This is a genomic window from Methylobacterium sp. ARG-1, assembly GCF_001262595.1.
Taxonomy (GTDB): Bacteria; Pseudomonadota; Alphaproteobacteria; order Rhizobiales; family Beijerinckiaceae; genus Methylobacterium; species Methylobacterium brachiatum.
Genome location: NZ_LHCD01000010.1, coordinates 56164 through 111443, shown reverse-complemented (window position 1 = coordinate 111443; position 55280 = coordinate 56164). Strand labels below are relative to the sequence as shown.

The 55280-nt window shown below is 71.0% G+C and carries 53 protein-coding genes and 1 pseudogene (2 of these 54 only partly in view); 30 read left to right on the top strand and 24 right to left on the bottom strand.

Annotation, left to right across the window (positions count from 1 at the left end; genetic code table 11):
- Both AKJ13_RS12320 and AKJ13_RS12315 read right to left on the bottom strand, forming a co-directional pair.
- Positions 1-894 carry the 5' portion of an MFS transporter gene (locus tag AKJ13_RS12320; RefSeq protein WP_007563181.1) on the bottom strand. 411 nt of this gene lie to the left of the window's left edge, so 894 of the gene's 1305 nt are visible here — the first part of the coding sequence; its start codon is at positions 892-894; its stop codon lies beyond the left edge, outside the window.
- A gap of 129 nt (positions 895-1023) precedes the next feature.
- Positions 1024-1530, bottom strand: coding sequence for a hypothetical protein (locus tag AKJ13_RS12315; protein WP_050733594.1), 507 nt, complete (start codon positions 1528-1530; stop codon positions 1024-1026).
- Positions 1531-1793: 263 nt separating this feature from the next.
- Between AKJ13_RS12315 and AKJ13_RS12310 the strand changes: the two genes are divergently transcribed.
- Positions 1794-2507, top strand: coding sequence for a phosphodiester glycosidase family protein (locus AKJ13_RS12310; protein WP_244471589.1), 714 nt, complete (start codon positions 1794-1796; stop codon positions 2505-2507).
- Between the two features lie 108 nt (positions 2508-2615).
- On the opposite strand, the gene AKJ13_RS12305 is transcribed toward AKJ13_RS12310, so the two are convergent.
- Positions 2616-3563 (bottom strand): LysR family transcriptional regulator, encoded by a 948-nt coding sequence (locus AKJ13_RS12305; protein WP_050733593.1) that lies wholly within the window; start codon positions 3561-3563, stop codon positions 2616-2618.
- A 106-nt stretch (positions 3564-3669) separates the two neighbouring features.
- On the opposite strand from AKJ13_RS12305, the gene AKJ13_RS12300 reads away from it, so the two are divergent.
- On the top strand, positions 3670-4392 hold the full coding sequence (locus AKJ13_RS12300) for an SDR family oxidoreductase (protein WP_050733592.1): 723 nt from the start codon (positions 3670-3672) through the stop codon (positions 4390-4392).
- 65 nt (positions 4393-4457) lie between these two features.
- The gene (locus AKJ13_RS12295) at positions 4458-4853 is read left to right on the top strand and encodes a nuclear transport factor 2 family protein (protein ID WP_050733591.1); all 396 of its coding nucleotides are present in this window, start codon (positions 4458-4460) and stop codon (positions 4851-4853) included.
- Between the two features lie 215 nt (positions 4854-5068).
- Here AKJ13_RS12295 and AKJ13_RS12290 read toward each other — a convergent pair whose 3' ends face one another.
- Complete coding sequence (locus tag AKJ13_RS12290; RefSeq protein ID WP_050733590.1) at positions 5069-6187, bottom strand: NADH:flavin oxidoreductase/NADH oxidase; 1119 nt, start codon at positions 6185-6187, stop codon at positions 5069-5071.
- Between the two features lie 204 nt (positions 6188-6391).
- Here AKJ13_RS12290 and AKJ13_RS12285 point away from each other — a divergent pair.
- A pseudogene (locus tag AKJ13_RS12285) lies at positions 6392-6873 on the top strand (hypothetical protein).
- 40 nt (positions 6874-6913) lie between these two features.
- Here the strand turns inward: AKJ13_RS12285 and AKJ13_RS12280 are convergent.
- From AKJ13_RS12280 to AKJ13_RS12265, 4 genes are all read right to left on the bottom strand, one after another.
- Positions 6914-8212, bottom strand: a complete 1299-nt coding sequence (locus AKJ13_RS12280) for a PHB depolymerase family esterase (RefSeq protein ID WP_144426234.1) — start codon at positions 8210-8212, stop codon at positions 6914-6916.
- Positions 8213-8288: 76 nt separating this feature from the next.
- Positions 8289-8708, bottom strand: coding sequence for a CopG family transcriptional regulator (locus tag AKJ13_RS12275; protein WP_050733589.1), 420 nt, complete (start codon positions 8706-8708; stop codon positions 8289-8291).
- Positions 8709-8943: 235 nt separating this feature from the next.
- Positions 8944-10869, bottom strand: a complete 1926-nt coding sequence (locus AKJ13_RS12270; RefSeq protein ID WP_050733588.1) for a propionyl-CoA synthetase — start codon at positions 10867-10869, stop codon at positions 8944-8946.
- 394 nt (positions 10870-11263) lie between these two features.
- Complete coding sequence (locus tag AKJ13_RS12265) at positions 11264-11446, bottom strand: DUF465 domain-containing protein (RefSeq protein WP_007563171.1); 183 nt, start codon at positions 11444-11446, stop codon at positions 11264-11266.
- 170 nt (positions 11447-11616) lie between these two features.
- Between AKJ13_RS12265 and AKJ13_RS12260 the strand changes: the two genes are divergently transcribed.
- The 4 genes from AKJ13_RS12260 to AKJ13_RS12245 all read left to right on the top strand — a co-directional run bounded on the left by AKJ13_RS12260 (position 11617) and on the right by AKJ13_RS12245 (position 14769).
- The gene (locus AKJ13_RS12260; RefSeq protein ID WP_082316936.1) at positions 11617-11838 is read left to right on the top strand and encodes a DUF465 domain-containing protein; all 222 of its coding nucleotides are present in this window, start codon (positions 11617-11619) and stop codon (positions 11836-11838) included.
- 174 nt (positions 11839-12012) lie between these two features.
- A complete protein-coding gene (gene purE / locus AKJ13_RS12255) occupies positions 12013-12510 on the top strand; it encodes a 5-(carboxyamino)imidazole ribonucleotide mutase (RefSeq protein WP_050733587.1) in 498 nt (165 codons plus the stop codon).
- Complete coding sequence (locus AKJ13_RS12250) at positions 12507-13616, top strand: 5-(carboxyamino)imidazole ribonucleotide synthase (RefSeq protein ID WP_050733586.1); 1110 nt, start codon at positions 12507-12509, stop codon at positions 13614-13616. Before purE ends, AKJ13_RS12250 begins: the two co-directional genes overlap by 4 nt.
- Positions 13617-13896: 280 nt before the next feature.
- Positions 13897-14769, top strand: coding sequence for a tetratricopeptide repeat protein (locus AKJ13_RS12245; protein ID WP_050733585.1), 873 nt, complete (start codon positions 13897-13899; stop codon positions 14767-14769).
- Between the two features lie 117 nt (positions 14770-14886).
- Here AKJ13_RS12245 and AKJ13_RS12240 read toward each other — a convergent pair whose 3' ends face one another.
- The 4 genes from AKJ13_RS12240 to AKJ13_RS12225 form a co-directional block, all read right to left on the bottom strand.
- The gene (locus tag AKJ13_RS12240) at positions 14887-16041 is read right to left on the bottom strand and encodes an acyl-CoA dehydrogenase (RefSeq protein ID WP_050733584.1); all 1155 of its coding nucleotides are present in this window, start codon (positions 16039-16041) and stop codon (positions 14887-14889) included.
- Between the two features lie 187 nt (positions 16042-16228).
- On the bottom strand, positions 16229-17425 hold the full coding sequence (locus tag AKJ13_RS12235) for an acyl-CoA dehydrogenase family protein (RefSeq protein ID WP_050733583.1): 1197 nt from the start codon (positions 17423-17425) through the stop codon (positions 16229-16231).
- A gap of 2 nt (positions 17426-17427) precedes the next feature.
- Complete coding sequence (locus tag AKJ13_RS12230) at positions 17428-18612, bottom strand: acetyl-CoA C-acyltransferase (protein ID WP_050733582.1); 1185 nt, start codon at positions 18610-18612, stop codon at positions 17428-17430.
- 169 nt (positions 18613-18781) lie between these two features.
- Entirely contained in the window at positions 18782-20854 is a 2073-nt protein-coding gene (locus tag AKJ13_RS12225) for a 3-hydroxyacyl-CoA dehydrogenase NAD-binding domain-containing protein (protein WP_082316933.1), read from the bottom strand.
- Positions 20855-21155: 301 nt separating this feature from the next.
- On the opposite strand from AKJ13_RS12225, the gene AKJ13_RS12220 reads away from it, so the two are divergent.
- The 4 genes from AKJ13_RS12220 to AKJ13_RS12205 all read left to right on the top strand — a co-directional run bounded on the left by AKJ13_RS12220 (position 21156) and on the right by AKJ13_RS12205 (position 25102).
- Positions 21156-22172 carry a nitronate monooxygenase family protein gene (locus tag AKJ13_RS12220; RefSeq protein WP_050733580.1) on the top strand — a complete coding sequence of 339 codons (1017 nt, stop codon included), beginning with the start codon at positions 21156-21158 and terminating at the stop codon, positions 22170-22172.
- Positions 22169-22906 (top strand): enoyl-CoA hydratase-related protein, encoded by a 738-nt coding sequence (locus tag AKJ13_RS12215; protein WP_050733579.1) that lies wholly within the window; start codon positions 22169-22171, stop codon positions 22904-22906. The genes AKJ13_RS12220 and AKJ13_RS12215 overlap by 4 nt, the downstream gene beginning before the upstream one ends.
- On the top strand, positions 22903-23739 hold the full coding sequence (locus AKJ13_RS12210; RefSeq protein ID WP_082316932.1) for an IclR family transcriptional regulator: 837 nt from the start codon (positions 22903-22905) through the stop codon (positions 23737-23739). Before AKJ13_RS12215 ends, AKJ13_RS12210 begins: the two co-directional genes overlap by 4 nt.
- A gap of 160 nt (positions 23740-23899) precedes the next feature.
- Positions 23900-25102: a CaiB/BaiF CoA-transferase family protein gene (locus AKJ13_RS12205; RefSeq protein ID WP_050733578.1), complete on the top strand. Its 1203-nt coding sequence runs from the start codon at positions 23900-23902 to the stop codon at positions 25100-25102.
- Positions 25103-25109: 7 nt separating this feature from the next.
- Here the strand turns inward: AKJ13_RS12205 and AKJ13_RS12200 are convergent, their stop codons facing one another.
- Together AKJ13_RS12200 and AKJ13_RS12195 are read right to left on the bottom strand one after the other, a co-directional pair.
- On the bottom strand, positions 25110-26069 hold the full coding sequence (locus AKJ13_RS12200) for a GDP-mannose 4,6-dehydratase (protein WP_050733577.1): 960 nt from the start codon (positions 26067-26069) through the stop codon (positions 25110-25112).
- A 257-nt stretch (positions 26070-26326) separates the two neighbouring features.
- On the bottom strand, positions 26327-27514 hold the full coding sequence (locus AKJ13_RS12195; RefSeq protein WP_050733634.1) for a complex I NDUFA9 subunit family protein: 1188 nt from the start codon (positions 27512-27514) through the stop codon (positions 26327-26329).
- Between the two features lie 245 nt (positions 27515-27759).
- Between AKJ13_RS12195 and AKJ13_RS12190 the strand changes: the two genes are divergently transcribed.
- Positions 27760-27954, top strand: a complete 195-nt coding sequence (locus AKJ13_RS12190; RefSeq protein ID WP_050733576.1) for a hypothetical protein — start codon at positions 27760-27762, stop codon at positions 27952-27954.
- Between the two features lie 9 nt (positions 27955-27963).
- On the opposite strand, the gene AKJ13_RS12185 is transcribed toward AKJ13_RS12190, so the two are convergent.
- The 3 genes from AKJ13_RS12185 to AKJ13_RS12175 form a co-directional block, all read right to left on the bottom strand.
- Complete coding sequence (locus AKJ13_RS12185) at positions 27964-28905, bottom strand: MBL fold metallo-hydrolase (RefSeq protein ID WP_050733633.1); 942 nt, start codon at positions 28903-28905, stop codon at positions 27964-27966.
- A 205-nt stretch (positions 28906-29110) separates the two neighbouring features.
- Positions 29111-30313 carry a murein L,D-transpeptidase family protein gene (locus tag AKJ13_RS12180; protein WP_050733575.1) on the bottom strand — a complete coding sequence of 401 codons (1203 nt, stop codon included), beginning with the start codon at positions 30311-30313 and terminating at the stop codon, positions 29111-29113.
- A 116-nt stretch (positions 30314-30429) separates the two neighbouring features.
- A complete protein-coding gene (locus AKJ13_RS12175) occupies positions 30430-33021 on the bottom strand; it encodes an ABC transporter ATP-binding protein (protein ID WP_050733574.1) in 2592 nt (863 codons plus the stop codon).
- A 358-nt stretch (positions 33022-33379) separates the two neighbouring features.
- On the opposite strand from AKJ13_RS12175, the gene AKJ13_RS12170 reads away from it, so the two are divergent.
- The 14 genes from AKJ13_RS12170 to AKJ13_RS12105 all read left to right on the top strand — a co-directional run bounded on the left by AKJ13_RS12170 (position 33380) and on the right by AKJ13_RS12105 (position 47449).
- Positions 33380-34039, top strand: a complete 660-nt coding sequence (locus tag AKJ13_RS12170; RefSeq protein WP_007562804.1) for a cytochrome c3 family protein — start codon at positions 33380-33382, stop codon at positions 34037-34039.
- The gene (locus AKJ13_RS12165; protein ID WP_050733573.1) at positions 34036-37002 is read left to right on the top strand and encodes a TAT-variant-translocated molybdopterin oxidoreductase; all 2967 of its coding nucleotides are present in this window, start codon (positions 34036-34038) and stop codon (positions 37000-37002) included. The genes AKJ13_RS12170 and AKJ13_RS12165 overlap by 4 nt, the downstream gene beginning before the upstream one ends.
- Before the next feature lie 2 nt (positions 37003-37004).
- Positions 37005-39020 carry a quinol:electron acceptor oxidoreductase subunit ActD gene (locus AKJ13_RS12160; RefSeq protein WP_050733572.1) on the top strand — a complete coding sequence of 672 codons (2016 nt, stop codon included), beginning with the start codon at positions 37005-37007 and terminating at the stop codon, positions 39018-39020.
- Complete coding sequence (locus tag AKJ13_RS12155; protein WP_050733571.1) at positions 39017-39553, top strand: cytochrome c; 537 nt, start codon at positions 39017-39019, stop codon at positions 39551-39553. Before AKJ13_RS12160 ends, AKJ13_RS12155 begins: the two co-directional genes overlap by 4 nt.
- A complete protein-coding gene (locus AKJ13_RS12150) occupies positions 39550-40599 on the top strand; it encodes a hypothetical protein (RefSeq protein ID WP_050733570.1) in 1050 nt (349 codons plus the stop codon). Before AKJ13_RS12155 ends, AKJ13_RS12150 begins: the two co-directional genes overlap by 4 nt.
- A complete protein-coding gene (locus AKJ13_RS12145; RefSeq protein WP_050733569.1) occupies positions 40596-41084 on the top strand; it encodes a hypothetical protein in 489 nt (162 codons plus the stop codon). Before AKJ13_RS12150 ends, AKJ13_RS12145 begins: the two co-directional genes overlap by 4 nt.
- Positions 41085-41089: 5 nt before the next feature.
- Entirely contained in the window at positions 41090-42064 is a 975-nt protein-coding gene (gene coxB, locus AKJ13_RS12140; RefSeq protein ID WP_050733568.1) for a cytochrome c oxidase subunit II, read from the top strand.
- Positions 42065-42074: 10 nt separating this feature from the next.
- Complete coding sequence (locus AKJ13_RS12135; RefSeq protein WP_007562817.1) at positions 42075-43751, top strand: cbb3-type cytochrome c oxidase subunit I; 1677 nt, start codon at positions 42075-42077, stop codon at positions 43749-43751.
- Positions 43748-44407 carry a cytochrome c oxidase subunit 3 gene (locus tag AKJ13_RS12130; protein ID WP_007562818.1) on the top strand — a complete coding sequence of 220 codons (660 nt, stop codon included), beginning with the start codon at positions 43748-43750 and terminating at the stop codon, positions 44405-44407. The genes AKJ13_RS12135 and AKJ13_RS12130 overlap by 4 nt, the downstream gene beginning before the upstream one ends.
- Before the next feature lies 1 nt (position 44408).
- Positions 44409-44720 (top strand): hypothetical protein, encoded by a 312-nt coding sequence (locus AKJ13_RS12125; RefSeq protein ID WP_050733567.1) that lies wholly within the window; start codon positions 44409-44411, stop codon positions 44718-44720.
- 79 nt (positions 44721-44799) lie between these two features.
- Positions 44800-45585, top strand: coding sequence for a class II glutamine amidotransferase (locus AKJ13_RS12120; RefSeq protein ID WP_050733566.1), 786 nt, complete (start codon positions 44800-44802; stop codon positions 45583-45585).
- Between the two features lie 160 nt (positions 45586-45745).
- Entirely contained in the window at positions 45746-46486 is a 741-nt protein-coding gene (locus tag AKJ13_RS12115; RefSeq protein ID WP_007562827.1) for a NepR family anti-sigma factor, read from the top strand.
- A gap of 132 nt (positions 46487-46618) precedes the next feature.
- Positions 46619-47032: a DUF1236 domain-containing protein gene (locus AKJ13_RS12110; protein ID WP_007562829.1), complete on the top strand. Its 414-nt coding sequence runs from the start codon at positions 46619-46621 to the stop codon at positions 47030-47032.
- Between the two features lie 141 nt (positions 47033-47173).
- Positions 47174-47449: a hypothetical protein gene (locus tag AKJ13_RS12105; protein ID WP_082316931.1), complete on the top strand. Its 276-nt coding sequence runs from the start codon at positions 47174-47176 to the stop codon at positions 47447-47449.
- Between the two features lie 16 nt (positions 47450-47465).
- Here the strand turns inward: AKJ13_RS12105 and mscL are convergent, their stop codons facing one another.
- From mscL to AKJ13_RS12075, 6 genes are all read right to left on the bottom strand, one after another.
- The gene (gene mscL, locus AKJ13_RS12100; RefSeq protein ID WP_007562833.1) at positions 47466-47894 is read right to left on the bottom strand and encodes a large conductance mechanosensitive channel protein MscL; all 429 of its coding nucleotides are present in this window, start codon (positions 47892-47894) and stop codon (positions 47466-47468) included.
- A 69-nt stretch (positions 47895-47963) separates the two neighbouring features.
- Positions 47964-48806 carry a phosphatidylcholine/phosphatidylserine synthase gene (locus AKJ13_RS12095; protein WP_050733564.1) on the bottom strand — a complete coding sequence of 281 codons (843 nt, stop codon included), beginning with the start codon at positions 48804-48806 and terminating at the stop codon, positions 47964-47966.
- A 6-nt stretch (positions 48807-48812) separates the two neighbouring features.
- Complete coding sequence (locus AKJ13_RS12090; protein ID WP_050733563.1) at positions 48813-49523, bottom strand: phosphatidylserine decarboxylase; 711 nt, start codon at positions 49521-49523, stop codon at positions 48813-48815.
- A 279-nt stretch (positions 49524-49802) separates the two neighbouring features.
- Positions 49803-50819 (bottom strand): hypothetical protein, encoded by a 1017-nt coding sequence (locus tag AKJ13_RS12085; RefSeq protein ID WP_050733562.1) that lies wholly within the window; start codon positions 50817-50819, stop codon positions 49803-49805.
- Positions 50820-51139: 320 nt separating this feature from the next.
- Positions 51140-51550, bottom strand: a complete 411-nt coding sequence (gene msrB / locus AKJ13_RS12080) for a peptide-methionine (R)-S-oxide reductase MsrB (RefSeq protein ID WP_007562841.1) — start codon at positions 51548-51550, stop codon at positions 51140-51142.
- 119 nt (positions 51551-51669) lie between these two features.
- Positions 51670-52863 (bottom strand): YihY/virulence factor BrkB family protein, encoded by a 1194-nt coding sequence (locus tag AKJ13_RS12075; protein ID WP_050733561.1) that lies wholly within the window; start codon positions 52861-52863, stop codon positions 51670-51672.
- Between the two features lie 121 nt (positions 52864-52984).
- On the opposite strand from AKJ13_RS12075, the gene AKJ13_RS12070 reads away from it, so the two are divergent.
- The 3 genes from AKJ13_RS12070 to AKJ13_RS12060 all read left to right on the top strand — a co-directional run bounded on the left by AKJ13_RS12070 (position 52985) and on the right by AKJ13_RS12060 (position 55041).
- Positions 52985-54058, top strand: a complete 1074-nt coding sequence (locus tag AKJ13_RS12070; protein ID WP_050733560.1) for a UV damage endonuclease UvsE — start codon at positions 52985-52987, stop codon at positions 54056-54058.
- Between the two features lie 109 nt (positions 54059-54167).
- The gene (locus tag AKJ13_RS12065) at positions 54168-54719 is read left to right on the top strand and encodes an alpha/beta hydrolase (RefSeq protein ID WP_050733559.1); all 552 of its coding nucleotides are present in this window, start codon (positions 54168-54170) and stop codon (positions 54717-54719) included.
- 94 nt (positions 54720-54813) lie between these two features.
- Positions 54814-55041: a hypothetical protein gene (locus AKJ13_RS12060; protein WP_007562848.1), complete on the top strand. Its 228-nt coding sequence runs from the start codon at positions 54814-54816 to the stop codon at positions 55039-55041.
- Positions 55042-55051: 10 nt separating this feature from the next.
- Here AKJ13_RS12060 and AKJ13_RS12055 read toward each other — a convergent pair whose 3' ends face one another.
- Positions 55052-55280 carry the final stretch of a TIGR01620 family protein gene (locus AKJ13_RS12055; RefSeq protein ID WP_050733558.1) on the bottom strand. The gene runs 800 nt beyond the window's last position, so only the last 229 of its 1029 coding nucleotides appear in the window; its start codon lies beyond the right edge, outside the window — the gene reads right to left on this strand; its stop codon occupies positions 55052-55054.

Sequence of the window (55280 nt, the reverse complement as noted above, 5' to 3'; positions counted from 1 at the left end):
ATAGCCGGCGAATGAGCCGATGATCAGCGCGGCGAGATAGCCCGTGGAGGACACCACCGACAGGCCCCGCTCGGTGGTCAGGAAGCGTGGCACCCAGGTGGTGATCGCGTAATAGCCGCCCTGGCAGCCCGCCGCAGCCAGCGAGGCGAGCAGGGTGGTCTTGAGGATCGGCCCGGAGAAGATCTCCCAGATCTTCGGCCGGTCGCCGGTGGCGATGGCCCGGGCCCGGGTCTCGGCGGCGACCTGCGGCTCCTGGACGTAGCGGCGCAGGTAGAAGATCAGCAGGGCCGGCAGCGCGCCGATCGCGAACATCCAGCGCCAGGCGATCTCGGGGGGCAGCAGGGAGAAGGTCACCGCCTGGGCCAGCACCGCCATGCCCCAGCCGATCGCCCAGCCGGACTGGACCGACCCGACGGCGCGGCCGCGATACTCGGCCCGGATGGTCTCCCCGATCAGTACGGCGCCGGCCGCCCACTCGCCGCCGAAGCCGAGTCCCAGGATCGCCCGGGCGATGAGCAACTGCTCGAAATTCTGCACGAAGGCGCAGAGCAGCGAGAACACCGAGAACCACAGGATGGTGATCTGGAGGGTGAGCACCCGGCCGATCCGGTCGGCGATGAAGCCCGCGAGCCAGCCGCCGAGCGCCGAGGCGAGCAGCGTCACGGTGGCGGCGAGCCCGGCCGTGCCGGAATCGACGTGCCAGAGGGCCATGATCGTCCCGATCACCAGCGGGTAGATCATGAAGTCCATGCCGTCGAGGCACCAGCCGGCGGCGCATGCCCAGAAAGTGTGCCGCTCCGTCGAGGTCATGGAGCGGTAGAAGGCCATGAGGCTGGCGTCGCGGATCTCCACCGCCTCCACGCCCGTATTCCCCGGCCCGGATTCCGTACGCATCACACTCTCCCACCAGCGGGTACCAGTATCAGCGCCAATAGCCGAGCTGTGCAACCGTGGGGAGGCGCCACACAAGGAAAAGGCCGCCCGGAGGCGGCCTTTCCCAATGCGTTCCGGTTCAGGCGCCGCTCAGTAGCAGCGCTCGACCAGGACCCGGCGGTAGCCGTAGGGGGTCCAGCGCACCCGCGGGACCGTGTAGCAACCGCCGCCGTAGCCGTAATCGCCGGCATAGCCGACCGGGGCGTAGCCGCCGCCGTAGCCGTAACCCGGATAGCCGTAACCACCGTAGCCACCATAGAGACCGCCGGCCGCCAGACCCAGGCCGACGCCGAGACCCAGGCCGCCAAGGCCGTAGCCGTAGCCGCCGCGATAGCCGTAGCCGCGGCCGTAGAAGCCCCGGCCATAGCCGCCGTGGAAGCCGGCGCCGCGGAACCCGCCATAGCCCCCGCGGAACCCGCCGAAGCCGCCGCCCCGGAAGCCACCGAACCCGGCACCCCGGAAGCCGCCGCCGAATCCACCACCGTGGAACCCGCCGCCATGGAAACCGCCGCCGAAGCCGCGCGCATCGGCGGTGGCCGGCATCACGACCAGGGCACCCGCCGCCAGCATGGCCGAGCCAAGCACTGCACCCTTCATCTTGTATCTCCGTCGATTCTAACCGCCCTCGTGAGCCAGAAACGCTTGAGTATTGAAAACAGTTCAGGCGCCGCCCGCGGCGCGCGGCCGCTGCCAGAGGCGCAAGCCCGACGCCATCCTGAGCCGCGAAGCTTCGGCCCCGGACACGAAAATCGCCGTTTTCCCAGGTGAAAGGCGCTGCGCCTGCCCTCGCCCCCGCCTTCGGGCCCACGGAACCACCGATGACGACGCGCCCGGTTCACGCTCTGTTGATCGCGCTCGCGATGACGCTCGCTGTCGCCCGCGCGGCCGTGGCGGCCCCGGCCGCACCGGATCTCTGCCGCGCCGTACAGGCACAGGGTGAGGCGTTCACGGTCTGCACGATCGATCTGCGCCGGCAGCGGCTGCGGCTGTTCTGGCTCCAGGAGGACGGCCGGCCCTACGGCGCCCTGGGGACCCTCGCCGAGAAGCAGGGCGGACGCCTCGCCTTCGCGATGAATGCCGGCATGTACGACAAGGATCAGGCCCCGGTGGGCCTCTATGTCGAGGACGGGCGCGAGATGAAGCGCGTCTCGACCGCGGACGGGCCGGGCAACTTCCACCTCAAGCCCAACGGCGTGTTCTGGGTGAAGGGCGACAAGGCCGGCGTGCTCGACACCGGCCATTACCTCCGGGCGAAGATCCGGCCCGACTTCGCCACGCAATCCGGCCCGATGCTGGTGATCGACGGCCAGATCCACCCCAAGATTTCCGCCGACGGTCCGAGCCAGAAGATCCGCAACGGCGTCGGGGTGCAGGAGGACGGGCGCGTGGCGGTGTTCGCCATCTCCGAGCGCCCGGTGACCTTCGGAGCCTTCGCCCGCTTGTTCCGGGACGACCTCGGCTGCCGGGATGCCCTGTTCCTCGACGGCACGGTCTCAAGCCTCTACGCGCCGAATCTCGGCCGCTCGGACATCAGCCGGCCGCTGGGGCCGCTGATCGGGGCGATGGCGCGGTAGGTCCTGATCTCATCAACGCGACCGTGTGAAGGGCTGCTTTGGGTGGTTTCCCGCCCGTCCGCTCCTGATCAGCAGATGTATCCAAGCGGACATCCCCACGGGGACTGCTCAAACCCCCGCCGTACCTTCGAGCAGCCTGTCCCAAGGTGTCGGTGAGGGGAACACACCCTCCAGGAAAGCTAGGAAGGCCTTCACGTTCGGGCTGCCGCGTCGGCTCTCCGGCCATAGTGCCGTGAAGACGGAACGTTCGGTGGCGAAGTTCTGTAAGACTGGCACCAACTCGCCCCGCTCGACGTAGGACGCGACGACATACGTTGGCGAGATGCCGATGCCGCCACCGGCCACCAGGATGGCCGCGACGGCACCGCTGAAGTCCGTCACGATGCCGGCATTCGGCGCGAGTTCGACGGTGCGCTCGCCTATCCGGAAGGGCCAGCGCAGGGCCTGGCCCGTGCTCTGGAAGCGGAAGTTCACGCACTCGTGGTGGACTAGGTCGTCCGGATGCTGCGGCGTTCCACGCCGCTTGAGGTAGGCTGGCGACGCAACCGCGCAGAGCCGGTGCGGCGCGAGACGCCGGGAGAGCAAGCGGGAGTCGGCGAGTTCGCCTACGCGGATCGCCACGTCGATGCCCTCCTCGATGAGGTCGGAGAAGCGGTCCCCAAGGCGCAGGTCGATGGACAGCTTCGGGTGGCGCTCACGGAAGGCCGGCAGGGCTGGGGCAAGCAGATGCACTCCGATGGGGAACGGCGCAGTCACCTTCAGGGTACCGGCCGGTTCTGAGCGCGCTGCCACGGCAGCCTGCTCAATTTCCTCAGCCTCCCGCAGGAGGCGCAGCGCCCGTTCGTGCAGGTCCCGCCCCTCCGGCGTCAGCGTCAGCGAGCGGGTCGTGCGTGTGAACAGGCTCAAGCCCAGCCGTTCCTCCAGCCGCTGCACGCTCTTGCTGACAGCCGAGGGCGAGATGCCGAGGGCGCGTGCAGCGGCCGTGTAGCTGCCCAGCGAGGCGGAGCGCGCGAAGGCGATGATGCCGGTGAGGCGGTCGAAGCCAATATGTTCCATGACGGCAAGATTGAACCGACATCAAGCCTGATTATCAAGCTTCGAGTGGTAACCCATTCTTCTTCCCACAGCCACCGCAGCGGCGGCGTTGTGAAGGATCATCGTCATGGGCAGCACTCTTCAGGACCGCACCGTTGTCATCTTCGGTGGCACCTCTGGCATCGGCCTCGCGGCCGCCCAGCAGGCGAAGGCGACGGGTGCCAAGGTCATCGTGGTCGGCTTCAATGCCGAGGGCGCCGAGCGCATCGCGGCCGAGAACGCCTTTGCTGGCTGGCGTGCCGCGGACGTGACCCGGCCCGAGACCATCGCGGCCGCACTCGCCGACATCCCGCAGGTCGACCACCTCGTCCTGCTCGCCGGCACCTTCGTGGCCGGCAAGATCCTGGAAGCGGAGGTTGATTACCTAAAGCGGGCTTTCGACGAGCGGATCTGGGCTGCGGCCCACGCGCTGCGCGCCCTCGGCGACCGTTTGGCCAAGGACGGGTCGGTCACCTTCATCTCAGGCGCCCTGGCCGACCGCCCAAGCGCCCAGGGCACTGCGGTTCTCGCCGCAGCGTCGGCTGCGATGGAGGCGTTCGCCCGTGGCCTCGCGCTGGAGTTGGCACCGGTGCGATTCAACACCCTGTCGCCCGGCACCACCGACACGCCGCTCCTGGCCCGCACGCTCGGCGCCCACCGCGACGCCTACGTCGCCGCGCTCACTGAGAAGCTCCCGCAGCGGCGCCTCGGGACGGCCGAGGAAGCCGGCGCGGCGGTCGTCTTCCTCATGAGCAACGGCTTCATGAACGGCGAGACGCTGCACGTCGACGGCGGAGCTCGCCTCGTCTGAACGGGCCAAGGCCCCGGCCGACACCATCCCATCCATGCGGCACCACCAGGAGTAGGAGAACTGCGATGCCTGATACCGAGACCCGGGCCGAGGCGGAGCCGAACTACGACTGGCTCCTGCGCGCCAACCTGGAGCGCGTCTTCAACGAGCGGTATGCCGCCAAACGTTCAACGGCTTTGGCGGACCTCTTCGTCGACGAGCCAGTCATGTATGAGCCGACAGACATCGTGCGGGGGTGGGCCGCCATCGCTAACGTCGCCGGCAAGCTTCTGGAGCAGTTTGGGCCGACCTTCCGCTTCACGCCCGTCGGCACCGCCGTGGGGCACCACGGGCTGGGTTCGCTGCAATGGCAAGCGAGCCCAGACGGCGGCCCAATCATCGTCACGGGAGCGGACGTAGCCGAGGTCGTGGATGGCAGGATCGCGCGCCTGTGGGTGCTGCTCAACCAGCCGGCAAGTTAGACCGATACCTGATGAAGCCCCCCCGAGCCGCAGTCGCCGGACGGCCAAATATTGTCTGCTTCCAGAAGGAGCTGACTGCCGTCCGAGCGTCTCACATGGGTCGATAGCAGCCGCCTCGCACGGCCGAGCGCGCCCAATTTCAACTTTGATGCGCTCGTCCGAGGTTGAGCCGGTCCTGCGAGACGAGCGCGCCGATTCAAGGTGCGAGAGGCGCGTCACCGCTGCCCGAACGCCGTGTCCTTGAACAGGTCCTTGTAGTCCCGCGGCTGCGAGCGCCAGTACTGCTTCGGCGCCCGCACCTGAGCGCCGAGTTCGGCCGCCGCGTGCCAGGGCCAGCGGGGATCGTACAGCATGGCCCGGGCGAGCGAGATCGCGTCGGCCTTGCCCTCGGCCAGGATCGTCTCCGCCTGCTGCGCCTCGGTGATCAGGCCGACCGCGATGGTGGTCAGCCCGGTCTCGGCCTTGATCCGCTCGGCATAGGGCACCTGGTAGCCCGGCCCGAGCTTGATCGCCTGCTTGGGCGAGACACCGCCGGTGGAGACGTGCAGCGCCGGCGAGCCGGCCCGCTTGAGCGCCTGGCCCAGGGCGACGGTCTCGTCGAGGTCCCAGCCGTCCTCGACCCAGTCGGTGGCCGAGACCCGCAGCCAGACCGGGCTGCCGGCCGGCACGACGTCGCGCACGGCGTCGTAGACTTCGAGGGGAAAGCGCATCCGGTTCTCGAGGCTGCCGCCATACTGGTCGGTGCGCTTGTTGGCGAGCGGCGACAGGAACTGGTGCAGCAGGTAGCCGTGGGCGCCGTGCAGCTCGACGGCCTCGATCCCCAGCCGCACGGCCCGCTTGGCCGTGGCGACGAACTGGTCGCGGACGCGCTTCAGGTCGGCGGCGTCCAGGGCGTGGGGCGGCACCTCGGCGTCGCCGTGCGGGACCGCCGAGGGTGCCTCCGTGCGCCAGCCATAGGGATGCTCGGGCGGGATCTGCTGGCCGCCCTCCCAGGGCGCCTGGCTCGACGCCTTGCGGCCAGCATGGGCGATCTGGATGCAGATCGGGATCGGCGCATATTCGCGCACGGCCTCCAGCACCCGGCCGAGCGCCCGCTCGCAACCGTCCGAGTACAGGCCGAGATCCCAGGCGGTGATCCGCGCCTCGGGGGAGACCGCCGTGGCCTCCAGGGTCAGCAGGCCGGCCCCCGATTGGGCGAGCTGGCCGAGATGGATCATGTGCCAGTCGGTGGCCTCGCCGTCCCGGGCCGAATACTGGCACATCGGCGCGATCAGGATGCGGTTCTCGAGGGTGAGGGCATCCAGGGCGAGCGGTTCGAACAGGCGGGCGGTCATGGGCGGCTCCGTTACGGGCTCGGCCAATGTGGCGCAGCGGCGCGGCCGCGGCCAGCGCCGGCATGTGCGGTAGCCCACCCGCCAGGCGGCTCCGGCACGGCGGCGCGGGAACCGACCGCCGGTTCGTTAACTTTTGGCAGGACGACGGCTCGAAGCCGCCGATGCGAACCGCCTGAGGGGGCGTGATCGCGTGAGGTCCTCTCCATGTTTCACCCGACCCGTTCCACCCGACTCGCCGCCCTTGCGGCTGCCCCGTTTGCCCTGGCGGCGTTCCTGGCCGTCCCGGCCGAGGCCCAGCCGGCTGCGTTCGGCGGCCCGAAGATCCTGATCCACGGCAATTATTGCGGCCCGGGCAACAACGCCCCGCTGCCGCCGATCGACGCCCTCGACGCGGCCTGCGCCCGCCACGATGCCTGCACCCCGAATGGCGGCCTGCCGTCCCAGGCCTGCAACCTGCGGCTCCAGCAGGAGGCGACCCTGATCTCGCGCGACCCACGCCAGCCCCAGGATCTGCGGGCCCTGCGGGCTTCGTCGCCGCGAGCGCGACCCTGATCCCCACCGAGTCCGGGCCGCAGCGGCTGCCGGCTTCGGTCTCCACGGACGCGGTGCCGGGCGCCTACGCCCCGACCCTGACCCGGCCGGCGCCGTCGGCCGATCCGTCCGAGGACGAGCCGGACGACGAGTGAGGCTGAGCCGGGGCGCGTAACCCCGGCCCGGATCCGATCCTTATGCGCGGGCGGACGCAGCCCGCGCATGCCCCAGGAAGAACCGGACCATCGCGCGGCTCGCATCCGGGCCGCGGGGGTCTGTGAAGGACCCGTCGGAGCTGCCGCCCGACCAGGCGTGGCCGGCCCCGTGCAGGACCCAGTATTCGAGCTGCGCCCGGCCGGTCCCGTCGCTGCGGACGGTTCGCGTGTAGGCCACGCCCCCCGGGCTCCTGCCCCGCTCGATCGTCTCGGCGAGGCCCGTCACCGCGCTGGCCTGGGCGACCACCTGGTCGCCGTTGGCCGGATGCACGGTGCGGTCGCCGTCCCCGTGGAACACGATGGTCGGCACCGCCTGCCGGTTGGGGCCGGGCTTTCCCCCCTGCCCCTTCATAACCGCGAAGGCCGAGGCGACGTCACGGGCCGCGCCGCAGGCCAGGCCGGAATGGACGCCCACCGCCGCGAACAGGTCCGGATAGGTCGCCGCCAGGATCGCCGCCGCGGCGCCCCCGGCCGAGAGCCCGGCCGCGTAGACCCGGTCTGGATCCGCGGAGAATTCTTCCACCACCGCCCGGGCGATGCCGGCGAGCAGGGCCGGCTCGCCGCTGTCACGGACCTGGTCGCCGGCGGCGTACCAGTTCCAGCAGCGCTGCATGTTCGCCGATTGGGGCTGCTCCGGATAGGCGACCAGGAAGGTCTGGTCCTCGGCCAGGCGGTTCATCTGCGTGCCGGCGGCGAAATCGTCCGGGTTCTGGGTGCAGCCGTGCAGCATCAGGACGACCGGCAGCGCCTGGCCGGTGTAGCCGCTCGGCACGAACACCTTGTAGCGACGGCTGCCCGCGGCGGCGGTGAACGCGCGGTCCTCGAACCGCGCGCCCTCCGGCACGGTGGCGGCGGGTTTGCCCGCCTGGACGGAGCCGCCGGCAAAACCCTCCGCGAAGCCGCCGGTGGGAATGCCGCCTTTGGCGAGGCTGTCGCGCACTTGGCGCATCACCGCCGCAGCGATGTCGGCACCGCCGGGCGCGGCGTGCGGGCGCGCGGCGGCCGGGTCCGGCGCCGTCCAGGCGCCGTCGGGGGATCTGGGCGCCTCCATGTCGATGGCGGCGGTCCCGGCGGGCTCGGCCGGACGGTCGCGCGCCTCGGCCCAGCGGGCGAAGGCATCGGCCTGACGGCGCTGGAACCGGCCCATCGCGGCGGTCATCCGGGCGGCCCGGGCGGCGCGCTGGCCCTCGGCCTCGGCCGAGCCGGCGGCACCGAAGCCGCCGAGCTTCATCTTGGAGAGATCTAGGTTCAAGAAATCCATCTTGGGAAAGTGTTTCATCGGGCCGTTCCTTGCGGGTGGGGGCGGACACGGCCGGCTGCTTGGCCCGACTGTGGGTAGGGGTGGTCGGGGCGGTTCAGGCAATCCGGTCGGCCAGGGCGGCCTTGACGGCGGGGCTCGCCTGGAACGCGCCCAGCACCTCGACGGAGGCGATGGCGGCACGGGCGAGTTCGGGGGTGACGTCGGTCGCCACGGTGGCGAGGCCGAGGACCTGGATGTGCAGGGGCGTGCCGGCGTCGCGGGCGGCCTCGAGGGTGGCCCGCGAATAGTGCGAGACACCCAGGCGCAGCTGGCGCCGGGCCACGGATTGGCGCACCGCCTCCTCCTGCCGGTCGAGCTGGTTGCGCACGGCGGTGCGGATGAAGTCGGCGCGGTTGGCATAGAACCCGTCGCGGACCATCAGGTCGACTCGGCCGAGATCGACGAAGCCGAGATTGATCGTGATCTTCTCGCTGTCCGGCACCTTCGGCCGGAGATCCTGCACATCGTCGCTCATCGTCCCGCCATCCCCAGGCCATCCGGTTGGATGGTCTAGAGATGGTTAGCGGATATCGAGGCGCAAGGGGCGGCTGCAGTGAGCCACGAAACCGTCGTGGTTTCAAAAGGTCCGGGACCTTTTGCGGGTCCAGGGCGGAGCCCTGGTGTCGGGCTTCGCCCGAGATCGGGGCTGCGCGCCCCGAACCCCGCCGAAGGGCCTCAGGCCCTTCGGGAACCCGGATCGCGACGCGTGATCAGCCGGCGCCGATCCCCCGCCCCTTCAGGCTGGCGTCGATCTCGTCCAGCGCGGTGGCGTCGTCGATGGTCGCCGGCATGGTCCAGGGCTCGTGGTCGGCGATGCGCTTCATGGTGGCGCGCAGGATCTTGCCGGAGCGGGTTTTCGGCAGCCGCGGCACGGTGAGCGCCAGCTTGAACGCCGCCACCGGGCCGATCTCGTCCCGCACCTTGGCGACGAGCTCGCGCTCGATGTCCTCGGGGGCGCGGTCGACCCGGGCCTTCAGCACCACGAAGCCGCAGGGCACCTCGCCCTTGAGTGCGTCGCGGATGCCGATCACCGCGCATTCGGCCACATCCGGGTGGCCGGCCAGCACCGCCTCCATGCCGCCGGTGGACAGGCGGTGGCCCGCGACGTTGATGATGTCGTCGGTCCGACCCAGCACGGTGATGTAGCCGTCGGCGTCGATCACCCCGGCATCCGACGTGTCGTAATAGCCCGGGAAGGTGGCGAGGTAGCTCGACCGCATCCGCGCGTCCGAGCCCCAGAGGGTCGGCAGGCAGCCGGGCGGCAGGGGCAGGCGGATCGCGATCGTGCCCATCGTGCCGGGCGGGACCGGCTTGCCGCCCTCGTCCAGGACCTCGACCCGGTAGCCCGGCATCGGCACGCAGGTGCTGCCGTGCTTCACCGGCAGGAGGCCGAGGCCCATAGGATTGCCGGCGATCGGCCAGCCCGTCTCGGTCTGCCACCAATGGTCGATCACCGGCCGCCCGAGCACCCGCTCGGCCCAGGCGACCGAATCCGGGTCCGCCCGCTCCCCGGCCAGGAACAGGCTGCGGAAGGCCGAGAGGTCGTAAGCGCCGATCAGCGACCCGGCCGGATCCTCCTTCTTGATGGCACGCAGGGCCGTCGGGGCCGTGAACAGGCAGACGACGCCGTGCTCGGCGACCACCCGCCAGAACGCCCCGGCATCGGGCGTGCCCACCGGCTTGCCCTCGTACAGCACGGTGGTGCAGCCGTGCAGGAGCGGCGCGTAGACGATGTAGGAATGGCCGACGACCCAGCCGATGTCGGAGGCGCAGAAATAGGTCTCGCCGGGCTGGACGCTGTAGAGGTTGGGCATCGACCAGGCGAGGGCGACGAGGTAGCCGCCGGTATCCCGGACCACGCCCTTCGGCTTGCCGGTCGTGCCGGAGGTGTAGAGGATATAGAGCGGGTCGGTGGCGGCCACCGGCACGCAGGCGGCCTGCTTGCCCGCGGCTTGAGCGGCCGCGACGGTCTCGGCCCAGTCGTGGTCGCGCCCCGCGACGAGGCTCGCGGCGCATTGGGGCCGCTGCAGGATCAGGCAGGCTTCCGGCTTGTGCCGGGAGGTGGCGATCGCGAGGTCCAGCAGCGGCTTGTAGGCGACCACCCGGTTCGGCTCGAGGCCGCAGGAGGCGGCCAGCACCACCTTCGGGGCGGCATCCTCGATCCGCACCGCCAGCTCGTTGGCCGCGAAGCCGCCGAACACCACTGAGTGCACGGCCCCGAGCCGCGCGCAGGCCAGCATGCCGAACAGGGCCTCGGGCACCATCGGCATGTACAGCACGACCCGGTCGCCCTTGCCGACGCCGAGCTCGGCCAGCACCGCGGCGAGGGCTGCCACCGCGTCGCGCAGTACGCGGTAGCTGATGCTGCGCTTGGTCCCGGTGACGGGAGAATCGTACAGGATCGCCGCCTGGTCGGCCCGCGCCCCCTCGGCGTGCCGGTCCACCGCGTTGTGGCAGGCGTTGAGCGTCCCGTCCGGGAACCAGCGGCCATAGGGGCCGGATTCGGGGGCGAAGGCCTGCGCCGGGTTCTGCGCCCAGTCGAGCGCCCCGGCCGCCTCCAGCCAGAACGCCTCCGGGTCGCGGCACGCCGCATCGTAGATCTCGGGATAGCGGCCCGGCGGGCTGGCGGTGGTCATCGGCGCGGCGTGTCCTCGGGAGCCGCTCTCCGGCGGCATCCTGGGGAGACTAGCTGATTCTGGTTTTTTGCGCGCGCGGGTGGGTGCTTGTGGGTGCTGCGGGTGACGCCGGATGGAGTGGGACCCGGCTCAGCGGGGGAATTCGCTCCTCCCACCCAATCCCCTCATCCTGAGGTGCCGCGCAGCGGCCTCGAAGGAGGTTTCCAGGGATCGCGCGGCCGGCTGGAGGCCTCGAAGGAGGGCTCCTTCGAGGCTCGCTGACGCGGGCACCTCAAGATGAGGGACAGGGTAGGACAGCACGGTCTGTCCCCCCAAAAAAGAAGCCGCCGCGCCGGGCGGTCCGGCGCGGCGGCTGCCGTCTTGCGTCTATGTCCGGGAGGGAGTCAGGCGCGGCTCAGTGCAGCGTGTCCGTGCCGGCCTGCAGCCTGTTAATTTCGTCCTTGAGGAGAAGTTTCCGTCGCTTCAGTTCAGCAATGTGGAGGTCGTTCGCCGAAGGCCTGTGGATCGCCTCGTGAATCTCACGCTCGAGGGCTTCGTGCTTCCGGGCGAGTTGGCTCAGATGCGTCTGCAGCGACATGAGTCGAATCTCCTGTCATTGTTCCGACACACGGAGACTGGCACAGGATGCCACACCTGTCGAAGCCTTTTCTCCGGCTAAGCCTGACGAATGCCGGCCCGGCCGGCTTGTCCCGCGGCGGGGCGTAACGCATGCTCTTCGACAAGGAACGGTCTTCGATCCCGCGGGTGATGATGGCGGACGAGTCGAGTGAGAGCGGGCAGTCGGACCTCGAGTCCGAGCTGAATCGGCTGCGCGAGGAGCATCGGGATCTCGACAGCGCCATCGAGGCGCTGGAGCGCAGCGTCGCCGGGGACCAGCTCCAGATCCAGCGTCTGAAGAAGCGCAAGCTGACCCTGCGCGACCGGATCTATCATATCGAGGACGCGCTGACCCCGGACATCATCGCCTAGGGCCGCGTCCGGGACTTCGATCCCGCGCGGCCCCGGCCTCGGAGCGCGTCGTCGTTCTCTCAGAGTCGGCAACCATCCTTCGGGATCGGGCGTCGAAGTTGGTGGACGCGCCGGCGCGACGCCTTGCCGCCGGCCCGCCCCGCCTGTAAGCGGCCTCTTTTGCCGGGATCAACGATGGCGTCGCCTCCGGTTGCGATCATCATGGGCAGTCAGTCCGATTGGGCGACCATGCGGCACGCCGCCGAGACGCTCGACGCGCTCGGCGTGCCGCACGACACCCGGATCGTGTCGGCCCACCGCACCCCCGACCGGCTTGTGGCCTTCGCCAAGGGCGCCGTCGCGGCCGGGTTCAAGGTCGTGATCGCGGGCGCCGGCGGGGCCGCGCACCTGCCCGGCATGGCCGCCGCGATGACCCGCCTGCCGGTCTTCGGCGTGCCGGTGGAATCCAAGGCCCTGTCCGGCCAGGACAGCCTGCTGTCGATCGTACAGATGCCGGCCGGCATCCCGGTGGGGACCCTGGCGATCGGCCGGGCCGGGGCGGTCAACGCCGCCCTGCTCGCCGCCGCAGTGTTGGCGCTCGCCGATCCCGGCCTGGCAGAGCGGCTCGACGCGTGGCGCGCGGCGCAGACCGCGTCGGTGGCCGAACGGCCGGAGACGGACAAGCTTTCGTGACGGACACAGCTCTGAAGCCCGGCTCCACCCTCGGCATCGTCGGCGGCGGACAGCTCGGGCGCATGATCGCGCTGGCGGCGGCCAATTACGGGCTGAAGGTGCATGTCTACGCGCCCGACCGGGACAGCCCCGCCTTCGACGTCGCCGCTCGCACCACCTGCGCGGCCTATGACGACGCCGCCGCGCTGGCCGGCTTCGCGCAGAGCGTCGACGCGGTGACCTACGAGTTCGAGAACATCCCGCGGGAGACCGCCGACATCCTGGCCCGGCACGCCCCCCTACACCCGAATGCCGAGGCCTTGTCCACGACGCAGGACCGCCTCACCGAGAAGGAGTTCATCAACCGGCTCGGCATCCCGACCGCGCCGTTCCAGGCGGTGGACACGCCCGACGACCTCGACCGGGCGATCGCGGCGCTCGGCCTGCCGGCGGTCCTCAAGACCCGCCGGTTCGGCTACGACGGCAAGGGCCAGCGCATCCTGCGCGAGCGCGCCGAGGGCGACCGCAACGCGCTGTTCGCCGAGTTCGGCGGCGCGCCGCTGATCCTCGAGGGCTTCGTGCCGTTCGAGCGCGAGGTCTCGGTGGTGGCCGCCCGCGGCCGCGACGGCAGCTTCGCGGCCTTCGACCTGTGCGAGAACGAGCACCGCGACCACATCCTGGCGCTGACCCGGGTACCGGCCCCCGGCCTCACTCCCGAGACCGCCCGCGCCGCCCTCGACATTGCCAAGCGGATCGCCGACGCCCTGGACTATGTCGGCGTGCTCGCCGTCGAGATGTTCCTGGTGCGCGAGGATGGGGCCGAGCGGCTGGTGGTCAACGAGATCGCGCCGCGGGTGCACAATTCCGGGCACTGGACCATCGAGGGGGCGACGACCTCGCAATTCGCCCAGCACGTCCGGGCGGTGTCCGGCTGGCCCCTCGGCGATTCGGCCCGGGTCGGCGACCTGTCGGTGGAGATGCGCAACCTGATCGGCGCCCAGGCCGATGACTGGTCGGCGCTGCTCGCCGAGCCCGGCGCCCACCTCCATCTCTACGGCAAGGGCGAGGCCCGGCCCGGCCGCAAGATGGGCCACGTCACCCGGCTGGGGCCTGTTCCGGAGGCCTGACCGGGGCCGGTTCTGCGGCTTCGGGAACACACCGGCCGGGCCGCGCGCAGGCCGGATGCCGCGCGGCCCGGCCGGCGCGGCTCCAAGCCATACCTTCGCCACATCCCGAAGCTTCCACCACGGCGTGACCGGTCGCGGGACCGCGCATCCTTAAGCCGGCATTCACCGCGATGCGCGACGGTGCCCCGGAGACCAGGGCGCGGCGCGGGCCGGGCGACGGACAAAACGGGGGCGGGGTGGGCATGCGGGATGCGGGCCGCGCCCCGGGGAGAGTGGGGCGATGATCGTACGCAACGGGCTGGCACACAAGATCGCGCTGATCGGCGCGGCCACGCTCTCGGCCGCGGCGCTTGCGGGCTGCGAAACCGTCGGCAGCGCCGCCAGCCCGCGGCAATACGCGGTGGTGGAGACCGACACCACGGGCGCCACCAACGTCAACATCGCCTCGCTCACCGAGGTGATCCAGCGCAACCCGAACGACGCCGCCGCCTACAACACCCGCGGCGCCGCCTATGCCCGGGCCGGCCAGTTCAACGACGCCATCGCGGACTTCACCAAGGCGATCAGCATCGACCCGAATTCGGGCTCGGCCTTCAACAACCGCGCGCTGGCCGAGCGCCAGGTCGGCCGCGACGCCGCCGCGCTCCAGGATTTCACCAAGGCGATCAGCATCGATCCGAATTACGGCCCGGCCTATATCGGCCGCGCCAATGTCGAGCGCGCCCAGGGCAACCTCGACCAGGCGCTCTCCGACCTCAACGTCGCGATCCGGCTGATGCCCGAATCGGCCGAGGCCTACCACGCCCGCGGCCTGGTCCGGCAGAAGCAGGGCCAGGAGACCCAGGCGATTGCCGATTTCGACGCCGCCATCGACCGCAACCCGTTCGTGTCCGCGCCCTACGCGGCTCGCGGCCAGAGCCTGATCGCCACCAACCAGTACCCGAAGGCGATCGAGGACTACAACGCGGCGCTCAACGTGAACAACAAGGACGCCACCTCCTGGGCCTATCGGGGCCTGGCCTACGAGAAGTCGGGCCAGCGCAAGGAGGCGCTCGAGAACTACCAGCGCGCCGCCGTGATCGACCCCAACAACGCCGTCGCCCGCGCGGGCCTCGGCCGGGTGCAGGGCGGGGTGGGCTTGCTGTTCAACTGACCGCTCCGTCATCGCGTGCGGAGCGAAGCGACCCAGGGGCAGCGCGACACCTTCAAGCGTGGCGCCGCTGGATTGCTTCGCTCCGCGCGCAAAGACGGTGCTGGCGCCTGGATCAAACTACGCCGCCAGCAGCCCGTTCTCGCTCTGCGTGATCCGGCGCAGGTGGTGGGTGGTGTCGCCGAGTTGGTACTCGATCATGGCGAGCCGCTTGAAATGGTGGGCGCCGATATATTCGAGCGTCATGCCGATGCCGCCGTGGAGCTGCACCGCCTCCTGGCCGACGAAGCGGCAGGCCTTGTTGATCTGCACCTTCACGGCCGCGAGCGCCGCCGCCCGCGCCGCGGGATCCTCCGCCTCCACCATCATGGCGGCGTAGAGCGCCATCGAGCGCGCCTGCTCCAGCTGGATCAGCATGTCCACGGCCCGGTGCTGCAGCGCCTGGAACGAGCCGACGCTGACCCCGAACTGCGTGCGGGTCTTGAGATAGTCCACCGTCAGCTTGTGCAGCGCGTCCATGGAGCCCACCGCCTCGGCGGCGAGCGCCGCGATGCCGTGCTCGACCACCTGCTCCAGCAGCGTCAGGCCCCCCTCGGGATCGCCCAGAGCCGCGTCGGCCGGAAGCGCGACATCCGAGAACGACACCTCGGCGGCGCGCCCGCCATCCTGGGTCGGGTAGGCCTCGATCGCCACCCCCGCGGCGTCGGTCGGCACCAGGAACAGCCCGATCCCGTGCGGGTCGCGCCGCTCCCCGGAGACGCGGGCGGAGACCACCATCAGCCCGGCCGCGTCGGCATTGGGCACGATACTCTTGGCCCCGCTCAGCACGAACCCGTCGCCCGAACGGCGGGCCGTGGTCGCCACGTCGTTGAGGTCGTAGCGCGACTGGCGCTCGGTATGGGCCAGGGTGAGCCGCAGGCTGCCGTCGATCACGCCGGGCAGGATCCGCTCTGTCTGCGTCGGGCTGCCGCCGAGCCGGAGCGCCGTCGCGCCGAGCACCAGGCTCGCGAACAGCGGCTCGACCACGAGGTTGCGCCCCACCGCCTCCATGACCAGCATGGTCTCCACAGGCCCCCCGGCGAGCCCGCCCTGCTCCTCGGAGAAGGGCAGGCCGGTGACGCCGAGCTCCGCGAACGCCGCCCAGCCTGCCTCGGGGAAGCCCAGCGGCGCCGTCAGCCGCGCCTGCCGGCTCTCCAGCGACGGGTACAGGTCCGCCGCCAACCGCTCGACGCTGTCGCGCAGGAGCGACTGGTCCTCGTTCAGGTCGAAATCCATGTCGCGTTCCTTGCCTCGCCTCGCCCCGTCACCCCGTCCGTCCTATCCAACCCCCTCATCCTGAGGTGCCGGAGCGCAGCGAAGGCCTCGAAGGGGGCTCCAGCCGGCCGCGCGATCCCTGGAAGCCTCCTCCGAGGCGGCTGCGCCGCACCTCAGAACGAGGGTGTGGGTGGGATGGACATCGTCCTCACAACTCCAGAATGCCCTTGGCAATGACGTTGTGCTGGATCTCGTTGGAGCCGCCGTAGATCGAGACCTTGCGGTTGTTGAAGTAGCTCGGCGCCGCCGCATCGACCCAGTCGAAGCCGCCCGGCAGGTTGTTGCCCCCGGCCCCGCGGGCCGGCGCCGCCAAAGCGAACGGGCCGGCGAGCTCCACCAGTAACTCGGTCGCCGCCTGCTGGAGCTGCGAGCCGCGGATCTTGAGGAGCGAGGAGGCGGGATCGGGCTCCACCGAATCCGCCCGGCCCTGCTTGGCCGCCACCCGCATCTGGGTGAGCTCCAGCGCCTTCAGCTCGACCTCGACCTCCGCGACCCGGCCGCGGAAATCGCGGTCGTCCCACATGGTGCCGGAGCCGGCCGGCATCTCCTTGGCGAGGCGCTTGATCCGGGCGATCCGCTCCTTGGTGAGGCCGATCCGGGCGATGCCGGTGCGCTCGTTGGCGAGCAGGAACTTGGCGTAGTCCCAGCCCTTGTTCTCCTCGCCGACGAGGTTCTCGACCGGCACCCGCACCGCGTCGAAGAAGACCTCGTTGACCTCGTGCCGGCCCTCCAGGGTGAGGATCGGCCGCACGGTGATGCCGGGGCTCTTCATGTCGATGAGCAGGAAGGAGATGCCGCGCTGCTTCTTGGCCTCAAAGTCGGTGCGGACGAGGCAGAAGATCCAGTCGGCGTGCTGGCCGAGCGTCGTCCAGGTCTTCTGGCCGTCCACGACGTAATGGTCGCCGTCGCGCACCGCTTTGGTCTTCAGGGAAGCGAGGTCGGAGCCGGCACCGGGCTCGGAGAAGCCCTGGCACCACCAATCGTCGAGATTGGCCGCACGCGGCAGGAAGCGCGCCTTCTGGTCCTGCCGGCCGAAGGTCGCGAGCACGGGGCCGAACATGTAGCAGTTGAACTGCTGCGGCAGCGGTACCGCCGCCTGGAACAGCTCCTCGGTGTAGATGTAGCGCTGGATCGGGGTCCAATCCTGGCCGCCCCATTCCTGCGGCCAGTGCGGCACCGCCCAGCCCTTGGCGTTGAGGATCCGCTGGCTGGCGACGATGTCCTCCTTGGCGAGGCTGCGCCCCTCCGAGACCTTGCGGCGGATCTCGGCCGGAATCTTCTCCCGGCAGAAGCTGCGGACCTCGTCGCGGAACGCGATCTCGTCCGGGGTGAAGCGGAGATCCATAATCAGCCTCCGATCTCGAACAGGCCGGCGCAGCCCTGGCCGCCGGCCACGCACATGGTCACCACGGCGTAGCGCGCCCCGCGGCGGCGGCCTTCCAGCAGGGCGTGGCCCACGAGCCGCGCCCCCGACATGCCGAACGGATGGCCGACCGCGATGGCGCCGCCGTTGACGTTGACCGTGTCGGGATCGATCCCGAGCCTGTCCCGGCAATAGACCGACTGGGACGCGAAGGCCTCGTTCAGCTCCCACAGGTCGATATCGGCGACCGTCAGCCCCTGCCGTTCCAGCAGGCGCGGGACCGCGAAGACCGGGCTGATGCCCATCTCGTCCGGCCCGCAGCCGGCCGAGGCGAAGCCCCGGAAGGTGCCGAGCGGCGTCAGGCCCCGCCGGGCCGCCTCTTCGGCCGACATCAGCACGCTAGCGGCGGCGCCGTCCGAGAGCTGGCTGGCATTGCCGGCGGTGATGAAGGCGCCTTCCCCGCGCACGGGCTTAAGCTTCGCCAAACCTTCGAGGGTCGTGTCTGGCCGGTTGCCCTCGTCCTTGCCGAGCCGCGTCTCGACCTCCCGGGTCTCGCCGGTGGCCTTGTCGGTTACTGCCATCACGGCGCTCATCGGGACGATCTCGTCGTCGAACAGGCCCTGCGCCTGCGCGGCGGCGGTGCGGCGCTGACTCTCGAGGGCGAAGGCGTCCTGCGCCTCCCGGGAGATGCCGTAGCGCGTCGCGACGATGTCGGCGGTCTCGATCATCGGCATGTAGATCGCCGGCAGGTGCGCCTCCAGCCAGGCGTTGCGGGTCAGCTCCCGCTGCACCTTCGGCTGGACAAGGCTGATCGACTCGACCCCGCCGGCCACAGCCACCGGCACGCCGTCCAGGATGATCCGCCGGGCCGCGCTGGCGATCGCCTCCAGGCCCGAGGCGCAGAAGCGCGAGACCGTGACGCCCGCCGACTCCACCGGGATCCCGGCCACCAGGGCCGCGTGGCGCGCGACGTTGCCGCCGGTGGCGTTCTCCGGATAGCCGCAGCCAAGCACCACCTCTTCCACAGCCTCCGGCTCCAGCCGGGCCCGATCCAGGGCACCCCGGATCGCGTGGGCGGCGAGGTCGGCGCCCCGGGTGAGGTTCAGCGCGCCGCGATGGGCCTTGCCGATCGGCGTGCGGGCGGTCGAGACGATCACCGCGTCGGTCATGCCGGGCTCCTCCGGGGTTCCCAAAGGGCGTCACGCCCTTTGGTGGGGTGTCGGGGCGACGCCCCGACGCTGCGCAGGATGAGGCTCGGCAGCAGGGCTCCGCCCTGCACCCGCGAAAGGTCCCGGACCTTTCGAAACCGGGACTCGGCCTGCCGGAGCCGACAGGGCATTAACTCGCCTTCCAATCTGCGAAGCGTCCGCCCGATTCCGCAAGCTTGCGCAGCCGAGGCGCCGGTTCCTGGCTGTCGTCGCCGGTCTCCCGGGCGAAGCGCGTCAGCGCCTCGGCGACATGCTTGAGCCCGACCGTGTCGGCCCAGTGCATCGGGCCGCCGCGCCAGGCCGGCCAGTTGTAGCCGTTGATCCAGATCGTATCGATGTCGCCGGGCCGCGCCGCGATTCCCTCTTCGAGGATCCGGGCGCCCTCGTTGACCATCGGGTACATCAGCCGGGCCACGATCTCATCGGGGCTGAACGTACGGCGCGCGATGCCGTGCTCGGCGGCAGTCTTCTCGATGAGCGCCTCGACTTCCGGATCGCGCGTGCCCGTCCGGGCGCCATCCGAATAAACAAAAAAACCGCGGCCGGTCTTCTGGCCGAACCGGCCCATCTCGGCCAGGGCGTCGGCGACCGGCGCCCGGCCGCCGAAATCCTTGCGGGAGCGCCAGCCGATATCGAGGCCGGCGAGGTCGCTCATGGCGAAGGGGCCCATCCGGAAGCCGAAGCCGGTCACGGCGGCATCGACCTCGTGCGGCAGGGCGCCTTCGAGCAGGAGGCGCTCGGCGGCGCGGCTGCGGCGCTCCAGGATGCGGTTGCCGACGAAGCCGAAGCAGACGCCCACCGTCACCGGCAGCTTGTTGAGGCGCTTGGCCAAATCCAGCGCGGTGGCGAGCACGTCGGGCGCGGTCTTGCCGGCGCGGACCACCTCGACGAGGCGCATGACGTTGGCCGGGCTGAAGAAATGCAGGCCGAGCACGTCCTGCGGCCGGCCGGTCACCGCCGCGATGGCATCGACGTCGAGATAGGAGGTGTTGGTCGCCAGGATCGCGCCTTCCTTGGCGATGCCGTCGAGCTTGGAAAAGATCTCGCGCTTGACCGCCATGTCCTCGAAGGCCGCCTCGATCACGATGTCGGCCTCTCCGGCGTTCTCCAGGCCGATCGCCCCGGTGATCCGGCCGATCCGTTCGTCGCGCTGGGACTCGGTGATCGAGCCGCGCTTGGCCGAGCCGGCATAGAGGCCCCTCACCCGGTCGAGGCCGCGTTCCAGGGCGCCGGCCTCGGTTTCGATCACGGTGACCGGGATGCCGGCATTGGCGAAGCACATCGCGATGCCGCCGCCCATGGTGCCGGCGCCGATCACGGCGGCGGTCTCGACGGGGCGGCGGGGCGTATCCTTCGACAGGCCGGGCACCCGGGCGGCCTCGCGCTCGGCGAAGAAGGCGTAGCGCAGGGCCTTGGAGCGCGGATCCTCCACCAGTTTGCGGAACTCGGCCCGCTCGACGGCGACCGCTGCGTCGAACGTGTCCGGGTCCAGGCCGGCGCGCACCGCCCGGGCCAGGGCGTAGACGTTGGTCGCCTCGGGATCGCGCTGCACCGCCTCCTGGGCCTTGGCCTCGAAGGCCTGGCGGGCCTCCGGGGTCAGCGTGTCCGCCCGGTCGCGTACCCGCGGCAGGGCGCCGGAATCGGCGAGTTCCAGGGCCCGGATGCGGGCGGCCGGCACGAGGTCGCCCAGCACCACGGCGTCGACGATCCCGAGCTTGGCGGCGGTCTCGGCGGAGACTGGCTCGCCGGTGAGCATCATCGTGAAGGCGGCGTCCGGCCCGATCAGCCGCGGCAGGCGCTGCGTGCCCCCGGCCCCCGGGATGATCCCGAGCTTGATCTCCGGCAGGCCGAGCTTGGCCGTGGGCGCCGCGATCCGGCCGTGGCAGGCCATCGCCAGCTCGAGCCCGCCGCCGAGCGCCGCGCCGCCGATCGCCGCCACCACAGGTTTCCGCCCGGCATCGAGCCGCTCCAGCACATCCGGCAGGCTCGGCGCCTGGGGCGGCTTGCCGAATTCCGAGATGTCGGCGCCGCCGACGAACACCTTGCCCTCGGCCGCCAGCACGATCGCCCGGACCGCTTCGTCGGCCTCCGCCCGCGCCAGGGCCTCGTCGAGGGCACCCCGTAGCGCGGCGCCCAGCGCGTTGACCGGCGGGTTGGCGAGCGTGAGCACGGCCACGCCGCCATCGACCTCGTAACGAACCAAAGCGGCGCTCTCCCTGTTCTGCAATGCAGAATTATCGTTCGCAGTTTTGCGGAATGTTGATCCGCGATGCCTCACCCGTCAAGCATGGAGCGCCGTGGCGTGTGACTTCCAACGATCTGTTCTGCATTGCAGATGCGATCCAGCCGGACGGTTTGACCGGTGCCGGGCGCCATGCCATTCAGACCCGCCCCGGGCGCGATTCCGGCTCGAACCCGTCCCGGCGGGCTCCAAGGGCCGGGCCGCCCGACCGATCAGGGAGGATCGCTTTGCGCGGTATCGGCCAACAGCCCGGCAGCCTCCGATGAGCGACGGTCCCGAACAGCATCCGTCCCGAAGTCTCCCCGAGATCCTGCGCGGCCAGCTCGCCCTGCCGGTGATCTGCGCGCCGATGTTCATCGTCTCGGGGCCGGAGCTGGTGATCGCGCAATGCCTGGCCGGGGTGGTCGGCGCATTCCCGGCGCTGAACGCGCGGCCGGCCGAACGCCTCGACGAATGGCTTTCGACGATCACGCGCACGCTCGCTGAAGAGCGCGCGAAGGATCCGGCCCGGAAGATCGCACCCTTCGCGGTCAATCAGATCGTCCACGCCTCGAACGACCGCCTGGCCCAGGATGTCGAGGCCTGCGTCCGGCACCGTGTGCCGATCATCATCACCTCGCTGCGGGCCCCGGACGCGGTGATCCGCCCGGTTCATGCCTATGGCGGGGTGGTGTTCCACGACGTCACCACGGTTCGTCACGCCGAAAAGGCCCTGGAGGCCGGCGTCGACGGCCTGATCCTGGTCTGCGCCGGCGCCGGGGGCCATGCCGGCACGCTGAGTCCCTTCGCCCTCGTCGGCGAGATCCGCCGCTTCTACGACGGCCCGCTGATCCTGTCGGGGGCGATCACCACCGGTTCGGCGATCCTGGCCGCCCAGGCCATGGGCGCCGACCTCGCCTATATGGGCACCCGGTTCATCGCCACCCGGGAGGCGAACGCGGCCGCCGGCTACAAGGACATGATCGCCGGCAGCGCCGCCGCCGACATCCTGTACACCCCCTACTTCACCGGCGTGCCGGGCAATTACCTGACGCCCAGCATCCGCGCCGCCGGGCTCGATCCCGAGGCGCTGCCGGTGCGCGACAAGACCGCGATGGACTTCGGCAGCGCCGGCGTGAAGGCGTGGCGGGACGTCTGGGGCGCCGGCCAGGGGGTCGGCACCATCGCGGACGCCCCGGCCACCGCCGACCTCGTCGCCCGGCTCGCCCGGGAATACGCCGCCGCCCGGGCCGGGCTCGCAGGTGTCTCGGCAGCGTATGCCGGCGAGGCCGTCTCTTGAGCGTCCGCGTCACCGATCCGGAGCCCAGGATCCGGCTGGTCACCATCGACCGGCCGGAGCGCCGCAACGCCCTCGACCGGGCAACCTATGCGGGCCTCGCCGCCGCCTTCGACGCGGCCGGTGCCGACGCGACCCTGCGCGCCGTGGTGCTCACCGGGGCGGGGGGCTGCTTCACCGCCGGCAACGATCTCGAGGATTTCCGTGATGTCGAGGCCGGCGGTGACAGCCCGGGCCTGACCTTCCTGAAGGCCCTGCGCGGCTGCCCGAAACCCGTCGTCGCGGCGGTGGAGGGGCACGCGGTCGGCATCGGCACGACGCTGCTGCTGCATTGCGACCTCGCCTATGCCGGGGACGGCGCCCGCTTCCGCCTGCCCTTCACGGCGCTCGGCCTCAGCCCGGAAGGTGCGTCGAGCTACCTCCTGCCGCTGATCGCCGGCACCAAGCGGGCGGCCGAGCTGCTGATGCTGGGCGAGCCGTTCGGCGCCGCGGAGGCGGTGGCGGCCGGCCTCGTCAACGCCGCCGTCCCGCAGGGGACGGCCCTGGAGGTTGCCCTCGCCCGGGCCCGTTCCCTGGCGGCCCTGCCCTCGGCCTCGATCGCGGCGACCAAGCGGGCCCTGCGCCGGGGTCAGGACGACAGCGTCGCCCGCACCCTCGCCGAGGAGGCGGAGGTGTTCCACGCGCTCCGCCGGGGCCCGGAGGCGCAGGCGGCCTTCGCGGCGTTCCTGCGCCGATGAACGCCGTGGACGAGGCCCTGCTCGCCGATCCCGAGGCCGTGCCGGGTGACGGCACCAAGGAGGACGGGGCCAAGGAGGATCGCCACTTCGTCACGGCGCTCGCCCGCGGCCTCGCGGTGCTCGCCTGCTTCGGGCCGGGGCGGACCAGCCTCGCCAACCACGACCTCGCGGCGGCCTGCGGCCTGCCGCGCTCCACCGTCTCGCGCCTGACCTACACGCTGACCAAGCTCGGCTACCTGCACCACACCGCCGAGACCGGCCGCTACCGGCTCGGCAATGCGACGATCGCCCTGAGCTCGGCGGCCCTCGGCGGGCTCGACGTGCGCGGCATCGCCCGGCCGGTGCTGCGGGCGGTCGCGGAGGCGGCGAACGCCTCGGTGGGGCTCGGGGTGCGCGATCGGCTGAGCATGCGCTACGTCGATTGCCAGCGCGGCCCCGCCGCGATCTCGCTGAACCTCGATACCGGCTCGCGGATCTCGCTCGCCCGCAGCGCCATGGGCCGCGCCTACGTGGCGGTCTGCCCCGAGCGCGAGCGCGAGAGCATCTACGAGGACCTGAAGGCCCTCGACCCGGTGGCCTGGCCTGCCCTGCGCGCCGGCCTCGACCGGGCGGTGGCCGAACATCGCGAGATCGGCTGCTGTACCTCGTTCGGCGAGTGGCAGGAGACGGTCTGCGCCATCGGCGTGGGCTTCCATCCCGGCGGCGGCCTGCCGCCGATGTCGGTCAATTGCGGCGGCCCGACCGTCATCACCGACGCCCGGTTCCTGATGGACGTGGTGCGGCCAAAACTCGTCGCGGCGGTGCGCGGCCTCGACGGCGTGATGGGCGCTTGAGGACTTATGGAATCGGGTTTCCAAAGGGCGTGCCCTTTGGCGGGTTGTCAGGGCGGGGCCCTGATGAACCAAGGCTCCGCCCTGGACCCGCAAAAGGTCGAAGACCTTTTGAAACCAAAACTTTTCACGAGGCGATGGGCACGCTCTGAGGACCCTTGCGATGGAATCTGAGCCGACATCCGACTTGCCCCTCGCCGGGATCCGCGTCCTCGACCTGTCCCGGGTCCTGGCCGGGCCATGGTGCGCGCAGGTGCTGGGCGACCTCGGCGCCGACGTGATCAAGGTCGAGCATCCGGAGCGCGGCGACGACACGCGCGATTGGGGCGTGGCGACCAGCCCCGGCAACACCTCGTATTTCGACAGCGTCAACCGCAACAAGCGCTCGATCGGGGTCGACCTCGCCACGCCGGAGGGGCTGGCGATCGTCAAGGCGCTGGCCCGCGAGAGCGACGTGCTGGTCCAGAACTTCAAGACCGGCGGCGCCGACAAGCTCGGGCTCGGATACGCGGCGCTCTCGGCCGAGAACCCAAGGCTGATCTACTGCTCGATTGCCGGCTACAGTTCGGACGGCTCGGAGGCCGGGCGGCCCGGCTACGACCTCGTGGTGCAGGGCGAATCCGGCGTGATGGCGCTCAACGGCGAGGCCGGCGGCCCGCCTCTGAAGTTCGGGGTCGCGGCGGTGGACCTGTTCACCGGGCAATACGCCGCGCAGGCGGTGCTGGCGGCCCTGTTCCAGCGGGAGCGCACCGGGCGCGGCAAGACCATCGACCTCGCCCTGTTCGATTGCGGCGTGGCGCTGACCTCCTATTACGGGCTGGAGGCGCTCGCCCGGGGGATCGACCCGCCGCGCTACGGCAATGCCCATCCGTCGATCGTGCCCTACGGGGTGTTCGAGGCTGGCGACGGGCCCGTGGTGATCACGGTGGGCAACAACGCCCAGTATCGCCGCTTTTGCGAGCAGGTGCTGGAGCGGCCGGACCTCTGCGCCGACCCGCGCTTCGCGACCAATCTCGACCGCTCGAAGAACCGGGCCGCCTTCATCCCGATCCTGGATGCCGAACTCGCCAAGTGGGAGCGGGTGCCCCTGATCGCGCGCCTGCGCGCGGCGGGCATCCCCTGCGGGGAGGTGATGGGCCTGCGCGAGGCGCTGACCTGCGACCGCGCCCGGGAAGCCGGGCTCGTGGTCGAGGCGCCCGACAACGCCCACGTCATCGCCCCGCCCTACCGCCTCGATGGACGCCGCTTGCCCGTACGCCGCATGCCGCCGGGCCTCGGGCAGTCGAGCCAGGAGATCCTGGCCGAGCGGCTGGATGTTTCTGCGGAGGCGCTGGACGCGCTCGTGGCGAGCGGGGTGGTCCGGTAAGGGCCGCTCAGCCCTCGGCCGGCGCCAGCCGGGCGCGGGCATCGTCCAGCACCCGGGTCAGGGCGTCGTCCCAGGCGACCTGGGGCTGCCAGCCGGTGGCTCCGTGCAGGCGACTGGCATCGCCCGCCGCCAGCGGGATCTCGTTCGGGCGCACCCGCTCGGGGGCGATGCGGATCTCGAACGGCACCCGGGCGCGGGCGCGCAGGCCGTCGAGGACGCTGGCGATCGTGCGGGGCACGCCGGAGCTGATGTTGAACACGCTCCCGTCCGCCAAGGCTTCCGACCGGCCGATCAGGTCGACGTAAGCGCCCGCCACGTCGGCGACATCGAGGAAGTCGCGGTACGAGGAGAGATTGCCGACCTCGAGGAACGGCGGCGCGCGGCCGGCCTCGATCCGGGCGATCTGCCCGGCGAAGGAGGCCACGACGAAGCGCTCGTCCTGGCCCGGGCCGATATGGTTGAACGGCCGCAGCACCACGAGCTTTACCCCGATCCGGGGCAGCAGGTCGTGCAGCACCTGCTCACCGACCCATTTCGACCGGGCGTAGGTGTTGCGCGGCAGGGGCTCGGCCTCCTCGCTCAACGCGTGCCCGGCCAGGAAGGCGCTGCCGTAGACCTCGCCTGAGCTGACGAAGAACAAGGTGCAGCCCGGCACCGCCGCGACCGCCGCCACGAGATTCATCAGGCCGTTGACGTTCACCCGCCAGGTCTGACCCGGGCCGGTGGCGGACTGGCCCACCGAGGCGAGACCGGCGAGGTGGAGGATCTCGGTCGGCCGGAAGCGCGCCACGAAGGCAATCAGCGCGGCTTCGTCGAGGAGATCGATCGATTCGTAGGCGACCCCCTTGGGCAGGCCCCGGGGCGCCCCGCGGCCGATTCCGGCCACGCGGGCGCCTGTCGCCGCCAGCAGCGGCAGGACATGGCCGCCGACGAAGCCCGCCGCGCCAGTGACGAGGATGCGCCTCACGCCCGGCCTGCCGATTCGTTCGAGGAGCGTGAGCGCTGCGCGGTCGTGAGGATGGTCAGGCTCCGTCTCCTCGTTTCCGCGTCACGTCCGAAGCCCGCTATGGAGCCAGGCACGCAGATATAAAACGCCTCACCGGCAAAGGAATGGGGTTCCGAAGCGCCCGAGGCCCTTCGGCGGGGTTCGGGGCGGAGCCCCGAGACCTTCGTAGGGCTCCGCCCCGCGCCCGCGAAAGGTCGAAGACCTTTTGAAACCCGGGCTCAGCTCATCGTCCGGGTGCCCCAGCGGGTGCCCATGCGGCTCTGGGCGCTGCCGGGGGAGCTGCCGGCATCGGCGCCGATCGCCGGCCCGGACGCCGTCTGCGGCCTGTGCTGGGAGCCCGCCGCCATGGGCGTCGAGGTCAGCGTATCGGGCACCTCGGCCAGGTATTCCTCGTCCCGGTCGGTGGCGAACTGGCCGGCCTTGCGGAACGGCCAGAGATAGCCCGGCACCACCGCTTCGGCGGCGGTCGGGGTGATCCCGAGCGCCTCGATGGTCCGGCCCTCGGCCTTGGCGGCCTCGGACACGACATTGTCGTTCTGCAGCAGGATCACCTGGTCGCGGGTCAGCTTCAGGCTGTCCGGCAGCAGGCCGAAGGTGAGCGTGTCGGCGACCTCCAGGAGCCGGGCCTGGAGCTTTGCCACGGGCAGCGGCAGGTCGACCACGGCGCGCTTGCGCTGGATCGTCTTCAGCATGTAGCGCACGAGGTGCTCAAGGGTCGCCACCTCGGGGCCGCCGAGCTCGTAGACTTTGCCCCCCGGCACGACGCCGTCGACCGCCCGGGCGATCGCCTCGGCGACGTCGCCGACGAAGACCGGCTGGAAGCGCGACTGGCCGCCCGCGAGCGGCAGGACCGGCAGCGCCCGGGCGAGTCCGGCGAAGCGGTTGAAGAAGCTGTCGCCCGGCCCGAAGACCAGCGACGGCCGGAACACCACGGCATCCGGGCAGGCGGCGAAGACCCGGGCCTCGCCCTCGGCCTTGGTGCGGGCATAGAGCGACGGCGAGGCCGGGTCTGCCCCGATCGCCGAGACGTGGATCATCCGGGCGCCCTGTCGGGCGGCGGCGCGGGCGATCTCCGCGGCGCCGTCGACCTGAAGCCGCGCGAAGCTCTGCGACCCGGTCTCCTGGAGGATGCCGACGAGGTTGATCACCACGTCCGAGCGCTCGGCCGCGCGGGCCACCGATTCGGGGTAGCGGAGGTTGGCCTGGACGGCCACGATCTGGTTGACCTTGCCCAGCGGCTGGAGGAACAGCGCCAGGTCCGGCCGGCGCACCGCGACGCGGATCCGGTAGCCGCGCTTGGCGAGCGCCCGCACCACGTGGCGGCCCAGGAAACCGGAGCCACCGAAGATGGTCACGAGCTGGGATTGCGGGCGCAGCGGGCCCGAAGCGGCGGTGGTTGCGGGCATGCTGTCCTGAGGCGTGTTCTGTGGGCCGGTCATCGCCGTGGTCTCGGGCTCCTCGCGCGCCCCGGGGCGCCGTCGTGCGCGCCTACTTAGCCTAAGTTCGGCGCCTTGGGAGCCGCCCATGCGCGTCGGGGCGCGATTAGCGCTTCGCAGCGCCGGAAGCGACCGGGAACGGGGGCCGGTCCCACGCATTTCCACGGACGAATTCGCCGGGCCGGGGTGCCGGCCGGGACGCGCCGGGGACCACGATGATTCTAGGGATGCTCGTCTCGGCGGTGATCGCCGTCTTCGGCCTGCTCGTCGCGCTGGGCCAGATCGGCCATCCGATCGATGCGCAGCTCGTCACCACCTACGGCTGGAGCATCCTGATGGTCGGTGTCGCGCTGTTCGTCCTGTTCGCCTATCGCCGGTTCGGCCAGACCCGGCGCGGACGCTCCACCTGACCTACGGGATCAGGCGACCCTGATCCGGCGGCGGACCTCGCGCGCCACCGTGGGGCGGCCGCCCGCGCGGCGGCCTACCGAGCGCGGCGCGCCGACCGTGATGCTCTGAAGCTCCCGGGCGATGAAGGCGGTGGGCATCTCAGCCTGGAGATCCGCCTCCATGTCGCGCAAGGCCGTGTCGGAATGGGCCGGGTGCAGATGGATGATCGCCAGCGCCTTGACCCCGGCGGTCTGCGCAAGCTCGACGCCCTTCTGCCAGGTGGAGTGCCCCCAGCCGCGGCAGGTCGGGTACTCGCCGTCGGTGAACATGCCGTCATAGACCATGAGGTCGGCGCCGGCGACGAACCGGGCCAGCTCAGGCTCCGGCCACGGATCGCTGTGCTCGATGTCGCTGATCAGGCACAGGCGCCGGCCGGCATGCTCGAACCGGTAGCCGACCGATCCCTGCGGGTGGTTCAGCAGGATCGTGTCGACCCGGGCGCCGTCCGGGAAGGTCAGGGTCTGGCCGGCCTCGAAACCGTGGTGGTTGAACGTGCAGCACAGCTTGTCGAGCGTAACCGGGAACAACGGCGGCGCGAACAGGCGGTCGAGGGTCGGGCCGGCCGATTCGCCGCCGAGATTGCCGCAATAAGTGTTGATCACCCGGTCGGAGTCGAGGACCGCCGGCTTGAAGAACGGCAGCCCCGCGGTGTGGTCGAGGTGCAGGTGGCTGAACAGCAGGTCGACTTCCCGCGGCAGATCGGTGCGGTGGCCCTGGCCGAGATTGTAGATGCCCGAGCCCGCGTCGACCACGAACATCCGCTCGCCGCAGCGCACCTCGATGCAGGGCGTGCTGCCGCCGAATTCGGCGTATTGCGGGCCGCTGACCGGGGTCGAGCCGCGGACACCCCAGAAGCGGAGGACGAGGCCCTCGTCGGCCGCACGGATAGTCGGCTCGGAACAATTGGACATGGCGATCACGAATCTGCGGACAGTCGGTCCCAATCCGTTACGATCGAAACCCCGTCGCCGTTCCGGGAAGGTAGCGCTGAATAGGGCCGGCCGACGGGACAGGAGTACCGCTCATCCCCTGCCTGACAATGAATTGGGGGGTCGCAGGCGGCCGTGATGTGCGGCCGCGCACACGAACCGGCCGCGCTTCGGGGCGTTGCCACCCCTAGAGACGCTCGGCCGAGGCGATCAGGCCGGCCCCCGCGCCGGCGGGAATCGGGTGTCCGGCGACGACGCCCCGCGAATCGGCCAGGGCCGCCGCCAGCAGGGACGGCAGGGCGTCGCTGTAGCGCCCCGGGAGGCGGCCCGCCAGGGCTCCGAACGGGTCGGGCGCGCGCTCGTAGGACGGGATGAAGCCGGCCATGTGCCGCAGCGCCAGCCCCGAATCCGGCGCGGCCCAGGCGGCCCAGACGGATTCCGGCACCGGGCGCGGCGCCCGGTGGCCCGGCACGACCACCACCTCCTGGCCGGCATAGGCCAGCGCCTCCGGCCGGCTGATGTCGCCGACGGCGCCGCCCCGGGCCGTGTAGGCCGCCCAGAACGCGTGTTGGCCGCCGTCGGAATAGGTGGTGCGCACGGCCGGCTCGCCGGATTCCGCGAGCGCCGCTATGCGCGCCTCCTCGACGGCGTGGTAGGTCGCAACGGCGGCCTCCCGGGCGGGATCCCGGGACGGCGCGAAGGCGTAGCGGCCGGCGACCACCGAGACCTGAAGCTCCTCCCGGCTCGCCTCGAACCGGTCGGAGCCGGCCTTCAGCTCGCGCCAGAACGCGATATTCGGGTCGGCCCGGTGACGGGCCATGTTCTCGGCGCTCATCCGGAACGGGTAGGACTGGAACTGGAAGGCCGCCTGGCCGCCATTCAGGGCCTCGCGCGCGATGGCGTAGATCTCACCGACCGTGGCATCGGTCATGGCGAAGCAGCCCATCGACGAGCAGATGCCGTGGACCATCACGGCCGAGCCGGTGCCGCCATGGGCGCGGTCGTAGGCGTTGGGATAGCCGACGTCGAAGGACAGGTAATAATGCGAGTTCGGGTTCATCTGGCGCTTGGGCACCATGTAGAACCCCTCCGGGGTCTGCCGGTCGCCGCTCTTGCGCTTGGGCCCGAGCTGGCCGGACCAGCGGCAGATCGGGAAGGTCTTGATGTGGACGAACCCGGCCGGGCCCTTCTTCCAGACCTCGATCTCGGATTCCTTCTTGTAGGCCCGGAACAGCACCGGGGCAGCGGCCGTGGTGCCCTTCTGCGCCATCAGGGCGAGCGTCGCGGCCGGGATCGGCGCGTCGGCCTTCCCAGCCTGCGCCGCGACCGGGCCGCAGACGGTCAGGAGCACGAGGCCGGCGACGAAGGATCTCGGGATCGGGAGAGGCATGAACCGTCCGCGCTGGATCGGCCGGGCGTAGGCGTGGCGTGCCGGTCGAGCACGGCGTCCCGACCTGACGGGCCATTGCGGCCGTCGTGAGGCCGGCGCGGTCGCCGGGCCGCCGCTCAGGCGAGGGCAGGCTCCGCCTCTTCGGCGTTCTCGCGAGCCGGGGGCGCGGCCAGGGCGCTGTTCTCCACCGCGATCACCGCGTCGAACGGCTCGATCCCGTCGGACACGCCCGCTTCGGGCAGGCAGACGATGAATCCGCGGCCGGCCCTGGCCTGCCGGAGCCGGGCGAGGCGCTCGCGCACGCCCTCGACCGTGCGGTCCTCGAGCGCCACCGCGACCACCAGGATATCGGGCTCGCGGGCGAGGCAGCGGGCCAGCTCGATCGCGACGCGCTCCCGGGCGTTGATGGCGCCGTCCGTCAGCGCGCCGGTGCTGGGCTGGATCTCGACCTTGCTGTCCAGGCCGAGGCTGTAGACGGAGGCTTCGAGCCCCTCGTCGGCGAGCACGCGCTGCACCAGCGCCCGCACCCGCGGCTCGGCATTGGCCTCGCCGAGGCTGATCCGGCCGAACAAGAGGTTCTCCTCCAGGCTCGCTGCCGGATTGACCCGGCTGGGATCGTGGAACTCGACGGCGCCTGCGAGATGCGGCGGCAGCATCCGGGCGAACGAGCGGCGCGCCTGCACGAGGCGCTGCTCGAACGCGGCGTCGATCAGCCCGAAGCGGTGGCGGGATTCGCTGTAGCGCAGGGCGAGGCCGATCAGCCGCGTGCGATCGCGTTGGCCGGCGGGCCCGCGGCGCAAGCTCGCGGCATTCGGCAGACGGACCACGAGGTCTTCGAAGTAGCCGCGCTCCGAGGCCTGGAACAGCGAGTAATTGTCGAACAGCGAGTGGTCGTTGGGCAGGTCGGCGAAGATCTCCACCGTGCTGCGGGCGACCGCCAGGCCGATCTCGGTGAGGGGGCGCACCAGCTCCTCGGCCTCCAGCACCGCCCGCAGGTAGGGGTGGCGGGCGAACCGCAGGGGCGCGAAGGCGCCGCCCACCGGCTCGCCGAACAGGATATTTTCGCCGATGCTGGCCTGGTGGTTGTAGCGGTCCGGGTCGAACGGCTCGACCAGCCGCTCGGCTCCCTTGGCGGCCAGGGCCGCCCGCATGGTCCGGCGGGCCGCCACGATCGCCGCCGCCAGACGGGGCTGGCTGGCCGGGTCCAGGCGGCCGGTGAGGCCGCGGGCGTAGACGAAACTGTCGAGCCCCGCGAGCCGGCAGATCCCGATCAGCGCGATGTCGTCGGGGGCGTTGGCCGGCTCGGTGCCGTAGAGCAGGTTCTGGCGGAGCGAGCCCTCCATCAGGATCGCCTCCCCGGCCGCGAAGGCGATGCGGCGGGCACGCTCGGCGGCATCGAAGCCGCGCAGGTCGGAGCCCGCATAGGTGACGGCGCCCGCGGTCGGCTCGACCTGGCCGGCCAGAACCGCCGCCAGCACCCGGGCACCGCTGCCCCGGCTGCCGGTGATCGCCACGTGGCCCGGCATGGTGACGGCGACATCGACGCCGGTCAGCCGCTCGCCCGTGGCCGGATCGAAGGCGCCGACCCCCTGGGTCGCCAGGATTCCGGACCGGGGCAGCGGCGGCGGCGCGACCCCGGTCCGGGGCGCCCGCGCCTGCCGCCCCTGCAGCAGGGCGATGATGCGCGCGACGTCCCGGAAGCGCGGGCGGACCGATTTGCGCACCGTCCAGAGCCGGGCGCAGATCGCCGCGAGCCAGCCGGCGAGGCCGAACGCCCCGGTGGCGGCCAGGAGCGCGGCGGGATCGACCGGCGGTGCCGGCGGGGCGCCCGGCGTCGCGGAACGCCACAGGGCCGTGCCGACGGCGATTGCCGGCAGGATCACCGCCAGGGCCAGTGCCGGCGCCCGGGCATAAGCCAGCCGCGCCTCGGCCCGGGCCACGTTGGTGCGCATCGCCGCGACCCGGGCGGCGATGCGCGTCCGCTCGAGGGCGGCGGCCCCGTGGACACGGACCGCCGGCAGCCGCCGCACCAGGTCGTTCAGGTTCGTCTCCGCCCGGGTGCTCGTGCGCAGCCGCAGGTCCTGACGGTCCCGGGCGCGCTCCAGAACCAGCCCGTAGGCGAGCCCGATCGCCGCCAGCCCGATCGCCGCGGTCGGGATCAGCCGGGGCGCGGCCAGCCCCGCGAAGCCGAGCGCCAGGAGCAGGGCGGCCAGCGTCATCGCCGGCACGACGATCCCGGCGGCGAGCAGCCGGTCACCCCGGCCCAGAACCTCGCCGACGAGGCGCGCCAGGCTGCGGGCCTCGTCCCGGGCCCCGGCCGGCGCGTCGAGGATCGCCCGCAGGACGTTCTCCCGGACGGCGTCCGCGGCCCGGTTCTGGGCCTTGAAGCACAGGCGCGCCACGACCCAGCCGATCCCCGCCAGGGCCAGGGCGCAGACGGCGATGCACAGGAAGGCGGCGAGCTCCAGGTCGACCGGGCGCATCGGGAAGCCGGGGGCCAACACGATCTCGCGACCGGGCAGCGACAGGGCGAGCCGCAGGAACCGCAGCGTCGGCGCCTCGTCGTGCGGCAGCACCGCGACCAGATCCCGCAGGCACAGGAGGGCGAGCGCGCAGAGCGGGGCGCCGACCCCGACCGCGAGGGCGGCCGCGGACGCGTGCAGGCGGCGGGCCGCGCGCCAGGTCAGGACGATGGGATCGGAATCCATAGGGCTCCGGGGCGAGTCCGGTTTGGGCGGCGGCGGGATCGGTCCGCCGGACCCTGGTCAGGCAGCGCATAGGCCCTCGCGTCGCCGGCGGGAAGTGGTGCGGCGCCGGCGCACGCGGCGGCCGGCATTCTGATCCATGTTCTAGCCCTCGTCTGGAAAAGCTCTAGGTTCGGCAGCGAGGCATCCGGGGCGGCCGCGGTGCGGCCGCCCCGGGGCCCGGCCGCTTTGGTCGCATTGCGCGAGCGATCCGGTGCACCGCACACTTCAACCCGGGACCAATGGTGGGGCGACGCTTGCGGCGCGAGGCTGAGCAGATCGAACCCGACGACCGGATGTCGCCGCCCCAAAGGCGCGCCTGATGGCGCAGCTGTTCACGCCCGGCGCGGACGCGGTCTACCGGCTCGCCCTGATGACCGGCGTGGCCTGCCTGGTCGGCCTGCCGGTTCTGGCGGCCGGGATCGTGCGCTCGAACTACGTCACCGGGGTCGGCATCGCCCCGGCCCAGCCGGTGCCGTTCAGCCACAAGCACCATTCGGGCGAGCTCGGCATCGATTGCCGCTACTGCCACACCACCGTCGACAAGGTGGCCTCGGCCGGCATCCCGCCGACCCATACCTGCATGACCTGCCATTCGCAGATCTGGACCGGCTCGGACATGCTCAAGCCGGTGCGCGACAGCTACGCGCAGGACAAGCCCCTGGAATGGGTCCGGCTGAACAAGCTGCCGCAATACGTCTACTACAACCACTCGGTGCATGTGACGAAGGGGATCGGCTGCTCGACCTGCCACGGCGACGTCACGTCGATGCAGATGACCTACCGGGCCAACGCCTTCGAGATGCAGTTCTGCCTCGATTGCCATCAGGCGCCGGAGAAATACGTCCGCACGCCCGACCAGGTCTGGAACATGACCTGGAAGCCGCCGGCCGACCAGGCGACGCTCGGGCCGAAGCTCGTGGCCGAGTACCATATCCGCGGCGGTTCGCGGCTGACCGAGTGCGGGATCTGCCACCGATGACCAGCGGATCCGACATCGCGTCCCTGCGGGAGAAGCTCGCCGGCAGCGACGGCCCGCGCTTCTGGCGCAGCCTCGACGCCGTGGCCGACAGCCCGGAATTCCGCGACTACCTCGCGGCCGAGTTCCCCTCCGCGGCCCGGCTCGCGGCCTCCCCGGAGCGGCGCGGCTTCCTGAAGCTGATGGCCGCCTCCTTCGCGCTCGGCGGCCTCACCGCCTGCGGCGGCGGCGCGGGCCGGGATTACGAGGTGCCCTACGTCAACCAGCCCGAGCGGATCGTGCCGGGCACGGACCTGTCCTACGCCTCCTCGGCCGTGTTCGACGGGTTCGGCAACGGCATCCTGGTCACCACCCGCAACGGGCGGCCCCTGAAGATCGAGGGCAATCCCGAGCATCCCTGGAGCCTCGGCGGCACCGACGTGCTGGCGCAGGCCTCGGTGCTCGGCCTCTACGATCCATTCCGCTCCCAGGCGGTGCAGCATCTCGGCAAGCCGAGCTCCTGGGCGGCGTTCCGGGCGGAGCTTCAGGCGCAGATGCCGGCCTGGCACGAGGCCGGGGGCGAGGGGATCGCGGTGCTGACCGGGCCGGTGACCTCGCCCACCGTGGCGGCGCAGATCGCCCGGATGCGGGCCGCCTATCCGGCCTCGCGCTGGTTCGTGGGCGGCGGGGCGGGCCGCGAGGCGATCTATGAGGGTGCGCGCCGCGCCTATGGACGGCCGCTGGAGACGATTCCGGATTTCGGCCGGGCGCGCACCATCGTGGCCCTGGACGGCGACTTCCTCGATCTCGGCCCCGGCCAGGTCGGCCTGTCGGGGCGCTGGAGCGCGGGTCGCCGCGCGGCCTATGCCGAGGGCCGCCTGCTCAGCCTCCACGCCGCGGCGCCGACCCCGACGCTGACCAGCGCCAAGGCGGATCACGCGGTGGCCGTGCCGGAGGGCCGCCTCGAAGCCCTGGCGCATGATCTTCTGGGCGTGGCCGGGGGCGGCGCGGCGCCCGGGGGCGACGACCCGGTCTCCCGCTGGGTCCGGGGTGCCGCCAAGGCGCTGACCGAGGCGCGGGGCGCCGGCATCGTCACCGCCGGGCTCACCGCGAGCCCCGACCTGCACGTCCTGGTCCACCGCCTGAACGGCGCGCTGGGCAATACCGGCGCGACCCTGCGGCACGCGGCGCCTGTCGTCGAGCACGGCGCGGGCACGCTGGCGGAACTGGCGGAGGCGATGGAGCGCGGCGCCGTCAAGGTGCTGATCGTGCTCGGTGCCAACCCGGTCTACGACGCGCCGGCCGCCCTCGACTTCGCGGCTCGGATGGAGCGCGTGCCGCTCAAGATCCATGCCGGGCTCTATGCCGACGAGACCGGGGCCCATGCCGACTGGCACCTGCCGACCGCCCATCCGCTCGAATCCTGGGGTGACGTGCGATCCCTCGACGGCACGGTCGGGCTGATCCAGCCGACGGTGGCGCCGCTCTACAACGGCCGCACCCTCCAGGACATGCTGGCCTTCCTGACCGATGGGCGCGGGAGCGAGGGCGGCGAGGACGCGCTCGGCCTGGTCAAGGCGCGTTGGCGGAAGGAGGGCGAGGATGCGGCCGCGTTCGAGGCCCGCTTCGCCGACGCCCTGCGCCGGGGTTTCTTTCCGGACAGCGCCGGCGCCGCCGAGGATGTCGCCCTCACCCAGGAGGCGCCGCCCGCCCCTCCGGCGCCTGCTCCGGGCGGGATCGAGGTGGTGTTCCGCCCCGATCCCACGATCTGGGACGGCACCCATGCCGACCTCGCCTGGCTGCAGGAACTGCCCAAACCCCTGACCAAGATCGTCTGGGAGAACGTCGTCGCCCTCAGCCCGCATCTCGCCGAGCGCGAGGGCATCGCCATGGGCGATATCGTGCGGGTCGAGGCCGACGGACGCGCCGTCGAGGGCGCCGCCTGGATCCTGCCCGGCCAGGCCGCCGAGACCGTGACCTTGAGCCTCGGCTACGGCCGCAACATGCCGGACCACCTGTCGAACGGCCTCGGCTACGACGCCGCCACCCTGCGGCCCGTCGCGACGCCCTGGCGGCTCACCGGGGCGCGGCTGACCAAGACCGGCCGACGCCGGATGCCGGCGACCACCCAGAACCTCGGCACGATGGAGGGCCAGGACATCGTCCGGGTCCAGGCTCTCGGCGCCGCCCCGGTGGGCGACCCCAAGGACGCGGCGGCCCCGGCCTCGTTCTACCCGCCCCCGGAGAGCCAGCTCACCGGCGAGACGGCGCAATGGGGCATGGCGATCGACCTCGATGCCTGCATCGGCTGCAACGCCTGCGTCACCGCCTGCCAGGCGGAGAACAACATCCCGGTGGTCGGGCGCGAGGAGGTCGCGCTCGGCCGCTGGATGGGCTGGCTGCGGGTCGACCGCTACTACGCGGGCGACCTCGACGCGCCGGCGACGCATTTCCAGCCGGTGCCGTGCATGCATTGCGAGCAGGCGCCCTGCGAGGTCGGCTGCCCCGTGGAGGCGACCCTGCACGACAGCGAGGGCCTGAACCTGCAGGTCTACAACCGCTGCGTCGGTACCCGGACCTGCCAGAGCTACTGCCCCTACAAGGTCCGCCGCTTCAACTACCTGGACTATACAGGCGGGATGACCCCGGTGCAGCAGCAGCAGCGCAATCCCGAGGTCACGGTCCGCGCCCGCGGCGTGATGGAGAAGTGCACCTACTGCATCCAGCGCATCGCGGCGGCCCGGATCACCTCGGCCAAGGACGCGCATGCCCCAATCCCGGACGGCGCCGTCGAGACCGCCTGCCAGGGCGCCTGCCCGACCCGGGCGATCACCTTCGGCAACGTCGCCGATCCGGGAAGCCGGGTCTCGGCCGCCCGCAAGGATCCACGGGAATACGCGCTGCTCGGCCACCTGAACACGCGCCCACGCACCACCTACCTCGCCGGGCTCGCGCCCGCGGCCGATCCCACCGGACGGGAGGGCTGAGCATGTCCGGCGCTCTCGCAGGCGGTCCCCTGATCCGGCCGGAAGAAACCCTCCAGGGCATCGGCGGCGCGGTCACCGCCATCCCGCTGACGCATCCGCGCAACCGCCGCTGGTGGATCGCCTTCGCGGGGGCGGTGGCTTTGCTCGGCGTGTTCGGCTTCACCCTCTGCTACCTGCTCTATGCAGGGCCGGGGGTCTGGGCCAACAACAACGCCGTCGTCTGGGCGCTCGACATCGCGAGCTACGATTGGTGGATCGGCGTCGCGTCGGGCAGCCTGCTGGTCTCGGCCGTGCTGCTCCTGCTCGGGGCGGAGTGGCGCGGGGCCGTGAACCGCATCGCCGAGACCCTGGCGCTGCTCGCCACCGCGTCGGCCGGGCTCTACCCAATCATCCATCTCGGGCGGCCGTGGTTCTTCTTCTGGAACCTGCCCTATCCCAACACCTACAATCTCTGGCCACAATTCCGCTCGCCGCTGCTCTGGGACGCGATCGACATCGTCGCCTTCCTGGTGATCTGCGTGAGCCTCTGGTTCATCGGGATGCTGCCGGACCTCGCCACCCTGCGCGACCGCGCCTTCGTGGAGGCGATGCGCCAGAGCGATGCCAAGGCCCGCACCCGCAAGCTCGCTTTGCTGCGCGCGCAGGTCTACGGCATCGTCGCCTCCGGCTGGCGCGGCTCGGCCGCCCATTGGCAGATCTGGGTCCAGGCCTACCGGACGGTGGCGTTGCTCGGCGTGCTGCTGGTGGTCTCGGTCCAGACCGGCGCCTCGGTCATGCTCGCCGGATCGCTGATGCCGGGCTGGCACAGTACGCTCCTGCCGGTGAGCTTCCTGGTGAACGCGGTCTATTCCGGCGTCGGCGTCACCGCGGCGATCGTGGTGCTGATCCGCATCGTCTACGGCCTCGACGCCCTGGTCAGCGTGCGCCACCTCGACGTGCTCGGCCGCCTGCTGCTCTGCCTCGGCTGCGCCAGCGCCTATTGCTACGCCGCCGAGTATTTCGACACGTTCCTCAACGGCGATCCGGAGGCGCGGGGCGTTTTGGTGCGGCGCATGACCGGCGACCACGCCCTGGTCTCGTGGACGGCGATCCTCGGCCTGGTCCTGCCGGCGCAGATCCTGTGGTCGGCCCGCGCCCGCACGGCGCCGCTGGTGCTCGCCGCGGTCGGGCTCCTCGTGGCGGCCGGCGCCTATGCCGACCACGTCATGGTCCTGGTCGTCACCCTGACCCAGGACTTCCTGCCCTCCTCGCGGCTGCCCTACGGGCCGGATCCCTGGGGCATCGCCACCTTCGCGGGCTCGCTCGGCCTGTTCCTGACCCTGCTGCTGCTGTTCCTGCGCTACCTGCCGGCGGTCTCGATCATCGAGAGCCGGCGCCTCGCCCTGGCCCGGGCTCCGGGCACCGAGGCCGCCGCCCGGGAGGCCGCGTCCCGGGCCACCCTCCGTCCGGAGGAGAATCCCGGGCCGGCGCCGCTCTGGGGCGTGTCGGCGACCTTCGCGAGCCAGTCCGACCTCGCCGCCGCCCTGCAGGCGGTGTCGTCGATCAGCCCGCCGGACCAGGTCCATCTCGACGGGCACGGGCCGGTGCCGATGCCCCGGACCTTGCGGGCGCTGGGCCTGGAGGGCCGCTCGATCCTGCCCTACGCGCTCGCCGGCGCGCTGCTCGGCGGCGCGGGCTTCTACGCGATGTGCGTCTACGCCACGGCCTACGATTACGTGTTCCTGATCGGCGGTCGCCCGCGCCTGTCCTGGCCGTCCTTCGTGGTGCCGAGCATCTCCTTCGCGATGATGACCGGCTGCATCGCGATCCACCTCGCGCTCCTGGTGCTCAACCGCCTACCGCGGCTGAACCACCCGGCCTTCAACATCCCGGGCTTCCTGCGCGCCTCGGATGACCGGTTCTTCCTCTCCGCGGAGGCGCGCGGCGACCGGTTCGACGCGGCGCGGTTCGAGCGGCGGCTCACCAGCCTGCCGGTCGAGGCCGGGCGTCCCCTCGAGATCCGCAGGATCCCGCGATGAGGCGCGCCGTCGGCCTCATCCTCGTCGCGGCGCTGCCGGCCCTCTCGGCCTGCGGCGAGGCCAACATGGACGACCAGGCCCGGGCCAAGACCTGGGACCGGAACCCGTTCTTCCCCCGCCACATCACCATGCGCCAGCCGGTCTCCGGGACCGTACCGCGGACCGACCCGGCGCGGGAGGCACCGCAGCCGCAGACGATCAGCCAGGACCTGGTCGAGCGCGGCCGGCAGCGCTACGCGGTGTTCTGCACCCCCTGCCACGGCCAGGACGGGCGCGGCCAGGGCATCGTCGTGGCCCGCGGCTTCCCGCATGCCGGCGACCTCACGGCCGCGCCCCTGCGCAAGGCCCCGGCCGCCGAGATCTACGACGCCATCGGCAACGGGCGGCGCGCCATGTTCGGCATGGCGCAGATGATCCCCTCCGCCGACCGCTGGGCGATCGTCGCCTATGTCCGGGCGCTCCAGCTCAGCCAGGACGCCCCGGTGGCGAGCCTGCCGCCGGACGACCGGGCCCGCCTGGAGGCGACCCAGTGAGCCGCCCCCTCCTCGGCCTCCTCGGGCTCGGCCTGCTGGCCGGCTGCTTCCTCGCGGGCGGCTGGCGCGGCGCGGCCTGCGGGTATCTCTCCGCCTGGCTCGTCCTCCTGGCGCTGCCGGTGGGGGCGCTGCCGGTGACGATCGTGGCCGAGCGCTTCGGCAAGCGCGTGCGCGAGCGCGGCGGCGTCGAGATGCTGGCGGCCCTGCGCCGGCTGATGGCTTTGATGCCGGTGGCCGCGCTGCTCGGGTTGCCGATGCTCGCCGCTTTGCCGCTGCTCTATCCCTGGGTCGGGGCGGCGCCGCGCACGCCGCTCGCGGCGCTCTGGTTCACCACGCCGTTCTTCGCGGCCCGGGTGATCGCGTATCTCGCGGCCTGGACCTGGCTGGCCGTCCGCTTCGCGCGGCCCTTCGACGAGCCGGGCGAGGGCCGCACCGTGCCGGCGGTGGGGCTCCACGCGGTGGTCGGCACCCTGTTCACCACCGACGTCATCGCCTCCCTCGACCCGCGGCTCGATTCCGCCCTGCTCGGCCTCTTGGTGATGACCGCCTGGAGCGGGCTGGCCTTCGCGGCCGCGATCCTGCTCGCCTGGGAGGAGCCGGAGCCGGTGGGTCGCGGGCGCACCCCGCCCGGGCGGGGCCGGCTGGTTCCCCTGGTGGTCCTGCTCGGCCTCTGGGCGTTCCTGCATTTCGTGCAGTTCCTGATCGTCTGGTCGGCCAACCTGCCGCCGGAGGTGTCCTGGTACTTCGCCCGCGGCGGCGGGCTCGGGCGCGGCCTGTCGATCGCGGCCGGGATCGTCGTCGTGCTGGCCGGGCTCGCGACCCTCCGTCCGGGCCGCCCGACCACCCGGATCCTGGCCGGCGCGGCGCTCGCCGTGCATGCGCTCGAGATGTTCTGGCTGGTCACGCCGGCCCTGCGCGACCGGTTCGTGATCCGCCCGGCCGACGCGCTCGCCGCCCTGGCGGTGGCGTGTCTGGCCGCCGCGCTGCATCCCCTGCTGGGCGGCCGCGCGGCACCGAAAGCCCGGCGCGCCGGGAGGGTCGCATGAGCGCCGGCGGCCCCCCCGGTCCCGGCCTGATCCCGGCGATCCTGGCCGGGCTGACCCTGCGCGGCAGCGGCCTGCTGAACGGCCGGCCCACCCGCGGCACGCCGGCCAACGCCCCGAACGATCCGGACGGTCCCGGCTACGAGACGCGCGACGTCAGCGTCCGCAACACCGCGCTGGTGATGGCGGGCCTGGCGCTCGCGGTCCTCACGGTGATCGGCACCATGGTCTGGCTGATGGGCGCCTTCAGCGCCAGCCAGCGCCGGAGCCTGCCGCCCCTCACCCGCCAGCAGACCGCGCCCCTGACGCCGCCGCCGCCGAACCTCCAGGCGGACCCCTATGCCGATCTCGACCGCCAGCGGGCCGGAGCGGCGGCGCAGGTCTCCGGCTACGGCTACAGCGATCCGGCCCGCACCCGGGCCCGCATCCCGGTCGACCGGGCCATGGAGCTGATCGTCGGCCGCTCCCTCGATGCGCCGGAACGGTAGACAGGATGACGCCGAACCACGCAGCCCTCGAACTCTGGCCCCCCGCGATCTCGGCCACAGCGTCCGAGACCGACCTGTTGATTCTGGCCTTCACGGTCCTGACCCTGCTGCTGACCGTGCCGGTCTTCGTGGCGATCACCTATTTCGCCCTGCGCTACCGGGAGGGCTCGGAGGCGGACCGGCACCCGTCCGGCATCCGCTCCAACCTGATCGAGATCAGCTGGATGCTGATCCCGTTCCTGCTGACGCTGATCTTCTTCGTCTGGGGCGCACGCCTGTTCATCGCCTCGAAGAACGCGCCGCCCGACGCGATGGTGATCGAGGCGATCGGCCGGCAATGGATGTGGAAGTTCCAGCACCCGACCGGCCAGGCCGAGATCAACGACCTCCACCTGCCGATCGGGCAGCCGATCCGCCTGCGGATCATCAGCCAGGACGTGATCCACGCCCTCTACCTGCCGGCCCTGCGCCTGCAGGTCGCCGCCCTGCCCGACCGCTACACCGACCTGTGGTTCAAGGCCGACAAGATCGGCACCTATCACCTGCACTGCTCGGAATATTGCGGCACCGACCATTCCGTGATGGGCGGCCAGGTTACCTTCATGAACCCGGGCGACTACCAGGAGTGGCTGACCCATGCCGGCGCGCAGCAGAGCAAGGTCGCGGCCGGCCGCACCCTCTACGAGGCCTATGGCTGCGCCGGCTGCCACGATCCCGGCTCCGCCGTGAAGGCCCCGAGCCTCGTCGGCCTCTACGGCAGCCCGGTGAAGCTCGCCGATGGCCGCACCGTGACGGCCGACGAGACCTGGCTGCGCGAGAAGATCCTGAACCCGAACGGCGACCGGCTCGCCGAGGGCTACAAGCAGGTCATGCCGAGCTTTGCCGGGCGGATCCCGGAGGACGAGCTCGGTCGCCTCATCGACTTCCTGAAATCCTACACGGCGCCGGCCTCCGGCAAGGCCGCGCAGGCGAATCCATGAGGGCGACACCATGAGCGCAACGGGCAGCGTCGGCGGCACGGCCCGCCGCGAGCCGCACGCGCCGGAGGCCACCCTCGGGCGCAAGGCGGATTATCTCCACGCGGATTCGACCCTGCGCTCGTGGTTCCTCACCACCGACCACAAGCGCATCGCGATCCTCTACCTCACCTCGATTACCGGCTTCTTCGTGATCGGGGCCGTGGCGGCCGGCGTGGTCCGGCTGGCGCTGATCGTGCCGAACGGCGCGATCATGACCAACGACACCTACAACAAGGCCTTCACCATCCACGGCGTGGTGATGGTGTGGTTCTTCCTGATCCCGTCGATCCCGGCGACCTTCGGCAATTTCCTGATCCCGCTGATGATCGGGGCCAAGGATCTGGCCTTCCCCAAGCTCAACTTGACGAGCTGGTACGTGTTCATGGCCGGGGCGTTCTTCACCCTGGTCTCGCTGGTGCTGGGCGGCGTCGACACCGGCTGGACCTTCTACGCGCCGCTCTCCACCGCCTTCTCGAACACCTGGGTCCTGCCGGCCCTGATCGGCGTGACCATCGTGGGCTTCTCGTCGATCCTCACCGGCCTGAACTTCGTGGTCACGATCCACACCATGCGGGCCCCCGGCATGACGTGGTTCAAGCTTCCGATCTTCGTCTGGGCGCACTACGCCACCAGCCTGATCTTCCTGCTGGCCACGCCGGTGATCACTACCGCGCTGATCCTGCTGATCATGGAGCGCGGCTTCCATATCGGCGTGTTCGATCCGGCCTATGGCGGCGACCCGGTGCTGTTCCAGCACCTGTTCTGGTTCTATTCGCACCCGGCCGTGTACATCATGGTCCTGCCCGGCATGGGGGTGATCTCGGAGATCGTCCCGGCCTTCGCGCAGAAGAAGCTGTTCGGCTACCGCTTCGTCGCCTACGCGTCGATCGGGCTGGCCTCGGTGACCTTCTTCGTCTGGGGCCATCACATGTTCGTCAACGGCCAGAGCGACCTGGCCTCCCTGGTCTTCTCTGCCCTGTCCTTCGCGGTGGCGGTGCCGTCCGCGGTCAAGGTCTATAACTGGACCGCCACGATCCATAAGGGGAGCCTGCGGCTCGACACGCCGATGCTCTACGCGATGGGCTATATCGGGCTGTTCGTGCTCGGCGGGCTCACCGGCCTTTACCTGGCGACCCTCGCCATCAACCAGCACATTCACGCGACCTACTTCGTGGTCGCGCATTTCCACTACATCATGGTCGGCGGCACGGTGCTGGCCTTCCTGGGCGGCCTGCACTTCTGGTGGCCGAAATTCACCGGCCGGATGTATAGCGAGCCCTGGGGCCGGGTCTCGGCGGTGCTGATCTTCCTCGGCTTCAACGTCACCTTCTTCCCGCAGTTCATCCTCGGCTATCTCGGGATGCCCCGGCGCTACGCGACCTACCCGGTCGAGTTCCAGCTCTTGAACGTGCTGTCCTCGGCCGGCGCCACGATCCTGGCCGCGGGCTACATCTTCCCGATGCTCTACCTCGTCTATTCCCTGTGGTTCGGCCGGAAGGCGCCGGCCAACCCGTGGAACGCGAAGGGGCTCGAATGGGAGACCGCCTCGCCGCCCCCCAAGCACAATTTCCACTCGCCGCCCGAGGTGCCGCGCATCCCCTACGATTATCCCATCCAGGCGCAGGAAGCCCGGGACCAGCACGGATGAGCGAGGGGCTGGCAGAGGGCGTCGGGGTATCCCGCGCCGGGCATTTCGAGACGGTGGGCCAGCAGCGCGCCGCCGCGACGCTCGGCATCTGGGCCTGGCTGATCACCGAGCTGCTGCTGTTCTCGGCCCTGTTCCTGGTGGCTTTGATTACCCGGATCCAGCACCCCGAGGCGACGGTCGCGGCGGCCAAGCACCTCAAGTTCTGGATCGGCGCGGTCAACACCGTGGTGCTGATCTGCTCCAGCTTGACCATGTCGATGGCGATCGAGTTCTCGCGGATCGGCTGGCAGCGCGCCATGGTCCGGGCGATGCTCGCCACCGCGGCGCTGGGCAGCCTGTTCCTGGTACTCAAGGGCTACGAGTATTACGCCGACTGGGACGAGCACATGATGCCGTTCCTGAGCAATCGGCCCTTCGCGCTGGCCGAGACGCCGCCGGCACGGCTGTTCGTGAACCTCTACTACGTCGCCACGATCCTGCACGCGCTCCACCTGTTCACCGGCATCGCGCTCCTGCTCGGCATGACCTGGATGGCCGCCAAGGCCGGGTTCCTGTCCCGCCACCAGAACTGGATCGAGGTCTACGGCCTGTACTGGCACTTCATCGACCTCGTCTGGATCCTGGCCTTCCCGATCCTCTACGTGGTGAACCGGTAGGATGCGCAATCCCCTCGCGACCCTGAGCGCCGACGACCGCGCCCTGCTCCGGCGGCGGCTGCGCACGCCGGTGCTGACCTTCCTGGCGCTGCTGGCCCTGCTCGCGGTCAACGTCACCCTGGGGGCCACCCTGCCCTTCCCCCAGGTCTGGATCGTCGAGCTCCTCGTGGTCGCCGTGATGGTGGCCCTGATCCTCCTCGTCTCCATGGAGGTGATCCACGAGCCGCCGCTGGTGCGGCTGTTCTCGGTGCTCGGTTTCTTCTGGGTCGCCATCATGATCGGGATGACGCTGACCGATTATCTTGCTCGGTGAACGGCGCGAAAGCCGTTGTTCGGGCGACCGAACACTCCTAAACGTTGCCCCTTCTCCGCATGGTCCCGGCATTATCCTGATGTGCGAACTGCTCGGCATGAGCGCCAACGTGCCGACCGACATCCGCTTCTCGTTCGCCGGGCTCGCCCGGCGCGGCGGCGACACCGGGCCCCATGCCGATGGCTGGGGCATCAGCTTCTATGACGGGCGGACCTGCCGCAGCTTCCACGAGCCGGAGCCGAGCTCGCGCTCGCAGCTGGCCCGGCTGCTGCGCGACATGCCGATCAAGAGCCGCATCGTCGTCGCCCATGTCCGCAAGGCCAATCGCGGCCGGGTCAGCCTGGAGAACACCCACCCGTTCGCGCGCGAATTGTGGGGCCGCCGGTGGACCTTCGCGCATAACGGGCAGCTCAAGGGCGTGAAGCGCCTGCCGCTCGGCAGCTTCATGCCGATCGGCTCCACCGACAGCGAGCACGCCTTCTGCTGGATGCTCGGCCGCCTGCAGGCGCGGTTCAAGGCCCTGCCCCGGCCCGAGACCCTCGACCGGGCGGTGGCCGACCTCGCGGGCGAGCTGCACGCGCTGGGCGTCTTCAACATGCTGCTGACCGACAGCCGCACCCTCTACGCGCATTGCGGCAAGCGCCTCTGCTATCTCACCCGCCGCGCCCCCTTCGGCAAAGCCACGCTGATCGACGAGGATTGGCAGGTCGATTTCGCCCGGGAGACCACGGAGCACGACATTGTCACCGTCATCGCCACGAAGGCGCTGACCCGGGACGAGAGCTGGACCGACCTCGCCCGCGGCGACGTCCTGACCCTGCGGGACGGGGCGATCCGCCTGTTGCGGGCAGCGACCTTATCATAAGTCAGTGGGTCGAGGGTGCATGCCCGCGCCCGATGCGCTAGAACGCCCGTAACAGGAGCGCATCGGCCCGATTTCGTCCTAATTGCGGGCCGGCAAGCGATCCGCCTCGACCGTTCCGGACCGCAGGTCGAGCCACGATGAGCTGACGAGCACGACACGCATGAGCCGCGACGAGACCGACACCGTCCTATCCCAAGAGGACGGGCTTCAGGATGGCCGCCCGAACCTCGCGCCGAACATCCGCACGCATCTCGGCGAGCACTTGCGCACCGTCTACGAGCGGATCGGCGAAGAGGTGCTGCCCTCCCGCTTCGCCGACCTGATCGAGAAGCTGGAAGAGGCGCTGCGCGCCCGCGGCGAGGCGATCGAGCCGGAATTCCGCAACGGCCTGCTCGCGGCGGTGCCGTCGCTGCGCGCCTTCGCGCTGTCGCTGACCTCGAACCCCGCCCGCTCCGACGACCTCGTCCAGGACACCCTGCTGAAAGGCTGGCAGCACCGCGCCCGGTTCCAGCCGGGGACCAACCTCAACGCATGGTTGTTCACGATCCTGCGCAACATCTTCTACTCGGATCACCGCAAGCGGGTCCGCGAGGTCGAGGACCAGGACGGCTCCTACGCGGCGCGGCTGGCCACGGCCCCGCATCAGGGCGACCGGCTCGACGTCGAGGATTTGCAATCGGCCTTGGCCAAGCTGCCGCCGGACCAGCGCGAGGCGCTGGTGCTGGTCGGCGCCGAGGGCGTCTCCTACGAGGAGGCGGCCACGATCATGGGCTGCAAGGTCGGCACCGTGAAGAGCCGCGTCAGCCGCGCCCGCGGCCGGCTGGCCGAGCTGCTGGGCTACGACGAGGAGGATCTGGGCTCCGACCGGTTCATCCAGTCGGCGATGCCCAAGGACGCGTAGAGATTACGTGACTACGGGTTTTCGGCGCGTCGCGCCGGAAAAAGGATGCATCCGTTTCCGGGGATCGGGCGTTACCGGCCCGAGCTTCGTCGCCTCGTTGCGGCGGAACGCCACGGAACGGAGTGATCCTGTATGACCCTCAAGACCCTCATCGCCGCCTCGGCCCTCGTCCTGTCGCTGCCGCTCGCCGCCCAGGCCCAGGGCACCATTCCGGGTGCCGAGCGCGGCGCGGCCGCCGGTAACGACGCGGCCGGCCCGATCGGCGGGATCGTCGGCGGCGCCGTCGGCGCGGCCACCGGCACGGTGGGCGGCATCCTCGGCGTCGACATGGCGCCGCGCTTCCGCAGCTACGTCCGCGAGCGCAACGTCCGCTCGTACGATTACGACGGCCGCGTCGCCGTCGGCTCCACGCTGCCGGCCTCCGGCGTCACCTATTACGACGTCCCGTCCGAGTACCGCGTGCAGCCGGGCTACCGCTACACGGTCGTGAACGATCGCCCGGTCCTGGTCGATCGCGGTCACCGGATCGTCGAGGTCATCGACTAATCAGCCGGGCCGGTCCCGCGCCGGCCCATCGGGCCCCGAAGCGACCCGCTTCGGGGCCCGTCTTCGATCTGCGGCCCGCGACGGCGGCGCAACGGTTCTCCGGCGAAGTCGTTGATGCGCCAAGGCATATGTGAGGAGACCATGAGCCAGGATCCGAGCGACCCCGGCGCGACGCTGCCGGAACCGGTGCGTGACCATCTCGGCCAGCAGCTGCGCGGCGTGCTGCCCGTCGGTCCGGACAAGCCTCGCTTCCTCGGCGACGACCCGGTGCCGGACGCGTTCGAGCCGCAAATCCGCCGGCTCGAGACCCGGCTGAAGACTCACGAGGAGGGCACCGGCGCGGTGGGCCAGGCCCTCGACCAGATCCTCGACGCCCTCGGGGTCAAGCCGGAGGATGCCGACAAGCCCAGGACCTGACTGTCAGACCTGACCGTCAGACCCGCGGCTTCTCGGCCAGGAGATCGCGGATCTCGGACAGGAGCTTCACATCCGCCGGGACCTCGGCCACCGCCTCGGGCTTCTTGGCCTCGGCATGCTGCAGCTTGTTCATCGCCCGGATCACCAGGAACAGCACGAAGGCGACGATCAGGAAGTTGAGGGTCAACGTCAGGAACTGGCCGTAACCCAAGACGGCGCCCTGTTTTTTGGCATCCGCGTAGGGCAGCCCAGCCTGAACCTTGGACGAGAGCGGGATGTAGTAGTTCGAGAAATCGAGCCCGCCGGTGATCGCGCCGATCGCCGGCATGAACAGGTCCTGCACGGCCGAGTTGACGATCGCCCCGAAGGCCGCGCCGATGATCACGCCGACCGCGAGGTCGACCACATTCCCGCGCAGCGCGAACTTCTTGAACTCTTCGAGCATCCCCAACCCCCGCCGGGATCCCCGGCCAACCTAGGCCGGAGGCGCGCGAAAGCCAGCGCCGGCCTCGGTCTATCCCCCACCGATCGCCGCAGGTCCCGACGGCTCGTCCACGGCAGCAGCCAATTCGGCCTTGGCGCGGCGGCGATACTGCGCCGCCACCACCGGGATGGTCAGCAGGTAGCCGCCGCTCACGGCCACCAGGGCCTCGAACGGGTAGCTGATCAGGATGCCGAAGGCCGCGACCCCGAACAGGAAGATCGGCAGGACGAGGCTGCGCGGCACCCGCTTGCCCATGGTCTTGCCCGAGAAGGTCGGGACCGTGGAGACCACCAGCAGGGCGATGGCCAGCACGTAGATCAGGATCGCCGGGGCGGCCCAGGTGTCGCCACCCATGCCGAGGAAGTGCAGGTAGAGCGGCAGCATCGCCGTCAGCGCTCCCGCGGGCGCCGGCATGCCGACAAAGAAATCCTTCTTCCATTCGGGCCGGTTCGGGTCGTCCAGCATCGCGTTGAAGCGGGCGAGCCGCAGGGCCATGGCGATGGCGAAGATCAGCGCCACGATCCAGCCGGCGGATTTCAGGTGGAACAGCGCGAAGCCGTAGAGGATCAGCGCTGGGGCGCAGCCGAAATTCACGAAGTCGGCCAGCGAATCGAGTTCCGCCCCGAACCGGGACGTGCCCTTGAGCAGCCGCGCCACCCGCCCGTCGATCCCGTCGAGAACGCCGGCCGCCACCACGGCGATGACGGCGGGCTCGAACTTCCCCTCGAAGGCCAGGCGAATCGCGGTCAGCCCGAGGCAGAGCGCCATCAGGGTGATCATATTGGGCGCGATCATCCGGAACGGCACCGGCTTGAACCGGCGCGGGCGCGGCTCGTTCGGATCGGGCGCGAAGGGCGGGAACAGGTCGTCCATGATCGTCTAGATCCGCTTGAACTGCCGCCCCGGGCCGCCGCCGAGATCGGCCAGCACCGTCTCGCCGGCTACCGCCTTCTGGCCGAGGCCGACCAGCACGGTGGCGCCGGCCGGCAGGTAGACGTCGACCCGGGAGCCGAACCGGATCAACCCGAAGCGCTCGCCCACCGCCAACGTATCCCCGGCCGAGACGAAGCCGACGATCCGCCGCGCCACCAGCCCGGCGATCTGCACCACGCCGACGCGCTTCGCCACGCCGGCATGGCTGGTCTCAATCACGAGGCCGTTGCGCTCGTTGTCGTCGCTGGCCTTGTCGAGCTCTGCGTTGAGGAACAGGCCCGGCGTGTAGTGGATCTGCCCGATCCGCCCGGAGACCGGTACCCGGTTCACGTGGCAGTCGAACACGTTCATGAACACCGACACCCGCAGGGTCGGGACCTGCGGCAGGTCGAGCTCCGGGGGCGGCAGCACGGTGGCGATCAGGTTGACGCGCCCGTCCGCGGGCGAGACTACCAGCCCGTCGGCCACCGGGGTGATCCGCTCCGGGTCGCGGAAGAAGTAGCAGACCCAGAGGGTGAGGATCAGGAAGATCCACCCGAAGAACTGCGAGAAATAGCCGGCCAGTACCGTGAGCACGATGCCGATCAGGATGAAGGGATAGCCCTCCTTGTGAATCGGCACGAGCGTCCGGCGGATCGTCTCGATCAGGTCTGTCATTGCTTTTCGGACTCGAACGGCGCCGCTTGCGGGCGGACATCTCAGGACGCGCGGATGGCAGCCTGCCGGGCCGGCGTCAACTTTGCGGGGCGTTCCGAGGCTCTACCAGACATGCGTCATCGTCCCCACCCGCCTGCGGCGCCGGGGCATGGAAGGGGGTAGCCCGGCAGAGGGAGGCGGTGCGCCGCCGAGCCCTGGGGCCGGTCCGAGATGCGCGGCGCGCAGCAAAAAGGCCGCGGTGGCGCCCTGCCCCCGCGGCCTTCCCGGAAATTCGGCGGATCAGGTCTGCTGCTGCGTCCGGCGGGGACGGACGGTCCAGCGCTCGAACACGCCCGCGGCCTCGTCCGTCTTCGCGTCCTTGGCCTCGGTGGTGGCGTGTTCCGGCTGCTGGTGGATCGCGGCGCCGAGCGCCTGGGACAGGCTCTCGATCACGTCGTCGATGCGAGCATCGCTGTGGATGGTCTCTTGCGGCGCGGGCTGGGTCGGGGCGGCGCTGGGCTCCTGCGCGACCGGAACAGCGTGATGCACGGGCTCCGGGGCGGGGGCCGGCTCGGGCTCCGGATGATGCTCGGGCTCCGGATGGGCCTCGGCGACGGGGGGCGCCGGGGGCGGCTCGACGGCTTCGGGGGCCGGAGCCGGGGCTGGCGGGGCGGGCGGTGCCGCGACGGGGGCTGCCGCAGCGGCCGGGGTCACGATCCGGCGCATGGCGTTCATCGCGCCGTCTTCCGACGGCTCGCTGGTGCGCGCGGTGCTGCCGTAGCGGCCGAAGCCGAAGCGCGGCTCGATCAGGTCGAGGACCGCGTCGAGGGCCGCGTTGCTTAGGGGCACCTCTTCGGCCGTCGGCACGCCCTGGATGGCGAGCGCTTGGCGCTCGAAGGCCGGCTCGCTGCTGACCTCGCGGCCGAACCAGGTCGGGGCCTGGAAGGCGGAGGCATCGCCGTCGCTGTCGAAGGCGACGCTGATCAGGTCGAGATTGCCCGGCGTGACGTAGCGGTCGATCGTGACCTCGCGCCCGCCGATGGTCAGGACCGTGCGGTCGTAGGCCGCCTTGCCGGGGCAGACATCGAGCAGCGCATCGCCGTGGGCGCGCGGCACATCGGTGCGCTCCTCGACCGGGATGCCGTCCGGCCCCTTGTTCACCAGCACCAGCTGGCAGTTCTGGCCGTCGACGCGCACGTAAGAGCTGCGGCCCCCCTGCGCGGCGAAGTGGCCCTCGGTGATCCGGGCGCCGCCCCGCTCCTTGCGGATCAGGCGGACCAGGGATGGCGCGACCAGGAATCGGCGAATGGTGCTCATGAACTCAAAACCCCTCCCGCTTCGTCGGCGGTGCGCCGATCCGGCGGACTGCCCTCAGGGCCGCCGGCCCGGATGGATCTGGTAAGTCGAACCAGCACTGACGGCGTATAAGCTGAGCCGCAACGCCGTATTGGCTCGGACAGGACCGCATCCACCGCCAATACCGGACGGCGACAACATGAGACGGTTAACCGCTAAGCAAAAACACGACGAAATCAAGACCGGAACCGGGTTGTGATTCGCCCGGATCGCCGCCTGTCCCCGATATCCCGTCGTTCAGCGCCGTTTTCCCAATCCAGATTAAACCGGCGCCGGGCGGCTCAGGCCGCCGGCTCGAAGTTCATCGCGGCGCCGTTCATGCAGTAGCGCAGGCCCGTGGGGGCGGGCCCGTCGTCGAACACGTGGCCGAGATGGCCCTTGCAGCGGGCACAATGGACCTCGGTCCGGACCATCCAGTGGCTGCGGTCCACCGTGGTCTCGACGGCGCCCTCCAGCGGCTCGAAGAAGCTCGGCCAGCCGGTGCCGGACTCGAACTTGGTCCCCTGCTCGAACAGGGGCTGCCCGCAGCCGACGCAGGTGAAGGTGCCCGGGCGCTTCTCGGCGAGCAGGCAGCTCGTACCGGCGCGCTCGGTGCCGTGCTCGCGCAGCACCCGGTACTGCTCGGGCGTGAGCGTCGCGCGCCACTCGGCGTCGCTGCGGGTATCCGGGTTGGTGGTCGCGCTATCGGCCATAAACATCTCCCTTTTCGACGGGAGATATAGGCATCGCGCGCGAGGCTCGGCAGTCCCGCACCCCTGAAAACGGCTGCACCGGCGGCATCCTGTCGCCCGGACGCCGGTGACGGCGGGCCTTAGGCTGCCGCCCCGACCGTGTCGGCCATCCGGGCCCGGCGGTGGCCCATCGGCAGGGGCGCGCCCGTGGTGGTGTCGCGCCCGGTCTGGTGCTCCAGCTCGGCGTTGATCTCGCCGCCGAGCAGCACGATGGTCGACGAGATCCAGATCCAGGTCATGAAGCCGATCACGGCGCCGAGCGAGCCGTAGGTCTCGTTGTAGGTGCCGAAGCTCGCCACGTACCAGGAGAACAGCAGCGACGCGATCAGCCAGAGCAGCCCCGCCACGATGCTGCCGACGCCGACCCAGCGCCAGCGGGCATGCTCGCGGCTCGGCCCGAACCGGTAGAGCACCGAGAGCCCGGCGAGCAGCACCAGCAGCACCGCCGGCCAGCGCAGGGCCGCGAGCAGCCACGCGCCCGAGCCGAGACCGAGGAAGTTCAGCACCACCGGCACCACCACGATCGCGTTGAGCGCGATGATGATGAACAGCAGCGCGCCCACCGTGAAGGTCAGCGAGCGAATGTTGAGCCAGAAGAAGTTGCGCTTCTCCTCCTCCTCGTAGACCACGTTCAAGGCGTCGAACATCGCCTTCATGGCGGCGTTGGCGCTCCACAGCGACAGCAGCAGGCTGGTGAAGAAGGTCAGGCTCAAGGAGCTGCTGCCCTTGGCGGCGATGCGCTTGATCTGGTCGCCGATCAGCTCGACCGCGCCCGATGGCAGCACGGCGTGCAACTGCGCCAAGTGCTCGTTGATCGCGTTGACGTCCGCGAACAGGCCGTAGCAGGTGACGAGCGCCGCGATGGCCGGGAACAGCGACAGCAGGGTGTAGAAGGTCACCCCGGCGGCCACCGCCAGCACCCGGTCCTTGTTGAATTCCAGGTAGACTCGGACCGCGATGTCCTTCCAGCCGGCCGGGGTCATCTCGGCGGGGCTGTTGGCCGCGCGCCCGCGCTCGGGCTGCGTCGCCGCGGTGAGTTGCGCCGCGCGGCCGGCGATCGAGCGCGCGCCGCCGTTGGCCGCCGTGTCGCGGGCCGTTTCATCCGCGTCCGACGGGGTCCGGTCGGCCGGGGCCTCGGGGCGTTCGGGCAGATCCGGCAAGCGCCGCCGGGCGGGCGCGGCGGCGAGCGCCACCAGAGCCGAGCCCAGCATCAGGATCCAGAGGAGCGAGCCGGTTTCCGGCGCGGAACCTGGGCGAGGGGGCGACGCGGGCATGGAGGTACGAGACGGCCGTCCGCGCGGAACTGCCGCGCTCGAAGGCTCAAACGTCGGCGAAGCGCGGCCGTTCCGCGCGCGATGTCGGGCACGCGCGGCGTCCTCGCGCGTTGTGCATCCTATGCGCGATCAGCCCCGCCTTGGTTTCTGCTGCAAGTTCGTTCTGGACGAGCCGCTCGACACACACGCCACCCTCAAGGCGGAGCGCGAGGCGACGCTCCACATGAACCTGACCAGCGTGACCATGGCGCATCTCGCCAAGCTGGACCCCATCGCCCGGCGGGCCAAGCTCGCCGGTCTCGTCGCGCACAACCTCGATGCGCTGGCCCGCCAGATCGCCTGGGTGGGGGCCCGGCCGCCGATCGAGCGCCTGCTGCGCATGGCGAGCAACGTCCTGCCCGGCTACACCCACGCCATCGCGCGCACGATCTACGCCGAGCCCGAGATGGAGGCCCTGGTCGCGCGCGGGCTGGCTGAGGCCGGGGCGCTGGCGCGCCGGCTCGGCGTGCGGCTGAGTTTCCACCCGGGGCCGTTCTGCCTGCTGGCGAGCCGCAACCCGGCGGCCATCGCCAACGGCCTGTCCGAGCTCGACTACCACGCCGAGATCTTCGACCGCATGGGCTATGGCGGCGGCTGGCACCCGCACGGCGCCCACATCAACATCCATGTCGGCGCCGGCGATCCGGGCGTGGCGGGGTTCCGCGAGACCTTGCCCCGGGCGAGCCAAGTGGCCCGCGACCTCATCACCGTCGAGAACGACGAGAACGTCTTCGGCGTCGAGGCGGTGCTCCAGCTCGCCGACATCGTGCCGGTGGTGCTCGACCTGCACCATCACTGGGTCCAGAGCGGCGGCGAATATCTCGAGCCCGACGATCCCCGCGTCGCCCGAGTGCGGGAGTCCTGGCGCGGGGTGCGGCCGGTGGCCCATATCAGCGTCTCGCGCGAGGCGGTCTCGGCCGATTGCGACCCGGATGCCCTGCCCGATTTCCCGGCCCTGCGTGCCGCCGGCCACGCGGTCCGGGATCTTGCCGCCCATTCCGACATGATGTGGAACCGGGCGGTGAACGATCTCGTGGCCCGCCACATGGTCTGGGCCGATTTCGAGATCGAGGCCAAGGCCAAGAACTACGCCTCGACCCAGATCGCCCGCCACATCACCGACGCGGCCCGGGCCGCCCCGATCGCCGCGGAGTGAGGGACGATCCCGACGCCCGTCCCGGAGGGCGGCGCTAGCGCCTTGTTCCCGCATGATGATTTCGGGAAACCGGATTCCACTTTTCCACGTCATGCGCTAGGCAGCCGGCATGAAAACCGCCGATTGCGACATCCTCATCGTCCCGGGGCTCGGAGGCTCGGAGGAGGACCACTGGCAGGCCCGCTGGGCCGGCCGCCTCGCCACCGCGCAGGTGGTGACCCAGGACGATTGGCACGCGCCGACCCCCGAGGCCTGGTGCGGGCGGATCGCCGAGGCGGTGGCGGCCGCGACCCGGCCGGTGATCCTGATCGCGCACAGCCTCGGTGTCGTCGCGAGCGTCGAGGCGGCGCCCCGCTTCGACGCCGGCGTGGTGCGCGGGGCGTTGTTCGTGGCCTTCCCGGATGTCGAGGAGGCGCCCGGCCTGCCCGACGCCGTGCGCGCCTTCGCGCCGGTGCCGCGCGAGCCCCTGCCCTTCCCGTCCCTCCTGGTCGCCAGCCGGACCGATCCGTATTGCCGCTACGACCGGGCCGACGATTTCGCCCATGCCTGGGGCGCCCTGACGGTGGATGCCGGCGAATCGGGCCACATCAACGTCGCCAGCGGGCATGGACCGTGGCCCGAGGGCCTGATGCGCCTCGCCGGGTTCCTGAAGGGGTTGTAGGACAGCGCGCTCGCGTTAACGCGTCGTTTACCCTCGCGGCTTCCAGTGTGGGCTTGGGCGGTCCTTCGCCCCGAAGGCGCCCGTGGAGAGCACCGTGACGCGTAAAGAGCTTCTGGAACGACTCGACCTAGTGCAGGCCGCCCTCGGGCCCCGGGCCCACATCAACTTCAACAGCTCCCTGTTCAACGACGCCGCGCTCCTGAAGCGCATCGAGGCGTTCGAGGCCAAGGTCGGTGAGCCCGAGAAGCCGAAAGTCGCCGACTACACCGGCAACATGTTCTCCCGCATCGCGAATCGCCGCGCCGCCACCGCCGCCAAATAACCGGGCCGGCCTATTTCGACTCGGGCTCTGCCGCGCGCAGCAGCTCGCCCGCCACATCGGCGAGGCGCGGCGGCGCCTCGCGCACGAACGGCAGGGGCCGGCAGACGTTGAGAGCGGCCAGCCCGAATCGGGCGGTCATCAGCCCGTTGAGCACGCCCTCCCCCAGCTTCGCCGAGACCCGGGCGGCGATCCCGAGCCCCAGCACCTGCTGCATCACGCTCTCGCCGACCGCCATGCCG

Coding starts and splice junctions, on each gene's coding strand:
- AKJ13_RS12280 (WP_144426234.1), bottom strand. CDS start 8,212: ATGAAACACTTTCCCAAGATGGATTTCTTGAACCTAGATCTCTCCAAG.
- AKJ13_RS12290 (WP_050733590.1), bottom strand. CDS start 6,187: ATGACCGCCCGCCTGTTCGAACCGCTCGCCCTGGATGCCCTCACCCTC.
- AKJ13_RS12155 (WP_050733571.1), top strand. CDS start 39,017: ATGAGGCGCGCCGTCGGCCTCATCCTCGTCGCGGCGCTGCCGGCCCTC.
- AKJ13_RS12110 (WP_007562829.1), top strand. CDS start 46,619: ATGACCCTCAAGACCCTCATCGCCGCCTCGGCCCTCGTCCTGTCGCTG.
- AKJ13_RS12185 (WP_050733633.1), bottom strand. CDS start 28,905: ATGTCCAATTGTTCCGAGCCGACTATCCGTGCGGCCGACGAGGGCCTC.
- AKJ13_RS12165 (WP_050733573.1), top strand. CDS start 34,036: ATGACCAGCGGATCCGACATCGCGTCCCTGCGGGAGAAGCTCGCCGGC.
- AKJ13_RS12220 (WP_050733580.1), top strand. CDS start 21,156: ATGAGCGACGGTCCCGAACAGCATCCGTCCCGAAGTCTCCCCGAGATC.
- AKJ13_RS12245 (WP_050733585.1), top strand. CDS start 13,897: ATGATCGTACGCAACGGGCTGGCACACAAGATCGCGCTGATCGGCGCG.
- AKJ13_RS12265 (WP_007563171.1), bottom strand. CDS start 11,446: ATGTCGCTGCAGACGCATCTGAGCCAACTCGCCCGGAAGCACGAAGCC.
- AKJ13_RS12195 (WP_050733634.1), bottom strand. CDS start 27,514: ATGCCCGCAACCACCGCCGCTTCGGGCCCGCTGCGCCCGCAATCCCAG.
- AKJ13_RS12170 (WP_007562804.1), top strand. CDS start 33,380: ATGGCGCAGCTGTTCACGCCCGGCGCGGACGCGGTCTACCGGCTCGCC.
- AKJ13_RS12085 (WP_050733562.1), bottom strand. CDS start 50,819: ATGAGCACCATTCGCCGATTCCTGGTCGCGCCATCCCTGGTCCGCCTG.
- AKJ13_RS12145 (WP_050733569.1), top strand. CDS start 40,596: ATGAGCGCCGGCGGCCCCCCCGGTCCCGGCCTGATCCCGGCGATCCTG.
- AKJ13_RS12190 (WP_050733576.1), top strand. CDS start 27,760: ATGATTCTAGGGATGCTCGTCTCGGCGGTGATCGCCGTCTTCGGCCTG.
- AKJ13_RS12300 (WP_050733592.1), top strand. CDS start 3,670: ATGGGCAGCACTCTTCAGGACCGCACCGTTGTCATCTTCGGTGGCACC.
- AKJ13_RS12305 (WP_050733593.1), bottom strand. CDS start 3,563: ATGGAACATATTGGCTTCGACCGCCTCACCGGCATCATCGCCTTCGCG.
- AKJ13_RS12090 (WP_050733563.1), bottom strand. CDS start 49,523: ATGACAGACCTGATCGAGACGATCCGCCGGACGCTCGTGCCGATTCAC.
- AKJ13_RS12135 (WP_007562817.1), top strand. CDS start 42,075: ATGAGCGCAACGGGCAGCGTCGGCGGCACGGCCCGCCGCGAGCCGCAC.
- AKJ13_RS12175 (WP_050733574.1), bottom strand. CDS start 33,021: ATGGATTCCGATCCCATCGTCCTGACCTGGCGCGCGGCCCGCCGCCTG.
- AKJ13_RS12065 (WP_050733559.1), top strand. CDS start 54,168: ATGAAAACCGCCGATTGCGACATCCTCATCGTCCCGGGGCTCGGAGGC.
- AKJ13_RS12115 (WP_007562827.1), top strand. CDS start 45,746: ATGAGCCGCGACGAGACCGACACCGTCCTATCCCAAGAGGACGGGCTT.
- AKJ13_RS12070 (WP_050733560.1), top strand. CDS start 52,985: ATGCGCGATCAGCCCCGCCTTGGTTTCTGCTGCAAGTTCGTTCTGGAC.
- AKJ13_RS12205 (WP_050733578.1), top strand. CDS start 23,900: ATGGAATCTGAGCCGACATCCGACTTGCCCCTCGCCGGGATCCGCGTC.
- msrB (WP_007562841.1), bottom strand. CDS start 51,550: ATGGCCGATAGCGCGACCACCAACCCGGATACCCGCAGCGACGCCGAG.
- AKJ13_RS12235 (WP_050733583.1), bottom strand. CDS start 17,425: ATGGATCTCCGCTTCACCCCGGACGAGATCGCGTTCCGCGACGAGGTC.
- AKJ13_RS12310 (WP_244471589.1), top strand. CDS start 1,794: ATGACGCTCGCTGTCGCCCGCGCGGCCGTGGCGGCCCCGGCCGCACCG.
- AKJ13_RS12130 (WP_007562818.1), top strand. CDS start 43,748: ATGAGCGAGGGGCTGGCAGAGGGCGTCGGGGTATCCCGCGCCGGGCAT.
- AKJ13_RS12210 (WP_082316932.1), top strand. CDS start 22,903: ATGAACGCCGTGGACGAGGCCCTGCTCGCCGATCCCGAGGCCGTGCCG.
- mscL (WP_007562833.1), bottom strand. CDS start 47,894: ATGCTCGAAGAGTTCAAGAAGTTCGCGCTGCGCGGGAATGTGGTCGAC.
- AKJ13_RS12180 (WP_050733575.1), bottom strand. CDS start 30,313: ATGCCTCTCCCGATCCCGAGATCCTTCGTCGCCGGCCTCGTGCTCCTG.
- AKJ13_RS12095 (WP_050733564.1), bottom strand. CDS start 48,806: ATGGACGACCTGTTCCCGCCCTTCGCGCCCGATCCGAACGAGCCGCGC.
- AKJ13_RS12160 (WP_050733572.1), top strand. CDS start 37,005: ATGTCCGGCGCTCTCGCAGGCGGTCCCCTGATCCGGCCGGAAGAAACC.
- AKJ13_RS12240 (WP_050733584.1), bottom strand. CDS start 16,041: ATGGATTTCGACCTGAACGAGGACCAGTCGCTCCTGCGCGACAGCGTC.
- AKJ13_RS12230 (WP_050733582.1), bottom strand. CDS start 18,612: ATGACCGACGCGGTGATCGTCTCGACCGCCCGCACGCCGATCGGCAAG.
- AKJ13_RS12270 (WP_050733588.1), bottom strand. CDS start 10,869: ATGACCACCGCCAGCCCGCCGGGCCGCTATCCCGAGATCTACGATGCG.
- AKJ13_RS12125 (WP_050733567.1), top strand. CDS start 44,409: ATGCGCAATCCCCTCGCGACCCTGAGCGCCGACGACCGCGCCCTGCTC.
- coxB (WP_050733568.1), top strand. CDS start 41,090: ATGACGCCGAACCACGCAGCCCTCGAACTCTGGCCCCCCGCGATCTCG.
- AKJ13_RS12120 (WP_050733566.1), top strand. CDS start 44,800: ATGTGCGAACTGCTCGGCATGAGCGCCAACGTGCCGACCGACATCCGC.
- AKJ13_RS12105 (WP_082316931.1), top strand. CDS start 47,174: ATGAGCCAGGATCCGAGCGACCCCGGCGCGACGCTGCCGGAACCGGTG.
- purE (WP_050733587.1), top strand. CDS start 12,013: ATGGCGTCGCCTCCGGTTGCGATCATCATGGGCAGTCAGTCCGATTGG.
- AKJ13_RS12295 (WP_050733591.1), top strand. CDS start 4,458: ATGCCTGATACCGAGACCCGGGCCGAGGCGGAGCCGAACTACGACTGG.
- AKJ13_RS12275 (WP_050733589.1), bottom strand. CDS start 8,708: ATGAGCGACGATGTGCAGGATCTCCGGCCGAAGGTGCCGGACAGCGAG.
- AKJ13_RS12075 (WP_050733561.1), bottom strand. CDS start 52,863: ATGCCCGCGTCGCCCCCTCGCCCAGGTTCCGCGCCGGAAACCGGCTCG.
- AKJ13_RS12260 (WP_082316936.1), top strand. CDS start 11,617: ATGATGGCGGACGAGTCGAGTGAGAGCGGGCAGTCGGACCTCGAGTCC.
- AKJ13_RS12315 (WP_050733594.1), bottom strand. CDS start 1,530: ATGAAGGGTGCAGTGCTTGGCTCGGCCATGCTGGCGGCGGGTGCCCTG.